General features: G+C 35.7%; 60 protein-coding genes (2 of these 60 cut by a window edge). 24 read left to right on the plus strand and 36 right to left on the minus strand.

Annotated elements, in window-relative coordinates; genetic code table 11:
* From rnc to rpoE, 7 genes are all read right to left on the minus strand, one after another.
* Positions 1-396: the 5' portion of a ribonuclease III gene (gene rnc / locus Q4503_RS02920; RefSeq protein WP_215971350.1), read on the minus strand. 333 nt of this gene lie to the left of the window's left edge; the window shows 396 of its 729 coding nt (coding positions 1-396); the start codon lies at positions 394-396; its stop codon lies off the left edge, out of view.
* On the minus strand, positions 396-1,328 hold the full coding sequence (lepB, locus tag Q4503_RS02925; RefSeq protein ID WP_303601344.1) for a signal peptidase I: 933 nt from the start codon (positions 1,326-1,328) through the stop codon (positions 396-398). The genes rnc and lepB overlap by 1 nt, the downstream gene beginning before the upstream one ends.
* A 76-nt stretch (positions 1,329-1,404) precedes the next feature.
* The gene (gene lepA / locus Q4503_RS02930) at positions 1,405-3,195 is read right to left on the minus strand and encodes a translation elongation factor 4 (RefSeq protein ID WP_215971352.1); all 1,791 of its coding nucleotides are present in this window, start codon (positions 3,193-3,195) and stop codon (positions 1,405-1,407) included.
* 102 nt (positions 3,196-3,297) lie between these two features.
* Positions 3,298-3,789: a SoxR reducing system RseC family protein gene (locus tag Q4503_RS02935; protein WP_252727311.1), complete on the minus strand. Its 492-nt coding sequence runs from the start codon at positions 3,787-3,789 to the stop codon at positions 3,298-3,300.
* Positions 3,789-4,802, minus strand: a complete 1,014-nt coding sequence (locus Q4503_RS02940) for a MucB/RseB C-terminal domain-containing protein (protein WP_215971353.1) — start codon at positions 4,800-4,802, stop codon at positions 3,789-3,791. Before Q4503_RS02940 ends, Q4503_RS02935 begins: the two co-directional genes overlap by 1 nt.
* Positions 4,803-4,893: 91 nt before the next feature.
* Entirely contained in the window at positions 4,894-5,523 is a 630-nt protein-coding gene (locus Q4503_RS02945) for a sigma-E factor negative regulatory protein (RefSeq protein ID WP_303601345.1), read from the minus strand.
* A gap of 77 nt (positions 5,524-5,600) precedes the next feature.
* Complete coding sequence (rpoE, locus tag Q4503_RS02950) at positions 5,601-6,179, minus strand: RNA polymerase sigma factor RpoE (protein WP_215971355.1); 579 nt, start codon at positions 6,177-6,179, stop codon at positions 5,601-5,603.
* A gap of 231 nt (positions 6,180-6,410) precedes the next feature.
* Here rpoE and nadB point away from each other — a divergent pair, with 231 nt between their 5' ends.
* Positions 6,411-8,066 carry an L-aspartate oxidase gene (nadB, locus tag Q4503_RS02955; RefSeq protein ID WP_215971356.1) on the plus strand — a complete coding sequence of 552 codons (1,656 nt, stop codon included), beginning with the start codon at positions 6,411-6,413 and terminating at the stop codon, positions 8,064-8,066.
* Here nadB and Q4503_RS02960 read toward each other — a convergent pair.
* Positions 8,041-8,436, minus strand: coding sequence for a protein YgfX (locus tag Q4503_RS02960; protein WP_215971357.1), 396 nt, complete (start codon positions 8,434-8,436; stop codon positions 8,041-8,043). The genes nadB and Q4503_RS02960 overlap by 26 nt on opposite strands.
* 31 nt (positions 8,437-8,467) lie before the next feature.
* Positions 8,468-8,740 carry a succinate dehydrogenase assembly factor 2 gene (locus Q4503_RS02965; RefSeq protein WP_215971383.1) on the minus strand — a complete coding sequence of 91 codons (273 nt, stop codon included), beginning with the start codon at positions 8,738-8,740 and terminating at the stop codon, positions 8,468-8,470.
* A gap of 198 nt (positions 8,741-8,938) precedes the next feature.
* Between Q4503_RS02965 and ygfZ the strand changes: the two genes are divergently transcribed.
* On the plus strand, positions 8,939-9,919 hold the full coding sequence (ygfZ, locus tag Q4503_RS02970) for a tRNA-modifying protein YgfZ (protein WP_215971358.1): 981 nt from the start codon (positions 8,939-8,941) through the stop codon (positions 9,917-9,919).
* An 80-nt stretch (positions 9,920-9,999) separates the two neighbouring features.
* Positions 10,000-10,494 carry a peptidylprolyl isomerase gene (locus Q4503_RS02975; protein WP_215971359.1) on the plus strand — a complete coding sequence of 165 codons (495 nt, stop codon included), beginning with the start codon at positions 10,000-10,002 and terminating at the stop codon, positions 10,492-10,494.
* A gap of 177 nt (positions 10,495-10,671) precedes the next feature.
* Here the strand turns inward: Q4503_RS02975 and Q4503_RS02980 are convergent, their stop codons facing one another.
* From Q4503_RS02980 to Q4503_RS02990, 3 genes are all read right to left on the minus strand, one after another.
* Entirely contained in the window at positions 10,672-11,025 is a 354-nt protein-coding gene (locus tag Q4503_RS02980) for a DUF1428 domain-containing protein (protein WP_215971360.1), read from the minus strand.
* 529 nt (positions 11,026-11,554) lie between these two features.
* Positions 11,555-12,037, minus strand: coding sequence for a cupin domain-containing protein (locus Q4503_RS02985; protein WP_303601346.1), 483 nt, complete (start codon positions 12,035-12,037; stop codon positions 11,555-11,557).
* A 326-nt stretch (positions 12,038-12,363) separates the two neighbouring features.
* Positions 12,364-12,846: a YajQ family cyclic di-GMP-binding protein gene (locus Q4503_RS02990; RefSeq protein WP_303601347.1), complete on the minus strand. Its 483-nt coding sequence runs from the start codon at positions 12,844-12,846 to the stop codon at positions 12,364-12,366.
* Positions 12,847-12,991: 145 nt separating this feature from the next.
* On the opposite strand from Q4503_RS02990, the gene Q4503_RS18835 reads away from it, so the two are divergent.
* Together Q4503_RS18835 and Q4503_RS02995 are read left to right on the plus strand one after the other, a co-directional pair.
* Positions 12,992-13,390, plus strand: a complete 399-nt coding sequence (locus Q4503_RS18835) for a VanZ family protein (RefSeq protein WP_215971362.1) — start codon at positions 12,992-12,994, stop codon at positions 13,388-13,390.
* A 7-nt stretch (positions 13,391-13,397) separates the two neighbouring features.
* Positions 13,398-14,381, plus strand: a complete 984-nt coding sequence (locus Q4503_RS02995; RefSeq protein WP_303601348.1) for a ketopantoate reductase family protein — start codon at positions 13,398-13,400, stop codon at positions 14,379-14,381.
* Between the two features lie 41 nt (positions 14,382-14,422).
* On the opposite strand, the gene thiI is transcribed toward Q4503_RS02995, so the two are convergent.
* The 3 genes from thiI to pomA form a co-directional block, all read right to left on the minus strand.
* Positions 14,423-15,877, minus strand: coding sequence for a tRNA uracil 4-sulfurtransferase ThiI (thiI, locus tag Q4503_RS03000; RefSeq protein ID WP_215971364.1), 1,455 nt, complete (start codon positions 15,875-15,877; stop codon positions 14,423-14,425).
* Positions 15,878-16,036: 159 nt separating this feature from the next.
* Positions 16,037-16,978: a flagellar motor protein MotB gene (locus Q4503_RS03005; protein WP_215971365.1), complete on the minus strand. Its 942-nt coding sequence runs from the start codon at positions 16,976-16,978 to the stop codon at positions 16,037-16,039.
* A gap of 27 nt (positions 16,979-17,005) precedes the next feature.
* Positions 17,006-17,773 carry a flagellar motor protein PomA gene (gene pomA, locus Q4503_RS03010; protein WP_215971366.1) on the minus strand — a complete coding sequence of 256 codons (768 nt, stop codon included), beginning with the start codon at positions 17,771-17,773 and terminating at the stop codon, positions 17,006-17,008.
* Between the two features lie 245 nt (positions 17,774-18,018).
* Between pomA and xseB the strand changes: the two genes are divergently transcribed.
* Genes xseB through dxs form a run of 3 tightly spaced genes read left to right on the plus strand, consistent with a single transcriptional unit; the run spans position 18,019 to position 21,080 of the window.
* A complete protein-coding gene (gene xseB, locus Q4503_RS03015) occupies positions 18,019-18,285 on the plus strand; it encodes an exodeoxyribonuclease VII small subunit (protein WP_215971367.1) in 267 nt (88 codons plus the stop codon).
* On the plus strand, positions 18,282-19,172 hold the full coding sequence (ispA, locus tag Q4503_RS03020) for a (2E,6E)-farnesyl diphosphate synthase (RefSeq protein WP_215971368.1): 891 nt from the start codon (positions 18,282-18,284) through the stop codon (positions 19,170-19,172). The genes xseB and ispA overlap by 4 nt, the downstream gene beginning before the upstream one ends.
* Positions 19,173-19,205: 33 nt before the next feature.
* Positions 19,206-21,080, plus strand: coding sequence for a 1-deoxy-D-xylulose-5-phosphate synthase (gene dxs, locus Q4503_RS03025; protein ID WP_215971369.1), 1,875 nt, complete (start codon positions 19,206-19,208; stop codon positions 21,078-21,080).
* 139 nt (positions 21,081-21,219) lie between these two features.
* On the opposite strand, the gene nqrM is transcribed toward dxs, so the two are convergent.
* From nqrM to bolA, 11 genes are all read right to left on the minus strand, one after another.
* The gene (gene nqrM / locus Q4503_RS03030; RefSeq protein ID WP_159818570.1) at positions 21,220-21,450 is read right to left on the minus strand and encodes a (Na+)-NQR maturation NqrM; all 231 of its coding nucleotides are present in this window, start codon (positions 21,448-21,450) and stop codon (positions 21,220-21,222) included.
* A 112-nt stretch (positions 21,451-21,562) separates the two neighbouring features.
* Positions 21,563-22,594, minus strand: coding sequence for an FAD:protein FMN transferase (locus Q4503_RS03035; RefSeq protein ID WP_303601349.1), 1,032 nt, complete (start codon positions 22,592-22,594; stop codon positions 21,563-21,565).
* A gap of 222 nt (positions 22,595-22,816) precedes the next feature.
* Positions 22,817-24,040 (minus strand): NADH:ubiquinone reductase (Na(+)-transporting) subunit F, encoded by a 1,224-nt coding sequence (gene nqrF / locus Q4503_RS03040; RefSeq protein ID WP_215973230.1) that lies wholly within the window; start codon positions 24,038-24,040, stop codon positions 22,817-22,819.
* A 63-nt stretch (positions 24,041-24,103) separates the two neighbouring features.
* Complete coding sequence (nqrE, locus tag Q4503_RS03045; protein ID WP_215973231.1) at positions 24,104-24,727, minus strand: NADH:ubiquinone reductase (Na(+)-transporting) subunit E; 624 nt, start codon at positions 24,725-24,727, stop codon at positions 24,104-24,106.
* A gap of 4 nt (positions 24,728-24,731) precedes the next feature.
* Positions 24,732-25,355 (minus strand): NADH:ubiquinone reductase (Na(+)-transporting) subunit D, encoded by a 624-nt coding sequence (locus Q4503_RS03050; RefSeq protein WP_215973232.1) that lies wholly within the window; start codon positions 25,353-25,355, stop codon positions 24,732-24,734.
* Positions 25,355-26,125, minus strand: a complete 771-nt coding sequence (locus Q4503_RS03055) for a Na(+)-translocating NADH-quinone reductase subunit C (protein ID WP_215973233.1) — start codon at positions 26,123-26,125, stop codon at positions 25,355-25,357. The genes Q4503_RS03050 and Q4503_RS03055 overlap by 1 nt, the downstream gene beginning before the upstream one ends.
* On the minus strand, positions 26,118-27,320 hold the full coding sequence (locus tag Q4503_RS03060; protein WP_215973234.1) for an NADH:ubiquinone reductase (Na(+)-transporting) subunit B: 1,203 nt from the start codon (positions 27,318-27,320) through the stop codon (positions 26,118-26,120). Before Q4503_RS03060 ends, Q4503_RS03055 begins: the two co-directional genes overlap by 8 nt.
* A 2-nt stretch (positions 27,321-27,322) precedes the next feature.
* Positions 27,323-28,660, minus strand: coding sequence for a Na(+)-translocating NADH-quinone reductase subunit A (locus Q4503_RS03065; protein WP_215973366.1), 1,338 nt, complete (start codon positions 28,658-28,660; stop codon positions 27,323-27,325).
* A gap of 438 nt (positions 28,661-29,098) precedes the next feature.
* On the minus strand, positions 29,099-30,157 hold the full coding sequence (locus Q4503_RS03070) for a GGDEF domain-containing protein (RefSeq protein ID WP_303601350.1): 1,059 nt from the start codon (positions 30,155-30,157) through the stop codon (positions 29,099-29,101).
* Between the two features lie 115 nt (positions 30,158-30,272).
* Positions 30,273-31,463 (minus strand): enoyl-ACP reductase FabV, encoded by a 1,191-nt coding sequence (fabV, locus tag Q4503_RS03075; protein WP_215973236.1) that lies wholly within the window; start codon positions 31,461-31,463, stop codon positions 30,273-30,275.
* 144 nt (positions 31,464-31,607) lie between these two features.
* Positions 31,608-31,922 (minus strand): transcriptional regulator BolA, encoded by a 315-nt coding sequence (gene bolA, locus Q4503_RS03080; RefSeq protein WP_215973237.1) that lies wholly within the window; start codon positions 31,920-31,922, stop codon positions 31,608-31,610.
* 255 nt (positions 31,923-32,177) lie between these two features.
* Here bolA and Q4503_RS03085 point away from each other — a divergent pair, with 255 nt between their 5' ends.
* The 5 genes from Q4503_RS03085 to Q4503_RS03105 all read left to right on the plus strand — a co-directional run bounded on the left by Q4503_RS03085 (position 32,178) and on the right by Q4503_RS03105 (position 36,667).
* Positions 32,178-33,377, plus strand: coding sequence for a methyltransferase (locus Q4503_RS03085; protein ID WP_303601351.1), 1,200 nt, complete (start codon positions 32,178-32,180; stop codon positions 33,375-33,377).
* Positions 33,378-33,465: 88 nt separating this feature from the next.
* Positions 33,466-34,041, plus strand: coding sequence for a YajG family lipoprotein (locus tag Q4503_RS03090; protein WP_215973239.1), 576 nt, complete (start codon positions 33,466-33,468; stop codon positions 34,039-34,041).
* Positions 34,042-34,063: 22 nt separating this feature from the next.
* Positions 34,064-34,684 carry a peptidylprolyl isomerase gene (locus Q4503_RS03095; protein ID WP_252727503.1) on the plus strand — a complete coding sequence of 207 codons (621 nt, stop codon included), beginning with the start codon at positions 34,064-34,066 and terminating at the stop codon, positions 34,682-34,684.
* 277 nt (positions 34,685-34,961) lie between these two features.
* The gene (locus Q4503_RS03100) at positions 34,962-35,291 is read left to right on the plus strand and encodes a hypothetical protein (protein WP_215973240.1); all 330 of its coding nucleotides are present in this window, start codon (positions 34,962-34,964) and stop codon (positions 35,289-35,291) included.
* Positions 35,292-35,380: 89 nt separating this feature from the next.
* Positions 35,381-36,667: an AmpG family muropeptide MFS transporter gene (locus tag Q4503_RS03105; RefSeq protein WP_215973241.1), complete on the plus strand. Its 1,287-nt coding sequence runs from the start codon at positions 35,381-35,383 to the stop codon at positions 36,665-36,667.
* A 270-nt stretch (positions 36,668-36,937) separates the two neighbouring features.
* Here Q4503_RS03105 and Q4503_RS03110 read toward each other — a convergent pair whose 3' ends face one another.
* A complete protein-coding gene (locus tag Q4503_RS03110) occupies positions 36,938-37,831 on the minus strand; it encodes a RimK family alpha-L-glutamate ligase (protein WP_303601352.1) in 894 nt (297 codons plus the stop codon).
* Positions 37,832-37,963: 132 nt separating this feature from the next.
* Between Q4503_RS03110 and Q4503_RS03115 the strand changes: the two genes are divergently transcribed.
* Positions 37,964-38,803 (plus strand): HDOD domain-containing protein, encoded by an 840-nt coding sequence (locus tag Q4503_RS03115; RefSeq protein ID WP_215973243.1) that lies wholly within the window; start codon positions 37,964-37,966, stop codon positions 38,801-38,803.
* 45 nt (positions 38,804-38,848) lie between these two features.
* On the opposite strand, the gene Q4503_RS03120 is transcribed toward Q4503_RS03115, so the two are convergent.
* The 4 genes from Q4503_RS03120 to Q4503_RS03135 all read right to left on the minus strand — a co-directional run bounded on the left by Q4503_RS03120 (position 38,849) and on the right by Q4503_RS03135 (position 42,838).
* Positions 38,849-39,229, minus strand: a complete 381-nt coding sequence (locus Q4503_RS03120) for a YacL family protein (protein ID WP_215973244.1) — start codon at positions 39,227-39,229, stop codon at positions 38,849-38,851.
* Positions 39,230-39,359: 130 nt separating this feature from the next.
* Complete coding sequence (locus Q4503_RS03125; RefSeq protein WP_303601353.1) at positions 39,360-40,682, minus strand: hypothetical protein; 1,323 nt, start codon at positions 40,680-40,682, stop codon at positions 39,360-39,362.
* Between the two features lie 364 nt (positions 40,683-41,046).
* The gene (gene argR, locus Q4503_RS03130; RefSeq protein ID WP_159818530.1) at positions 41,047-41,526 is read right to left on the minus strand and encodes a transcriptional regulator ArgR; all 480 of its coding nucleotides are present in this window, start codon (positions 41,524-41,526) and stop codon (positions 41,047-41,049) included.
* Positions 41,527-41,626: 100 nt separating this feature from the next.
* Positions 41,627-42,838 carry an acyl-CoA dehydrogenase gene (locus Q4503_RS03135; RefSeq protein WP_303601354.1) on the minus strand — a complete coding sequence of 404 codons (1,212 nt, stop codon included), beginning with the start codon at positions 42,836-42,838 and terminating at the stop codon, positions 41,627-41,629.
* 401 nt (positions 42,839-43,239) lie between these two features.
* On the opposite strand from Q4503_RS03135, the gene Q4503_RS03140 reads away from it, so the two are divergent.
* From Q4503_RS03140 to Q4503_RS03155, 4 genes are read left to right on the plus strand one after another with little or no spacing between them, the layout of a single operon-like run.
* Positions 43,240-44,676, plus strand: coding sequence for a COG3014 family protein (locus Q4503_RS03140; protein ID WP_303601355.1), 1,437 nt, complete (start codon positions 43,240-43,242; stop codon positions 44,674-44,676).
* Between the two features lie 53 nt (positions 44,677-44,729).
* Positions 44,730-45,173 (plus strand): YcfL family protein, encoded by a 444-nt coding sequence (locus Q4503_RS03145; protein WP_303601356.1) that lies wholly within the window; start codon positions 44,730-44,732, stop codon positions 45,171-45,173.
* Positions 45,174-45,203: 30 nt separating this feature from the next.
* Positions 45,204-45,806 (plus strand): penicillin-binding protein activator LpoB, encoded by a 603-nt coding sequence (gene lpoB, locus Q4503_RS03150; protein WP_303601357.1) that lies wholly within the window; start codon positions 45,204-45,206, stop codon positions 45,804-45,806.
* 27 nt (positions 45,807-45,833) lie between these two features.
* Positions 45,834-46,310, plus strand: a complete 477-nt coding sequence (locus Q4503_RS03155) for a glycine zipper 2TM domain-containing protein (protein WP_303601358.1) — start codon at positions 45,834-45,836, stop codon at positions 46,308-46,310.
* 203 nt (positions 46,311-46,513) lie between these two features.
* Here the strand turns inward: Q4503_RS03155 and Q4503_RS03160 are convergent, their stop codons facing one another.
* From Q4503_RS03160 to Q4503_RS03170, 3 genes are all read right to left on the minus strand, one after another.
* Complete coding sequence (locus Q4503_RS03160; protein ID WP_303601359.1) at positions 46,514-47,719, minus strand: bifunctional alpha/beta hydrolase/OsmC family protein; 1,206 nt, start codon at positions 47,717-47,719, stop codon at positions 46,514-46,516.
* 386 nt (positions 47,720-48,105) lie between these two features.
* The gene (locus tag Q4503_RS03165) at positions 48,106-48,420 is read right to left on the minus strand and encodes a co-chaperone YbbN (RefSeq protein WP_303601360.1); all 315 of its coding nucleotides are present in this window, start codon (positions 48,418-48,420) and stop codon (positions 48,106-48,108) included.
* Between the two features lie 70 nt (positions 48,421-48,490).
* Positions 48,491-48,976 (minus strand): YHS domain-containing (seleno)protein, encoded by a 486-nt coding sequence (locus Q4503_RS03170; RefSeq protein ID WP_215973253.1) that lies wholly within the window; start codon positions 48,974-48,976, stop codon positions 48,491-48,493.
* Between the two features lie 147 nt (positions 48,977-49,123).
* On the opposite strand from Q4503_RS03170, the gene Q4503_RS03175 reads away from it, so the two are divergent.
* The gene (locus Q4503_RS03175; RefSeq protein ID WP_303601361.1) at positions 49,124-49,945 is read left to right on the plus strand and encodes an AraC family transcriptional regulator; all 822 of its coding nucleotides are present in this window, start codon (positions 49,124-49,126) and stop codon (positions 49,943-49,945) included.
* A gap of 47 nt (positions 49,946-49,992) precedes the next feature.
* Here the strand turns inward: Q4503_RS03175 and Q4503_RS03180 are convergent, their stop codons facing one another.
* Entirely contained in the window at positions 49,993-52,596 is a 2,604-nt protein-coding gene (locus Q4503_RS03180) for a GGDEF domain-containing phosphodiesterase (RefSeq protein WP_215973255.1), read from the minus strand.
* Between the two features lie 4 nt (positions 52,597-52,600).
* Positions 52,601-54,145, minus strand: coding sequence for a PAS domain-containing methyl-accepting chemotaxis protein (locus Q4503_RS03185; protein ID WP_215973256.1), 1,545 nt, complete (start codon positions 54,143-54,145; stop codon positions 52,601-52,603).
* A gap of 188 nt (positions 54,146-54,333) precedes the next feature.
* Here Q4503_RS03185 and Q4503_RS03190 point away from each other — a divergent pair, with 188 nt between their 5' ends.
* The 5 genes from Q4503_RS03190 to Q4503_RS03210 all read left to right on the plus strand — a co-directional run.
* Positions 54,334-54,897 carry a response regulator gene (locus Q4503_RS03190; protein ID WP_303601362.1) on the plus strand — a complete coding sequence of 188 codons (564 nt, stop codon included), beginning with the start codon at positions 54,334-54,336 and terminating at the stop codon, positions 54,895-54,897.
* A gap of 139 nt (positions 54,898-55,036) precedes the next feature.
* Complete coding sequence (locus Q4503_RS03195; protein ID WP_303601363.1) at positions 55,037-55,750, plus strand: spondin domain-containing protein; 714 nt, start codon at positions 55,037-55,039, stop codon at positions 55,748-55,750.
* Between the two features lie 10 nt (positions 55,751-55,760).
* The gene (locus Q4503_RS03200; protein WP_303601364.1) at positions 55,761-56,510 is read left to right on the plus strand and encodes a spondin domain-containing protein; all 750 of its coding nucleotides are present in this window, start codon (positions 55,761-55,763) and stop codon (positions 56,508-56,510) included.
* Positions 56,511-56,569: 59 nt separating this feature from the next.
* The gene (locus Q4503_RS03205; protein WP_215973260.1) at positions 56,570-57,313 is read left to right on the plus strand and encodes a response regulator transcription factor; all 744 of its coding nucleotides are present in this window, start codon (positions 56,570-56,572) and stop codon (positions 57,311-57,313) included.
* A gap of 28 nt (positions 57,314-57,341) precedes the next feature.
* On the plus strand, positions 57,342-57,671 hold the 5' portion of the coding sequence (locus tag Q4503_RS03210) for a HAMP domain-containing sensor histidine kinase (RefSeq protein WP_303601365.1). The gene runs 1,152 nt beyond the window's last position; only the first 330 of its 1,482 coding nucleotides appear in the window; it begins with the start codon at positions 57,342-57,344; the stop codon falls past the right edge of the window.

Below are 57,671 nucleotides of genomic sequence, written 5' to 3' on the forward strand. Positions count from 1 at the left end.
ATCTAAATAAACCGCACCGATAATGGCTTCAATAGCATCCTCTAAAATAGATTCCCGTCTATGCCCACCGCTTTTTAGCTCTCCTGGCCCAAGTATTAAGTATTCACCTAAATTAAAATCTCGTCCAATTTCAGCTAACGTTACACCTTTCACTAAGCTAGAACGCATACGAGTCAAATCGCCCTCGTTATGCTTAGGAAATTTATCAAACAACGCTTTTGCAATAACAAACCCCAAAATAGAATCGCCAAGAAACTCGAGTCTTTCGTTATGTTGCCCCTTCGCGCTTCGATGCGTAAGTGCTTGTACTAGTAATTCAGGTTGAGAAAAGCTATAACCAATTTTCTTTGACAAACGATTGAGAGAAATAGCACTAATTTGATTTTTATTACTCATTAGTTTATTGCGCCAATACGTTCAAAACGGATATTTGTTGGTACCCAGTGCGGTAAAATACTTTCTTCAGTACGTTCAAAATCAAAACTCATCCAAATAGCAACAGCTTGACCGACTAGATTTTCTTCAGGTACAAACCCCCAGAAACGCCCATCTAGCGAATTATCGCGATTATCGCCCATTACAAAATAATGCCCTGCTGGCACTAAAAATTCATCTTGTGCCGTACCTGCTTGTTGAAAATAATGGCCTGTTCTAGGTAAAACATTTTGATTATTCAAAATATTATGTTTTTTATCAAACATTACTGCTTCAAATTGGTTCATCCCTTCTTCAGCATCAGGCCCTTCATACTTATTGGTATAGTTATTTACAATCTGCACAAAGTCAGGACAACTTGTATCCGATTCTGTACACGCTTTTTTAATATATAACGATTTATTTCTATAAATAATACGATCACCCGGTAAACCAATAACACGCTTTATATAATCAATTCGAGGATCGACGGGATATTTAAATACCACAGCATCACCACGTTTAGGCAAACCAATTTCAAGAAATTTATTACGAGCAACAGGATCCCTTAAACCATAGTTAAATTTATTCACCAATATAAAATCACCATCGAGCAACGTGGGCATCATCGATCCAGATGGTATTTGAAAAGGCTCATAAAGAAATGATCTTAAGATTAGAACAAAAGCGATTATAGGAAAAATTTGCACCGAAGTATCAATAAGAGGTGATGGTTCCATCAGCTTTTCGATTGTTTCTTTTGGTAATTCTGCCCCACCTTGCATTTTTACCGCATCTTGTGCTTCTTCAACTTTCAATTTACGTTGAGGTGCTAAATAAAGCTTATCTAAAAGCCACACAATACCGGTGATTACCGTAATTGTAACCAAGATAATTGAAAAATAAACAGCCATAAAATTCCTATTTTTAATTGTCACAAAAATAAGTACCGAATATGTTGGTTCAACACTTATTATTTGTATTTTTTAGTTAATTATCTAATTTCAATACTGCTAAAAACGCTTCTTGAGGTACTTCAACATTACCTACTTGCTTCATACGTTTCTTGCCGTCTTTCTGTTTTTGTAATAGCTTTTTCTTACGACTAATATCACCACCATAACATTTAGCGGTTACATTCTTACGTAACTGCTTTACGGTAGTTCTCGCAATAACGTTATTGCCAATAGCGGCTTGAATAGCAATATCAAACATTTGACGATGAATCAGCTCTTTTAGTTTATCAACGAGCATACGACCACGTGAAACAGAATTATCTCTGTGTGTAATCATAGCTAAAGCGTCAACTCGGTCTCCGTTAATCATAACATCGACACGCACCATATCGGCTTCCTGGAAGCGAATAAAATTATAATCGAGTGAAGCATAGCCACGACTTGTTGACTTTAACTTATCAAAAAAGTCCATTACTACTTCAGCCATAGGTAACTCATAAGTAACGGCAACTTGATTTCCGTGATAAATAATATCTTTTTGTACGCCACGCTTTTCAATACATAGGGTAATAACACTACCTAGATATTCTTGTGGCACTAAAATATTAGCTTGTACAATTGGCTCTCTAATTTCGTCAATATTATTAATTGCAGGTAAGTCAGCCGGATTATCAATAGATAATACTTCACCATTCGTACAGGCAATCTCATAATTTACGGTTGGGGCTGTCGTAATTAAATCAAGATCATATTCACGTGCTAAACGCTCTTGAATAATTTCCATATGCAACATGCCAAGGAAGCCAATACGGAAACCAAAACCCAAGGCCGAAGAGTTTTCTGGCTCGAAGAATAAAGAAGCATCATTAAGACTTAATTTATTCAAAGCATCACGGAAATTTTCATAGTCATCAGAACTAATAGGAAAAATACCTGCGTACACCTGTGGCTGTGCTTTTTTAAATCCAGGAAGTGCATTCGCTGTTTCTTTTTTACTGATGGTAATGGTATCACCTACAGGTGCTCCATGAATTTCTTTAATGCCTGCAATCACAAAACCAACTTCACCAGCACGTAATATACCAGTATCAATTTGTTTAGGCGTAAATATTCCTACTTTATCAACTTGGTGAACTTGTCCTGTAGACATCACCAACATTTTATCGCCTTTCCTAATTTCACCATTAATAACTCTTACCAAGGAAACAACACCTTGATAGTTATCAAACCATGAATCAACAATTAGCGCTTGTAACGGAGCATCATACTCACCTTGCGGTGGTGGAATATTTTTAACAATCGTTTCTAAAACATCTTCGATGCCAAGACCTGTTTTAGCAGAACAAGTCACGGCATCAGTCGCATCAATACCAATGATATGTTCAATTTCTTCACTAACACGTTCAGGATCGGCTTGTGGTAAATCTATTTTATTCAAAATAGGAATTACTTCTAAGTCCATTTCAATGGCGGTATAACAATTAGCTACGGTTTGTGCTTCAACCCCCTGTCCGGCATCAACGACAAGTAATGCACCTTCACACGAGGCTAACGAGCGTGATACTTCATAAGAGAAATCAACATGTCCTGGAGTATCGATAAAGTTAAGCTGATAAGTTTCACCATCTTTCGCAATATAATCTAAAGTAACACTTTGTGCTTTAATGGTGATGCCTCGTTCACGTTCAATGTCCATTGAATCAAGAACTTGGGCTTCCATCTCACGTGCTTGCAACCCCCCACAATGTTGAATTAGACGATCTGAAAGTGTTGATTTACCGTGATCGATGTGAGCAATAATTGAGAAGTTACGTATATTTTTCATAAATGGCTATTCAGATAAAAAGTTATTAATTCAAGAATGGCGTGATCTTAACGAATTTAGCGCGCTGGGGCTATCTTTTGTTCAGAATTTTCACAACAGATGTTAACTTTCGCTAATATTGTTGACTTCAAGAGGCTTAGGTAAAACACGTAAAATTTTCGGCTGCAAATTTTTTTGCTTAATTGGGTCGCTTTGCAGTTTTTTTGCTAAACGATAACCTAAGTAACCACCGACACTACCAATAACGATTGCGATTAATTCATGCGGTATTATCGCTTTCTGTACTAGCCATTGACCTAATGCTGAAAACGAAAAGAGCCCTAATATAGGTAATAAATAGACTTGCCAAGCACTACTCAATACATCTTCTTCAGGCACAGTTAATAAAACACTATCACCAACCCCTATTATTTGCTTATTCAGTGATTTAGGTTTACCTAAGGTAAATGATAGCTTTTTATGAGGTATCGCTTTGGCAACTTGCCCGTTGGCACAGTTATTAACTTGTGAGCAACTATTGCAAGTAGACTTTATTTGACTAACGACTGTAATATTACCATGACTAATCTCGGTAACGGTTGCTAATTCTTCCATTATGGTGAAGTAACCTTAGTATTAAAACTGACTGAATTAGCTATTTCCTTCGCGGTCTCTAAAGGAATTTTCCCAACAACACTTACTTCAATATTATTAACTACCTGGCTCAATACCAAGGTGGCACCGTCATTACCAAATTCTAATGGTCTGTTTTTTTCATTACTTGGATTAACATAAACCGAAATATCTACTAAACCATCATTAAAAAGCATAAATTCAACGGCTTGTTTATTGGTGCTAATACGATGTCTATCTGATTTAATTGGCTTAAATCCAGTAGGTAGCCAGTTAACTTGCCAAGCAAGTTCTGTTGTTTTTTGTTGAGTAGCAACATCAATTACTTTTGGTAATTCAGTCGTTTGTAGTTGACTCAAGTTTTCTGAAACAGTATCTGTTATGTCTAAATGAGTAAACTGAATTTGTTCAAGTAAGTTACCTTTGCGAGTGATAATTGCTAACTTTAATAGCAAGCCACTTTGTTGATCTAACCAAAGCCAATACCCAAAACGATGCGAATCTTTTGGTACAATACGAACTAACTGTGCTGCCCTACCTAGCACCCTATTTTTGCCCACTAAAACCAAATGATAGTTTTCTTCTAAAATACTTATATCTTGGCTAAAAACAGCAGGAATTGGACCACTAATTTGTGAAGAGTCAATAGAGTATGGCGCATATTCTGGTTCATTATAACTAACGATATTATTAATACGTAGAATATCGCGACGTGGGCCATTTAATAAAGCTAAAATTTCAAGCTCAACATATTTATTATTGTCGCCTTGTTCAGCCGTTTTATTTTCGGCAAGACCATGCAACCAATGATAAGGCTCTGCTTGGTTATTTTTAACGACAACAAACGAAGTGTTAAAATTTAGTTGACGTAACGATTGAGAAAGTCGCTCTAGGAGTAACTTTGCTTGTTCTTCATCGGCAGACACAGCTGAAAAACTAACAAATAAACTGGTGATAAAAATGCAGATAAAGGAGAATGATGTTAGTAATTTCATATTTTCTCGTGGTTTAGACAGTAAAAAGTGAATAACTCATTATACTTAAGTTACTCACGTTTCATATAGGGGGAGATCAAAGGTTTGCTTTCTATTGAGATTTTTCTAATTCTTTGTCCATCTCAGCAAGACTTTCCTTCTTATCTGTTTTTCTAACTTCACTCAACTTAATTTGTTGCTCATGATCTGATAATAAAGCTTGAAAACGTCTTTGTTGCTCAATTCTTTGCTCAAGTTCAGCCTGCTGTTGTGACTTGGTATTTTGCTGATAATTAAAGCTTACTGGGTTAGCAAATCCACCTAACGGTTTAGTTTGTACTATTTGACTTGGCATAATAACTTCATTGGTATCCACGGTATTTTGCTGTACTCCAATAATCATTAATCCTGCTGCCGAGGCTGCAATAGCGAATTGTCCTGCAGGTTTTATCAGCTGGATAACTTTAGCTTTAAATCCGGTAGCTGCATTATTATTGGAAGTATTAGGCGCTAATACTGTTGGTTCATCTGCAATTGCTGATGCTATTTGTGCCGATAAATCTAACTGTAATGCTGCTGGTACTTCATTGCGCATTACATCACCGATTAAATGGTAGTTCTCCCAGGTGTTTGCTAAGTTTTCATCCTTGAGCATTTCGTCAATAGTCTGTTCAGACTCTTGCTCAGGAACACGATAGTTATCAACTATAGATGATATTGTCTCAAACTTACTTTCACTCATACTTTAACCTTTTAATTCACACCTAAATTGGTGTTAAAATTGATAAACTTTCGTTTAACTAGCCATTATTACGCAAGTTAACTTTTTAGTAATGGTGTGATTTTTTTATCTATCACATCACGTGCTCTAAAAATTCGCGAACGCACTGTACCAACAGGGCACTCCATAATGGTTGCTATTTCTTCGTAACTTAATCCTTCAATCTCTCGAAAATTTATTGCCATTCTCAAGTCATCAGGTAGTTGCGCTATTGTATCGAAAATCACCTTTTTAATTTCTTCAGTAAGTAATACTTTTTCAGGTGAAGCATTTTCTCTTAGCGCTTCCCCTCCATCATAAAACTCAGCATCTTCTATTTCAACATCATTACTTGGTGGTTTTCGACCTAAAGCGACACTATGATTTTTTGCACAGTTCACTGCAATTCGATATAGCCAAGTATAGAATGCACTTTCCCCTCTAAAATTAGGTAAGGCTCGATACGCTTTAATAAAAGCTTCTTGTACGATATCTGGCACATCACTGTGATTACTTACATAGCGCGACACTAAGTTAGACACTTTATGCTGATATTTCGTTACTAACAGGTTGAAGGCGTTTTTATCCCCTTGCTGAACCCGCTCAACCAATGCTTGGTCGACGTTCTGTTCGCTCATTTGAGCCATTTCTCCTAAATATACTCTACAAAAAATTCAGAGTAAAAAATCATTTTACACATTTGGCTCATAACAAACGCATAAATTAAGACTACGGGTTCTAGAAAAAGTTCTATTTAATTTCATTTATTTCTATTTTAGTCTCAATTCATACTTGCTAGCTCTATTATCAAACGCTAATTAACGTTAATATCGTACTATAATAACTGATTTTACTTAACATTCGTATATATGAATCAACAAAACAATTGTGACGTTTTAATTATTGGCAGCGGCGCTGCTGGTTTAACACTTGCCTTACATTTAGCAAAAAATGCAGATGTCGTTATTTTGAGCAAAGGTCCATTAAATGAAGGATCGACTTATTATGCTCAAGGTGGTGTGGCAGCCGTTTTTGATGAAAATGATAGTATTGAAGATCATATTTCAGACACTCTCGTTGCCGGTGCTGGCATATGTGATGAAAGTGCGGTGCGATATACAGCGGAAAGTGCAAAAGCATGCCTTGATTGGCTCATTGAGCAAGGTGTTAATTTTGATAAAGAAGATGACACTCAAGGCGAAGCTAAATACCATCTAACAAGAGAAGGTGGTCATAGTCACCGCCGTATCCTTCATGCCGCAGATGCTACGGGTAAAGTTATTCAAACAACTTTATCAGAGCGAGTGAAACAGCATTCGCGTATTCGTATATTTGAACGTTACAATGCAATTGATCTTATTTGTGATCATAAGGCCGACTCTAAACAAGCCGATGATAAAAAACAGTGTATTGGCGCTTATATCTGGAATAGAAATACAGAAAAAGTTGAAAGTATTTATGCTCAAAAAACTATTTTAGCAACAGGCGGCGCAAGTAAAGTTTATCAATATACCTCTAATCCTGATATTGCAAGCGGTGATGGAATTGCAATGGCATGGCGAGCGGGCTGTCGTGTAGCAAACATGGAATTTAATCAATTCCATCCTACTTGTTTATTTCATCCTGATGCTGGAACCTTTTTGTTAACAGAAGCGTTACGTGGCGAAGGAGCTAAACTAAGACGACCTGATGGTAGTCGCTTTATGCCGGCTTTTGATGAGCGAGCAGAATTAGCACCTAGGGATATTGTCGCCCGAGCGATAGATTTTGAAATGAAACGTTTAGGTGTTGACTGCATGTACCTAGATATAAGTCATAAACCTGCTGAATTTATTAAACAACATTTCCCTACTATTTATCAACGCACCAAAGATTTAGGTATTGATATCACTAAACAGCCAATCCCTATTGTACCCGCAGCACATTATACCTGTGGTGGCGTCATGATAGATCAGCATGGTAGAACTGACGTTCCTCAACTTTATGCTATTGGAGAGATGTCTTATACTGGCTTGCATGGCGCGAATCGTCTAGCGAGTAATTCATTACTAGAGTGCCTAGTTTATGCACGAGCCGCCGCTTTAGAAATTAGCGGTTCGTTAACCCATAGCAACTCTTTTATTGACTTACCACCTTGGGATGAAAGTCGAGTAACAGACTCTGATGAAGAAGTTGTTATTCAACATAATTGGCATGAACTACGCCTATTTATGTGGGATTATGTTGGTATTGTTAGAACCACTAAAAGACTTGAACGAGCCTTGCATCGCGTAGAATTATTACAACAAGAAATTCAAGACTATTATCGAAACTTTAAAGTTAGTAATAATTTACTCGAATTGAGAAATTTAGTACAAGTAGCTGAGTTGATTATTCACTGTGCGCTGAAAAGAAAAGAAAGCCGAGGTCTACACTATACCTTAGATTATCCGGACACCTTACCTGATGCAAAACCAACGATACTGACAACTAAATTAAACTCAATTAAAAGTGTAGTGCCTAAGGTTGACGATTTAATTGAGTAATAACAGTGACTAATCGAGAAAAATCTTGTTCACTTAGACTATCACGGTAAATAAAAAGAGCTTTATTTTTACTTACCTTATCATCAAGCATTAAACTCACTGTAGTGATGGGCTGTAAAATTAACCAACAGCCCAAAAAACTAAAGCGGCTACTTTTTGATAGTTGATAGTCATTCCCTTTAAGAGAACAAATCCCCTCTTTACTTAACTCAAAGTTTACACCCGTAACACATTGAACTGATTTACTTGATAGCCAAAAGCCAAATAAAAATAACGTAAGTACAATAACAACTAATGCAAGATGATAAGCATAAGTAAACAATAATACGGGTAACAGAAGTATCGCAACAAATCCTCCCACGTATAACATAGGCTGATAACGTGAACTTCTAACGCATATATTATACTTTAACGCGGTTGAGAATAAGTTGCACCATGGTGTTAAGTTCTTGGTCTTCACAAGCCTTATGCCCCATAAACCAAGCGAATAGATCTGGATCTTGCTCGGTCAGTAAACGTTCAAAAACGTATTGTTGTTTCGATGTTAAATTATCATAAGCTTCATCAACAAACGGTATAAATAGTACATCTAGCTCTAGCATACCACGACGACAAGCCCATCTTAGTCTTGCTTTATTGACTATAGGTTGAGGATTTTTTTCTAGAGAGCTTATTGATGTTGGCATAGTAATTTACCTAAAGTGATGTTCTAAGGATTAACCGTTTTGCTTTAACGTGTTGTTTAGTAGAATACATTGTAACAATAACAGCTGTTTTACCGCCAATAAATTGTGTGTTTTTTGCAACTAAACTTGATTTATTGCTCTTTCACCCTTATTTATCTTTTATTAACCACAGCATAGGCTTTTCTTATGTCAATAAACCTTGAAGCAAACTCCCCTACTCTAGAGCAATTACCCGACACTTATTTAGTTTCACTAAATCATTATAGTGCTATTGCATTAACGGGTGAAGAAAAGAGCAAGTATTTGCAGGGACAAGTCACTTGTGACGTAACCATAAGTACAGAACATAGCTTACTTGTTGGTGCACATTGCGATGCTAAAGGCAAAACATTCAGTGTTTTTCGCTTATTAAATAGAAACGACGCACACTTATTAATTCAGCCTGAATCGAGTATTGAGTCATCAATGGCAGAACTAAAAAAGTTTGGTGTTTTTGCCAAGGTTGATATTTTAAAAGCTGATGACTTAGCGATTTTTGCATTAATAGGTGATGACGCTGAAACTATATTAAAAAATAATTTTTCACGTATCCCTGATAGTTTAAACCCCGTAGTACAGTCAGACTCTACAACACTGGTTTATATTTCAGGCAGAATAACTCGTTACTTATTAATTGATTCAACCTCCAGATTAGAAAATATTATACAAGGCATCAATTTACCTGTTTACTCTAATAATATCTGGAATTTACTCGAAATCAGTGAAGGTTTTGTTCAGTTATCTCATCAAAGCAGCGGTGAATACGTTCCTCAAATGCTTAACCTACAAGCTATTCACGGTATCAGTTTTACTAAAGGCTGCTATTTAGGCCAAGAAACTGTCGCTCGTATGCAATATTTAGGTAAGAATAAAAAAGCCCTGTTTTCATTAACTACTCTTCTGAATCAGCCAGTACAAAATGATGATATAATTGAAAAACAATTAGGCGAAAACTGGCGTAAAGCTGGTGATGTATTATCTACATATCAAGCTGATGATGGTACATGCTATATCCAAGCTGTATTAGGGCATGATGTTGATAGCTCAACTCAATTAAGAATAAAATCACAACCTGACGCTAAGGTAGCAGTTGAAACATTACCTTATTCGTTAACGGTTGAGGAATAGAAAAATCATACTTAAAACGTTAACTTAATCTCTTAACGTCTAAACTTAACTTTAAACTCAGTTTTAACATTGGACAATATATGAAAATTACCAACAATTCAGTAGTCGTAATGCACTACGCAGTATCAGACAGCGAAGGTTCATTAATCGACAGCTCTTATGATGATAAACCTATGACTATTATTCAAGGCTCAGGTTATCTGATTGAAGGCCTTGAAGAGGCATTAATCGGTCATCAAGTTGGTGATCAATTTAAAGTTGATGTAAGCGCAGATAAAGCTTACGGTGAACGTCATGACGACTATGTACAAACAGTACCAAAAGAATTACTGCAAGGCGTTGAAGATTTAACACTGGGTACTCAACTGCGTGCTAGTACTGATGATGGTGAGCAAACAGTTATTGTAATCGATGTTACAGACGATGAAGTAACTGTTGATGGTAACCATCCATTAGCTGGTATTGATTTGAGCTTTGAAGTCGATATTTTAGAAGTACGAGAAGCAACTGAAGAAGAGCTTGCGCACGGCCATATTCATGGCGAAGGTGAAAGCTGTGGGCATGATCACGATTAAATAACAATTTAACTCATAGGTAAAGTTCGAGTTACAAGCCTTCAACATTTAACTAAGGTGGCATAACTCAAACTTTATCTAGTAGATTCCAAAGACCTTTTAACGAGCCACTTCAAGTTCAAAGCCAGCCAGGTTATTGGCTTTTTATGTTCCTTGTTAATTAAATGGCACTCGCAACTATTCCTCTATAATAACTTCGAAGCCACCGTATATTAAACGCTTGCCATCAAAAGGCATTGGATTTTGCTCTGGATCCATCCTAGGATCTTCCATAATGGCTTCCCAACCAGCATCACGTACTTCCTTCGTCGGCCATAATACAGATGAAAATACTACCGTTTCATTGTTGCCGCAATGAACAGCCATAGGGAAGGATGTTATATCGCCATCAGGAACATTATCCCCCCAAGTTTCAGTGACTTTCAGTGCACCGTGATCTTTAAAAACAACCGCAGATAACTTAGCATGTTCAATATATTTTTCTTTATTTTCTGTTGGGACTGCAGCTACAAAACCATCTACATAAGACATAACTAACCTCTATTTAATATTCTGCTGATTGAATGATATATCCACAAATAACCATAGCATAACTTTTATTACTAATCCTACTGCTCCAGCCTTCCAACCTACCTGCTTTAAAGGCTTCTGTTTTTCCTCTACCCTACATTAATTCATTAAGTTGCGGCTGCTGTATATTTTTAACATAATTCGTTTGATGAAAAAGGCTTTAATAACCAGGCTTCATTACTACAGTCATCTGGGTGGGGAATAAGGGATGAACTCGATATATTTTGCCTTCATTTGAGTTAGCCTAACCTACAGGTTATTCAAAAAAGTTACGCTCTTTTTAAATACGAGTACCTTATCAGAGAACTAATCAAGACTTTAATATTGTTATATTAGGTTAGCGAGATTATACGCCTTATTCATAAAGGTGGGCTCAAAGATGTGGTCAAAATAAGAGTAAATAAGTTATCCTTGATAAGTTTTTAAGCAAGTTAAACTCACCATAACCTGCTGTTTGACGCATAGCGTGAACAATCAAACTGATAGCTTGTTATGACTTTTTTCCTGCATTTGGTTCATTGATATCTCCAATATTTACAAGGTTCCATGGCATATTTTTTTGACGATAAATCCGTTTATTCAACTTTGGATAGTCAGCAACATCATGATCCAAACGCTGACCAATTACGATACATTTAAACAAGTCCTTACCATTATTGCGCAAAGCGTGGGCCTTACCACCAGCACGATAGCCAATAAAATCTCCAGTTTTTACTGTATATTTTTCTTTACCTATTTGTGCTTCAGCCGTACCTTCAAGTACATAAACACATTCATCTTCATGGTAGTGTTTATGTAACTCTGTAGATTCGTGGCCAGGTAGAATTTCAATAATGTGAAAACCGAACCCAGTCAACCCTGTGATATCCCCCAATGATTTATTCAGCCTTTTGGCATTATCATTAAGAAAATGTGTCTTCGAACGACCTTCAAACTTATCTATTTCTTCCTTAGTAACTAGATATTTATCCATTATAGCCCCCAGAGTCATCATGCTTATTATATAGAAATATCAGCCATATTTTCTTCATAACCTTTGCTTAAATTGCTACTAATACACCACAATTACAAATAATTAAAAAATATTTTAGATAAGAAATTTACGTATGCTTAGCAATATATCTCCAACAAATTATAAAGTTTTCGTTATGTATATTGTCAAGTGATAGAAAAGTGATGCGTAAGTAATTATTGGATAACTTTTATTTTAGATCAAATAGTCAAACTAGCGGTGTTATATCGAGTTTCAGTCGCTACGACAAATGACTAAAACTCGATAAGTTAACACTTAAATAAAAGTTAATCTTTAAAGTTAGTAAACTGAAAAGATTGCTCTAAATCAGCTTCTCGCACAAAACGCATTACCGCTTGTAAGTCATCACGTTTCTTTCCTGTAACGCGAACTTGCTCACCTTGAATGGCCGCTTGTACTTTAAATTTTTCTCCTTTAATAAGCTTAACAACTTTTTTGGCTACGTCTTGTTCAATTCCTTCTTTAAAGGTTACTTGCTGGCTCCAATTTTTACCTGTTGCAGAAGCAGCTCCTATTGTCATCGCTTTAGCGTCAACTTTACGTTTAGTTAATTGACTACGTAACATATCACAAAGCTGTTTTAGTTGAAAATCACTTTCAGATTTTACCGTTACTACAGGCTTTTTCCATTCGAAACTGGCTTCTACACCACGAAAATCAAAGCGAGTTGATATTTCACGGTTGGCATTATCTACCGCATTACGTACTTCTTCTAAATCAGTCTCAGAAACAATATCCATTGATGGCATAATTATTCTCTTTCAATTAAATTATTATTGTCCCTATTATACCTAGCAAAAAAAGCCAAACAAGCAGACCTCACGAGAATTTTTCATCCACAAACGCTGAGGACATGGTAATATTAAGGTCTTATTTTTTTAAAATGTATACCTTGTGAAAGTACGACATCACCTAACTTTTTTTATCTTCGTTTTCTGCTGTGGGATAGCCCTATTTTTTTCTCATGAATTATTACTACCTGATGCCCTAACAAGAATAATATTTCGCTCTCCGCAAATAGATACTATTGGTCATTTTATTAGCTTTTTCGTTTTAAGCTGGTTAGCGATTTCAGTAATAAAGCTATCATTATTAACTACTTTTTTTACGCTATCTTGCTATGCTGGGCTCAGTGAGCTAGGGCAATATTATTTAGGGTTTCGTAATGGTGAGTTTAGTGATTTTTTTGCTGATATAGCGGGGATCATTTTATACATACTGTTTAAAATTGCTTATTTTCGATATAAATCATTTATGATTCAGAGAATAAAAAACAACAAGCTTCAAAGGTAACATTTAGTTGAAAAATATTATTATTGTTGGGCAAGGCGCGATAGGCTTACTTTGGTATCATCATATTTTACAGCTGATAAATAACCACGGTGATTATAATGAAGCACGGCTGCATTTGTTACCCTCGAAGAGAATCGATTCAACTTCTCCTTCAGCTAAGCCGCGATCTAATAAGACATCAACAAATCAAATAACCATGTCCTATGATCAATATTCTTTTACTGATCATAATGGTTTAGTACATCAGGGTAAAATTAATTACGCGCAAACTGAGGATATTGAGCAAGCTGATCTCATTATTTTTTGCGTAAAAGCTTTTCAAATATCGTTAGCACTGGATAATATTGCAAATAAATTAAAAAGTAATATTACTATTGTACTTGCTCATAATGGTATGGGAACCTTGTCAGAGCTATCGCAAAATATAATCAAGCACCAGAATATTTACGCATTACTCACAACACATGGTTGTTTGCGCTCAGCGCCTTTTACTGTGACACATACCGGAGTTGGTTCAACAGATATTGGTTTACTTTCAGGTGTGCCGAACTTAGCACAGCAAGAATCACTGACAAAATTATTAAATACCGCCCTACCTCAAGTAACATTTCATCAAGAAATCAATAAAAAACAATGGTTAAAGCTAGCAATCAATTGTGTTATTAATCCATTAACTGCAATAAACGATATCAGTAACGGTGAAATAAATAATGCTGAATATTCATCAACAATTTTAATATTACTAGAAGAAGTAGTGGCTGTAGCTGATGCTGAAAAGGTGAATTTAGATTTAGCAGATCTTAAAATAATAGTGAAAAATGTAGCACAAGCAACCGCTAAAAATAGCTCTTCTATGCGTTGTGATATTACCGAAAAACGTACGAGTGAAATAGATTACATTAATGGCTATATACATCGCTTAGGTATAAAACACAAACTTGCCACACCAGAAAATACTAAAATGTGGCAAGCGGTTAGCGCGCTAAGTTAAGGTGCTGACCTAATACGCTAATTTAAGAACTAAACTTGCTTTTACGGACGATATACCTTTACGTTACTGAAACCGTTATCAATCAGGTAAAGAGCTTGTAGCTTACTCATTACCCCGTGATCACAGTAAAGTAGGTAATCTTTACTCATATCTAAATCACCAAACTGAGTGGCAAGTTTATAAAAAGGGATATGTTTAACTTCAACATTATCTAAGCTTAATGGCTTATCTTCTTCTTCTTCTGGACTACGAATATCAACCACAACAGCATTGTCTGGAATATTCTCTACTAGGTCAACTGCGTGAATTTCTTCTTCGGTCTCTTTACCAATATCACGAATATCAAAAACACGGGTCTCGCTAATAACTTTATCCAGAATATCAAAATCAAAATGACCTTCTTCTTCTTCAACTTTAGATAATACCGCTTTTACTGTCGGTTTCTTTGAAATAACACCGCAATACTCAGGTATAGTTTTCGCAAAATCTTCTGTACCAATATCACGAGCTATATCAATAATATCTTGTTTATCATAAGCAGCTAATGGACGTAAAATAAGTGTGTCTGTTACTCGATTAATAACGTTTAAGTTAGTGAGTGTTTGACTAGACACTTGCCCTAAACTTTCGCCCGTCACTAGCGCTTGAATTTTACCTTTTGCAGCTATTTTACTCGCGGCACGCATCATCATACGTTTAAGTATTACGCCCATTTGACTGTTTTCAACTTTTTCTAATATTTCAGCCACAACAGGTTCAAAGTCAACAGCAAAAAATTTAATCTTGTGAGACGCACCAAACTTATTCCATAAATAATAGCTAACTTGCTTCACCCCTACTTCATGAGCAGAGCCACCTAAATTAAAGAAACAATAATGAGTTCTAGCCCCTTTTTTAATCATTTGATAACTAGCAACCCCTGAATCAAAACCACCAGACATTAAAGACAAAACGTCTTCTTGGGTTGCGATAGGAAAACCACCTAGCGCTTTATGACGTTGGGTAACAATAAATAAATCTTTGTTTTTTATTTCTAAACGAATAGTGACATCAGGTTTAGTCAGTTTAACTTTTGAACTTTCTACTGACTGATTTAAACCACCACCAACATATTGCTCTACTTTCAGTGAATTAAAGTCATGTGTACCCGTACGCTTTACACGAACACAGAAAGTTTTATTTTCAATCGTTTTAGCATGAATGGCTAAAGTTTTTTCATAAATATCATGAACATCAATAAATTCTGACTGCTGAACTTCTAAAAACATCGGTACACCTGGAATACACTTAAGTGCTTCCACTAAACGTTCACGGTTTTCAGAACTATTATCTTTAGTATTTACTTCGATGTTATCCCAGTTCATCCGCGTGGTAACTTTTTCATCAATGCGGCGTAAAACATTTTTAATATTCGATTCTAAGATCTTGGTAAAACGCTTACGAACAGGGCGAGATTTAATGGTGATTTCAGCTTGCAGCTTTACGATAAATTTCATCGATGTTGGCCTAATAAATATAACAATAAGAATAATGGCGCGCATTATATACCCAAACCACCTCAAAATGCGAGTTAAGGCAATATTGAGTGCCAACAAAAAAAGCTGTCCTCATTACGATGACAGCTTTTCAACATAACTAAGGTTATACCTTAATTTTTATTGTAGTACTTGAATAGGTTCGCTCTCTTTTGGCTTACCTTGATTAATGGCAATTTCAACACGGCGATTTCGTCGACGATTCAATGGGTTAGTATTTGGTACTAATGGACGTGTGTCTGCGTGCCCTGCAACAACTAAACGTGTTTGATTAAACCCTGGTACTTTAATTATTTCATGTGCAATAGCAACCGCTCTTTTACTAGATAAATCCCAGTTTGAGTCAAATAACTCTGAATCTATTCCACGGTTATCAGTATTCCCTGAAATCATAATTTCACCTGGAATTGTATTCAACAACTCACCTATTTGTCTAATAATAGGTTTGAATTTAGGCTGTAAAAAAGCAGAGCCTGATGGAAATGAGCCGTTCTCTCGAATACGGATAATAACTTGTTGGCCTAGTGACTCTAATTCAATAGCACCATCTTCAATTTGCTCTTCAAGTTTATCCGCTATTTTTTTGACCAATTCATTAACTTGATCTTGTGCTGCCTGCTCTATTTGCTCTTGTGCTTTTTGTAACGCTTGTTCAGATAAGGCATCATCAGTACTCTGTGATTTTCCGCCTCGTTCGCTACCACGTTGCTCTTGACGTCCACCAGCCGAGTTTTCTTCTCCCGCTTCAAACTCCAACATTTGCTGAGTTATTTCCATGGTTTGCTGCTGAATAACTTCTATTGGTGTTGGCTCCGGTTTACCAGGTCTAAACTCCTGAGCAATAATACTTGTCCCTTTCGGAATATCTTTTGCTTCAATTTTATTTTGTACCCCAAAAGCAAATTTCATTGATCCGGCAATTTGTTTAAACTTTAGTACATCCATTTCAGAAAAAGATAACAATAGAACAAAGAAACACATTAACAACGACATAAGATCGGCGAATGTTCCCATCCATGCAGGTAGCCCAGGTGGCGGACATTTACACTTTTGCTCAGTCATAAGTCCTCCCTATTAATAAATCGATTGTTATTCATCATCAGTAGTATTCGTTTGACGCTTACCTTCAGCCAGATAGTTTTTCAATAAACCTTCAATGACTCGCGGGTTTTGCCCATCTTGGATTCCAAGCACGGCATCAAGAATTAACTCTTGATTCATTTTTTCTTCCTCCATGCGCAGTTTTAATTTAGTCGCTAACGGAATAGCAATAACATTTGCTAAGAAGGCACCATAAAGTGTCGTTAACAAAGCAACCGCCATAGCTGGGCCAATAGATTTAGGATCATCCATATTAGCCAACATAGCAACGAGTCCAATAAGTGTACCAATCATCCCCATAGCAGGTGCAACATCAGCTAAAGCCGTTAACATACCAGCACCTTTTTCATGGCGCTCTGTCGTTAGGTTAATATCTTTTTGTAAGGTCGCCCGCACTACATCGGCATCATGACCATCAACAAGCATGTCAACACCTTTTTGCATAAAATTATTGGTTATCTCTGCTTCTTCTAAGGCGAGGAATCCACCTTTACGTGCAGCATCAGCCATATCAACGGCTTTTTCTATTAATTCTTCAGGCTTTTCTAATTTAAATATAAACGCTTTAGCTATAATTTTTCCTATACCAAAAAACTGAGCTATACTGTAATTAGATAGCACGATAAATAGTGAACCACCAAAAACAATTAGTACTGATTGGGTATCAGCGAACATCGTAATATCGCCAGACAAAACCATCGCCATAACGAGAAAAGCAATGGCACCAAGGATACCGATTAAGGTTGCTAAATCCACAGAAAAACTCCTAAAGCTATAAAAACTAATTTGATCTAATAAAATAATAGTACATTATGATAAAGCTATTCGCCATTACTTATCCCTTTATATATTAAGTTATCGCCCTAATAGTCAATAACTTAATCGTTAAATAATCACAATATACGCTGAAATATATGAGCACTACATTGACCATTGTGCTTAGCTAAGGTAAGTTTGCGCCTAGAGTTGAAAGCATCTAAGGCATAAAGAGAATATAAAATATGGCCAAAAAAAAATTAGAAAACCTAAGTTTTGAAGAATCTCTTAGCGAATTGGACACGATAGTACAAAATTTAGAGCAAGGGAATTTAGACTTAGAAGAATCAATGGCACTTTTTGAGCGTGGTTTAACATTAAGTAAACTAAGCCAAAATAAGCTACAAACAGCAGAGCAAAAAGTAAAAATTTTACTCGAGCAAAACGGAGAACAACAACTCCAAGATTTTGCGTTAACTGACAATGAGCAATTATCCGGTGATCTTTCGTGAGTAGTTTAGCCAATCATGATGTTTTTCAACAACGTATCGACCAATTTTTAGAGCAGAAACTTGCAAGTTTAACTGTTAACGATAAGAAACTTCATCAAGCAATGCGATATGGGCTATTGATAGGTGGCAAGCGCATACGTCCTTATTTAGCTTATATTACAGGACAAGCATTAGACCTAGATTTAAAAGACGTTGATGGAATAGCTGGCGCAATAGAATGTATACATGCTTATTCTTTAGTACATGATGACTTACCCGCGATGGATGATGATGACTTAAGGCGTGGTCAACCAACCTGTCACAAGGCTTTTGATGAAGCAACAGGAATTCTTGCTGGTGATAGCTTACAAACTCTTGCCTTTGATATTATTGCCAACCACGATTTTTCAGAAGCAGTTAAACCTAAGCAAGTTAAGCTAATTCAGCAACTAATAACGGCCGCTGGTTATCAAGGTATGTGCGGAGGCCAAGCACTTGATTTAGCCGCAACTGATAAAATGATAACCTTAGAACAACTGGAAACTTTACATTCATTGAAAACGGGTGCCTTACTGGAAGCTTCTGTTGCAATGGTAGCCGAATGTAGCCCCAAAATATCACAATCAGAAAAAGAATCTCTAAAAGCGTATGCAAAATTTATTGGTCTCGCATATCAAGTCAGAGATGATATTATTGATATAATATCAACCCAAGAACAGCTTGGGAAACCTTGCGGTTCGGACATTGCGTTAAATAAAAGCACTTACCCAGCCCTACTTGGCTTAGAAGGTGCTCAAGAAAAAGCTGAAAACTTATTTCAACAAGCACTTCAAGCTTTAGCCAGTTTGCCTTACAATACACAATCCTTAGCTGATTTTGCCACCTTTATCATTAAACGTAGCCATTAAGTAGCTAAAAATAAAAACAACTATAGAACAACTATGACCACAAACCTTGCTGACTATCCATTACTTACCCAAATCAACTCACCAAAAGATTTGCGAAATTATTCTCAAGATAAATTACCGCGAATAAGTAATGAGCTGCGTAAATTCCTATTAAATTCAGTAAGTAAAAGCAGTGGCCACTTCGCTTCAGGATTAGGTACTATTGAACTGACTGTTGCATTGCATTATGTCTACAATACGCCTTTTGATCACCTTATTTGGGATGTTGGACACCAAGCATACCCACATAAAATTCTTACTGGTCGTCGCGATCAACTGCATACTATTAGACAAAAAGACGGATTACACCCTTTTCCTTGGCGTGAAGAAAGTGAATACGATACTTTAAGTGTTGGTCATTCAAGCACTTCAATTTCTGCTGCCTTAGGTTTATCAGTTGCCGCAGAAAAAGAAGGATTAAATAGAAAAACTGTTGCCGTTATTGGTGATGGTGCAATGACTGCAGGAATGGCCTTTGAGGCATTAAATCACGCTGGTGATATTAAAAAAGACATGTTGATCATTTTAAATGATAACGAAATGTCTATTTCAGAAAATGTTGGTGCATTAAATAATCACTTCGCCAAAATGCTATCAGGTAGTTTGTATACAGGTATTAGAGAAGGTGGTAAGCGTTTATTAAATAACATTCCTCCAATTAAAGAATTGGCTAGCAGAGCAGAAGAACACCTGAAAGGTATGGTTGTTCCTAGCACTTTCTTTGAAGAACTTGGCTTTAATTATATTGGTCCAATTGATGGTCATGATGTTAATGGTTTAGTCGATACAATTAAAAATATGCGTAGCCTTAAAGGACCACAACTGCTACATATTGCGACTAAAAAAGGTAAAGGTTTTCAAGCTGCAGAGCAAGATCCAATAAAATATCATGCTGTTCCAAAATTTAATCCTAGTGATGCACATTTACCTAAATCTAAACCTTCATTGCCAACTTACTCTCAAATATTTGGTGATTGGCTCTGTAAAACAGCGGCTGTAGATAAAAAGTTAGTCGCAATTACCCCCGCGATGCGTGAAGGGTCGGGTATGGTTGAATTTAGTCAACGCTTTCCTGATCAATATTACGATGTCGCCATTGCTGAACAGCATGCTGTCACGTTCGCAGCTGGATTAGCAATTGGTGATCAGCACCCTGTTGTTGCAATTTATTCAAGCTTTTTACAACGTGGTTACGATCAACTTATTCACGATGTTGCCATTCAAAACTTACCAGTAATGTTTGCTGTTGATCGCGCGGGTATTGTGGGTGCAGATGGTGCTACACATCAAGGTTCATTTGATTTAAGCTTTTTACGTTGTATTCCAAACCTTGTAATTATGGCACCAGCTAATGAACGTGAATGCCAATTAATGTTAAATACAGGGCATAAATCAAACACTCCCACCGTTGTTCGTTATCCACGCGGCAGTGGTACTGGTGAAGAATTACCACATATTGATGAAGTGATAGAGATAGGTAAAGCCAAACAAATAATATCGCCAAACGAAAGCAATAATAATATCGCGATTTTAAGCTTTGGTACCATGCTAATTGAAGCAAATAAAGCCGCTATAACACTTGGCGCAACCCTTATAGATATGCGCTTCATTAAGCCACTTGATAATAACATGATTAATCAATTAGCTAAAACCCATAGTACCCTAGTAACTATTGAAGATAATGCAATAGCGGGTGGTGCAGGCTCAGCAGTAAATGAATATATTTTATCGCAAGGTATCGCAATAAAAGTATTAAATATAGGTATTCCTGATCAATTTATTAAGCATGGTACGCAAGAAGAAGTTCATCAAGAGTTAGGCTTAGATAGTTTAGGGATCATTCAAAAAATAAAAAGTTTTATGAACTAGCCGCTATAAATTAACAATACTGATATTTTTATATGACTTGATTAAGTTAGCGTTCAGTAAAAAATCTATTAAATAAACCGATTAAACAAAAAAAGGATAGTAAGCGTACTATCCTTAATAAGTTTATAATCTCAAATCACTAAAGATTTGTAACATCTATTCTATTTTTCAAGTTGTCTTCAAGCGCTGATTTACGTTCACGTTCTTGACGTTTTTCACACGGATTTTCACAGTTACAGTCTTTTTCAATACCGACACTTGCTAAACCACCACAACTACCTGCTAACGTTTTATTTTGAAAAATATAACCTACAGCCATTGCTGCGCCTACAACCAGAAAAAAGCCAAAGGTAATAATAAAAATCATCATAATGTTATGCTCTCAATTAAATAATTAATGATCAGGGCTCAGGACAAAAGCCATTGGAAAATAAGTTTAATGCGTATCTATGTTATTAATTAAGACCGACACACGGTAAGTATTATTTCAAGTATTGCTTAAATTTTACCGTAAATTCTTCATGAAAGCCATTTTCAGCTTTAGAAATGAACAATGCTGCGATATCATTTTCAGTCGCAAACTTCATTCCTTCTTCAGCGCCCATCACCATCATGGTAGTAGATAAACCGTCCGCGGTCATGGATAATGGAGCAATAACTGTGACTGACACAAGGTTGTGATTAATCGGCTTCCCAGTATCAGGATCAATAATATGAGAAAAGCGTTGTCCATCTTCTTCGAAGTAAATACGATAGTCTCCTGCTGTAGCAACAGCATTATCTTTAGGGATAATTACTTGCTGAGCCGCTCTATGATCACCTAAAGGATCAAAAATAGGTCTTTCTATCGCAATTGCCCACAGCTCACCAGTATGCTTAAAACCTTTTACACGAAGTTCTCCGCCTATTTCGACTAAATAGTTATGGATACCATTAGCTTCAATTAACTCTGCGACTACATCGACCCCATAGCCCTTAGCCGTAGTAGACAAATCAACATACAAGTTAGGAATATCTTTTGATAATTTATTGCCATTCAAATGAAGGTTCTTTAACCCAACACGTAACCGTGTATTGGCTAGTAACTCATCACTTGGTACTTTTTCTGGTCTATGCTCAGGTCCAAACCCCCATAAGTTAACCAAAGGACCAACGGTAATATCTAATTTACCACCACTTAACTCACCTAAACGAATAGATTCCGCTAAGACTCGTTTAAAACCAGGTGATACTTCAACAGGTTCCAGTGACTGAAGAGCATTAAAGCGAGATAATTCCGAATTAGGGATATAAGTCGACATTTCCTGATTCACTTGCTCGAGCAATGTATCAATTTTTTTATGTAAGCCTAAACTTTCTACCTCAGCGGCTGTCGCTACAACTTTAATATTGTATGTAGTTCCCATCGTATAACCTTGCAATAAAATTTCTTTTTTAGCAGAGTTATTACTAGGAAAACAAGCTGTTAGGATAAGGGCTAATAAGACAATTAGTATTAGTTTGAATTTATTCATAGGTATTCCAAATTTATTATTTATATCAAGATACTAATTTGGGTAATTTAATATCTTGATATAAATAATAAAGACGACCTAAGTCGCTTTTATTATTTATAGCAAATTAAACCTTACTTTACAGATAGTTCGTTTAGAGCAAAAAGAAGGCGCAGCATTAATATTACTCAATGAAGACCTTCGATACAGCTATTGGACGAAATAACAAAAGATTCAGCTTAATTAGCCACCGAAGTCATCTAGCATGATGTTTTCATCTTCAACACCAAGATCTTTTAACATATGAATAACCGCAGCATTCATCATAGGAGGACCACACATGTAGTACTCACAATCTTCTGGAGCTTCATGGTCCTTCAAATATTCTTCGAAAAGAACATTATGAATAAAGCCGGTTAAGCCATCCCAGTTGTCTTCAGGCTGAGGATCACTTAATGCAACATGCCATTCAAAGTTATCATTATCAGCAGCTAAGCCGTTATAATCATCTTCATAAAACATTTCACGAAGTGAACGAGCACCATACCAGAAACTCATTTTACGTTTAGACTTCAAACGCTTAAGTTGATCAAAGATATGAGAACGCATTGGAGCCATACCTGCACCACCACCAATAAATACCATTTCATTATCAGTGTCTTTCGCAAAGAACTCACCAAACGGACCTGAAATTGTTACTTTATCGCCTGGCTTCAAGCTAAAGATGTACGATGACATTTTACCTGCCGGTAAATGCAAACGTCCAGGAGGTGGCGTAGCAATACGCACATTAAGCATAATAATGCCTTCCTCTTCTGGATAGTTAGCCATTGAGTAAGCACGTAATGTGTCTGTATCTACTTTAGACTCTACATCGAAGAAACCAAAATGGTTCCAATCACCACGATATTGTTCATCAATATCAAAATCACTGTATTTAACGTGATGCGCTGGTGCTTCAATTTGAATATAACCACCGGCTTTAAATGGTACTGATTCGCCATTAGGAATTTGTAGCTTAAGCTCTTTAATGAAAGTTGCTTTGTTATCATTAGAGATAACTTCACATTCCCATTGTTGAACACCAAAGATTTCATCTTCTACTTCAATTTCCATGTCTTGCTTAACAGCAACCTGACAGGCTAAACGACAGCCTGATTTTGCTTCACGCTTATTGATATGACCTTCTTCCGTAGGAAGAATATCACCACCACCTGAATGCACTTCAACACGACATTGACCACAAGTACCGCCGCCGCCACATGCTGAAGGTATAAAAATACCTTGATCAGCTAATGCGCCTAATAATTTACCACCTGCAGCAGTAACAACTGCTTTAGATGGATCACCGTTTATGCTAATCGTTACGTCACCACTTGATACTAACTTAGATTTAGCAAATAAAATTACTAATACTAAGGCAATAACTATCGCTGTGAACATCGATACGCCGAGAATAATTTCCATCGACCTTTCCTTAAAGTTATCTAAGGGTGTAACGCATAGAAACCTGCGTTACACCGACCAAATTTATAACGAAATACCACCGAAAGACAAGAAGCCAAAAGCCATTAGTCCAGCAGTAATAAATGTGATACCTAAACCTTTCAAGCCGTCTGGTACATCAGAGTATTTCATCTTCTCGCGGATACCAGCGAGTAAAACAATCGCTAATGCCCAACCAACACCAGAGCCAATACCATAAACAACTGATTCACCAAGCGTTAAGTTTTTAGATACCATAAATGATACCGCACCAAAAATCGCACAGTTAACGGTTATAAGTGGTAAAAATATACCAAGGGCTTGATACAAAGAAGGAAAATATTTATCTAATACCATTTCCAAGATTTGAACTAAGGCAGCAATTACACCAATAAAGGTAATAAAAGATAAGAAGCTTAAATCAATCGATTCACTTGGATCGGTAATGCCTAATACAGCATCAAGTGCACCTGGTGCTAATACTGCTTGGTAGATAATTTGGTTCATTGGCACAGCCAAACCAAGTACTACAACAACAGCAACACCTAAACCAATTGCCGTATCTACTTTTTTCGATACCGCCAGGAAAGTACACATACCTAAGAAAAACATTAATGCGATGTTTTCAATAAAAATAGACTTAACTAATAATGCAATATAATGTTCCATGGTATTAATCCTTCTCTACTTGTTCTGGTTTCCATTGGCGAATAGCCCAAATGATTAAACCAATAACGAAGAATGAACTAAATGGTAATACTAATAAACCATTCGCCTGATACCAGCCATCATTTTGAATCAATGGTAGAATTTCAATACCAAATAAAGTACCAAAACCAAATAATTCACGGAAAAAAGCAACTAGCATTAATATTAAACCGTAACCTAGACCGTTACCGATACCATCGATAAAGCTCACAACAGGTTTTTCTTTCATGGCAAATGCTTCCGCACGCCCCATTACAATACAGTTAGTAATAATCAAACCAACGAAAACCGATAGTTCTTTAGATAACTGATACGAAAAAGCTTTAAGCACTTGGTCAACTACAATTACTAAAGATGCAATAATAGCCATTTGTACGATAATACGCACACTTGAAGGTATATAGTTACGAATACTAGAAATGAATAAGTTAGAGAATGCCGTTACAAAAATAACAGCTAAACTCATAACCAAAGCATTTGCCATCGAACTGGTTACCGCTAAAGCAGAACAAATACCTAATACTTGTAATGCTATTGGGTTATTGTCAACAATAGGACCCGTTAATACTTTTTTAGCATCTGAAGACATTATTTAACCCCTTCTGCACGATATTTAGTAATGAAAGGAGCATAACCTTCTTTACCAAACCAAAACTGTAATGTATGAGTAACACCGTTACTTGTTAAGGTTGCACCTGATAACGCATCCACACCGTGAATATCATTAGGTTTAGCACCGCCTTTAACTAGCTTAACTTTAACTTCACCAGCGTCGTTATATATTTTTTTACCTGGCCATAAGGCTTTCCATTTAGGGTTAAGTACTTCCGCACCTAGTCCTGGAGTTTCCTTATGATCAGAGTAAATAACACTTTTCACTGTATTTAAGTCTGACTCTAAGCCAACGTAACCGTACATTAAGTCCCATAAACCAGAACCTATGATAGGTAATACAACAGTATCAATAGAACCCGAATCTGATTTGATTAAGTAAACAACCGCTGTATTAGAACGACGATTGATACCTGCTATATCATTTTCCGGTTTAATTGATAAAGCTTTATCACGAGCATTACGACGCTCATCAAATAATAATGGGTCACTATCAATGAACTCACCTGAATCAAGGTCAATCATTCTAGCATCAACATATTTATTATATGTACCAACAATATCGCCGTTTGCTTTTTCGATTAACTTTGCAGCTTCTAAAACTTTAGTTTGCTGATCAAGTAACTTGTTTGCGTCTTGTTTATCTTTTAAGCCAACTGCTGAAATAGATACTAAAGCAGCACAGACTAAACAGATCGCTAGAACGAATAATATCGTTCCTAATGGAGTTTCTTTATTACTAGACATTACGTGCAAGCCTCCGTTTAACATTGCTTTTTACCACAAAGTAATCAAACAATGGTGCGAACAAATTAGCGAATAAAATAGCTAACATCATACCTTCTGGGAATGCAGGGTTTACTACACGAACTAGTACAACCATGACACCAACTAAAGCACCAAACCAATATTTACCTGTATTGGTAAAAGATGCTGAAACAGGATCTGTTGCCATAAACATCATACCAAAAGCAAAACCACCAATAACTAAATGCCAATGCCAAGGCATAGCAAACATTGTATTAGTATCACTGCCAACAGCATTGAATATTAATGAAGTAATTACCATACCACCGAACACACCTAAAACGATGCGCCAAGAAGCAATACCTTTATAAAGTATGTAAGCACCACCAAGCAAGATAGCAAAAGTTGATACTTCACCTACAGAACCAGGGATGAATCCCCAAAAAGCGTTCCACCAATCTGCATTAATTGAATAATCAACAAGGCCTTGATTAGCAGCACTTAACATTGTAGCGCCAGAGAAGCTGTCAGCAGCAACCCATACAGCATCACCTGAAATTTGTGCAGGATAAGCAAAGAATAAAAACGCACGACCCGCTAATGCAGGGTTTAAGAAGTTTTTACCTGTACCACCAAAAATTTCTTTTGCAATAACGATACCGAAGGTAATACCAATAGCTACTTGCCATAAAGGAATACTAGCCGGCAGAATTAGTGCAAAAAGAATAGAAGAAACGAAAAAACCTTCATTCACTTCATGCTTACGTACTGCAGCGAAAAGTACTTCCCAGAAGCCACCTACAATAAAAGTAACGGCGTAAATAGGTAAGAAGAACATGGCACCATAGAAGGTCATATCCAATAAGCCTGAGCTTGCTGTTAATGAACCACCTAAAAAGTTGAATAAATCAACCTGCCAAGATTGTGGTAAAGAATAACCAGCTGCCAAAGCATCAACTGCCTGATAACCTATGTTATACATACCAAAAAACATGGCTGGGAAAACCGCAAGCCATACTGTGATCATAATACGCTTTAAATCAATGCTATCACGAACGTGAGTTTTACCCTTACTTACATAGCCAGGAGTAAATAAACCCGTTGCAACAGCTTCATATAATGCAAACCACTTTTCATGTTTACCGCCTTTTTCAAAATGCGGCTCTATATCTTCAATAAACTTTTTCAAGCCCATGACTAACCTTCCTTCTCGATAGTAGTTAGACAGTCACGAAGAATGACACCGTAATCTGTTTTGCCTGGGCAAACAAATGTACACAGTGCTAAATCTTCTTCGTCTAGCTCTAAGGCACCTAGTTGTTGCGCACTATCAGTATCACCTGAACAAATATCACGTAGCAACAAGGTAGGTAAAATATCTAATGGCATAACACGTTCAAAATTACCAATTGGTACCATTGCACGTGAACTACCGTTAGTGGTGGTTGTCATGTTGAACAACTTCTTCGGGAAGAAGTGAGACATATAAGCACGTGTCACTGAGAATTTATTTGGGCCTGGATACATATATCCCAAAAACTCTTTATCGCGTCCTTCAAGAATCAAAGACACTTGCACATGATAACGACCTAAATAGCTATGTACTGCTGTTGCCGTTGCGCCCATTAATAATGAACCTGAGACTACACGCACTTCACCATCAATAGTTTCACCGGCAGTTAATTCACCTGTATTAGCACCTAAAGTAGTGCGAATTAAACGAGGATTTTTAGCTGCTGGTCCGGCAATCGAAATAACACGGGTGTTATCAAGTTCACCTGTAGTAAATAATTTTGCAATAGCAATCACATCTTGATAACCGACATGCCAAACGAATCTTTCAGCACTTACAGCTTTTAAGAAATGAATATGCGTACCCACTAAACCAGCAGGATGTTTACCTGCAAATTCAGTTACAGTCGCATTAGCATCAACAGGAATATTAGCCCCTGGTGCTTTATTCACAAAAACTTCACCTTCAGTTAAACGAGACAGAATCGTTAAACCTTGTTGGAAAGCTTCTGCTTGCTCAGCAATAATTACTTCAGGGTTAGCAGCTAATGGATTTGTATCCATCGCACTAACAAAGATAGCTTGAGGAGTACTATCAATTGCTGGAATCTTACTGAATGGGCGAGTTCTAATTGCAGTCCAAAGACCAGATTCAACTAAGTTTTCAACCACTTTCTCACGTGATATAGCACCTAATTCATTGGCAGAGTAACTAGCAAATATTTCTTTATCAGAGCCATCAATATCGATAACGACTGACTGTAAAATACGTTTTTCACCACGGTTAATTTCTTTAACAACACCGGAAGCTTGAGCTGTGAATTTAACGCCAAGGTTCTTTTTATCACTAAAAATTACTTGACCTTTTTTAACGCGATCACCCACTTTTACAAACATGGTTGGACGCATACCCACAAACTCTTCACCTAATGTTGCAACGGTTTTGATGGACGGACCATCATGGATTACCTGCTGTGGAGCTCCCTTAACAGGAACATCTAAGCCTTTTTTTATTGTAATCATAAACACTTGCACTACTTTTGATGGGAGTAAAAAATCAACGACATATTTATCCTTAATAATTGGCATAACCCAACAAAAAAAGACATATAAGTAATTGATTTCAGTGTATTTCAGTAAAGAACTTATTCCTTCATATGAAAAAATAAGACCCACTGGCTCTAAGTTAAACTTTTCTGACACAAATATTACCACAAAAAAGTCTTTTCATTCTACGCCCATTAACAAATTTTCACTACAATTTAGACTATAGTGGTATCTTTTGGACTAAAAAAAGAACAAAAGCTTCTACTTGAGCATTTATTGAATAAAAAAGGCTGGTTTTATGATACAGATCAATTAGTTTTTTAGGATATTCTCTAATAATGAAGATTACAATAAAATACGTTAAGTCGTTAATTTAATACTATTGGCACATAAAAATAGTCAGTTAACTAAATTTTAAAAAATACAATTACGCCCACTATTTTTTGCTTGGTAGAGCTTTTCATCTGCTTCTTTTAACTTACTTTCAATTTCGCTATATGTATGAGCAATCGTTACCCCAAGGCTCATTGTTATTTTCAACTCTTGGTTTTCATCTTTTAGCTTCATTTCACTGATCGCACAACGGATTTTTTCAGCTATTTTCATGCCGGTATCATAGTCCGTATTTGAAAAAATAATTAAAAACTCCTCTCCCCCAACTCGAGAAACAATATCTTCATCACGAATCGACTTTTCCATTGTACGCGCTAATTTTTGTAAAATACGATCACCGGTGTGATGACCATAATGATCGTTAAAGCTTTTAAAGTTATCAACATCAGCCATAATTAGTACCATAGGAAACCTGTTTGGCACTTTCGCTTTGCTAGCAGGGAAAAAAACGGCATCAATAAAACGGCGATTAGGTAAATTAGTAAGTATGTCAGTATTCGCTTGCTGCTCTTTAGATATATTAATATTTGTCATCGCTGAATGACTGTGCTCGCGAAAATATTCGTTAATAAAACTAAGAATGTTGACGACAAAAAAAGAAGAAAGGAAACGAATAACTTCTGAGTCAGAATAATGCGCGATTAATATTTCCTGATTATTAAGCATAAGTAACAAGGATACAAATACAAATCCGTTAGTAATAGACCCATAAAGATAACCAAGCATAGCAAAAAGTACTAGCGGAAATGGGAAGGTCCAATAAAGCGCAGTGTTATCAATTCCTCCTTGATAAACTAATACTATACAAAAAATAACAATACTTAAACTAATGACATTACAACTTAAATCTAAGCATTTATATAAGTAAAATAACGCTAAATTAGCAAGAAAAATAAGAAGGGTAACAAAGACAGTTAAGAAAATGACTTTATCGTTATTGATATAATTAATATAGCTAAAGAATGATAGTGCTATACAGCCAAAACAACTAAAACCTAAAAAAGAATACAGACGTCTATTGTAATCGACATAATTACTATCATTACGTTCAAAAAAATGTGAAAACAAAGAAGTAGACATATCATTAGCTAAAAAGTTTTAAGTTATCCTCATTATAGTTGAGTATATTAAGTCCTTCAAAAAGAAAAAACCGATGACATGCATCGGTTTTAAATATTCACTATTTCAAAAGATATTAACTTAGATTATTAATGCCGACTTCCGGACTGATATCTGCGTCATAATCAACCCCATCCACATCAAAACCGAATAATTTTAAAAATTCGTGATGATAGCCAACATAATCTGTTAAATCATCAATAGTCTCTGTTTCTACAGTATTCCAAATGTCAGTTATACGTTGTTGAACGCTATCTTCTAGCTCTTTGTAGTTTTGACGAAAACGTCCCTCTTCATCAAGACGAGGACTATTACTATAAATATTCTCTTTAAACAAATTAGCTATTTGTTCAATACAACCTTCATAGGTACCATCAGCTTTCATTACTTTAAACATAGCTGAAATATATAAAGGCATAATTGGGATGGCTGAGCTTGCTTGCGTTACTACTGCATTAAGTGATGTAACACGCGCTTGACCATCAAGACTCGCCGTTGCAGCATTAATAGCTGTAGCCGCGCGATCTAAATCTTCTTTTGCTTTACCAATAGTCGCTTTACCGTATATTGGCCATGTTAACTCTTTACCAATATAAGTATAGGCAACAGTTTTAACACCTTGTGCTAACACATCAGCTTCTTTTAATGCCTTTAACCAAAGCTCCCAATCAGCGCCACCCATAACATCGATAGTACCTTGAATTTCTTCTTCATTTGCTGCTTCTACTGAAACTGAATCAATAATGCGTTTAGAAGTATTTAAGTTTCGGGTGGTAACACTTTCACCAATTGGTTTTAAAGTAGAAGAGTATACTTCACCCGTATCAGGATCAGTTCTACGTGGAGATGCTAATGAGTATATAACTAAATCGATTTTACCTAAATCAGCTTTAATTGTTTCAATTGCTTGCGCTTTAATTTCGTGAGAAAAAGCATCACCATTAATATTTTTAGAATAAATTCCTGCGTCGTCTGCTGCTTTTTGAAAAGCGGCAGTATTATACCAACCTGCTGAGCCTGTTTTCTTTTCTGTTGGTGGCTTTTCAAAGAATATACCTAATGTACTAGCATTATGACCAAATGTTGCAGTGATACGAGAAGCCAAACCATAGCCAGTAGATGCACCAATAACTAAAACGTTTTTAGGACCGTTATCACTAAATGATTGATTTTTAACATAAGAAATTTGTTCGTTAACATGTGCTTCACAGCCTACTGGGTGAGCATTAGTACAAATAAAACCACGAATTTTTGGTTTGATAACCATAAGAAAACCTTTTAAATTACTTTTATAAAGAATAAATTTATTCTCATATTACACCACGATAGTATGAGAATTTTCCGCTATTGTACCTTGCTAATAACTCAAAGAGGTACGAGCAGTTAAAAAAAGAAGTAATAAGTGGTTAAATTACTTACCTCCACCTAAACAGTTCGGTGACAACGGCGTATTGTCAGCATAATAATCATGCCACTCTTTTTCTGTATATGTATGTAGTGCAAGTGCGTGTATTTTTCCTGCTAGCTCTTCAGCTAATAAAGAGTTAATTGCGCGATGACGCTTAATTAAGCGTTCTCCCTCAAACTTATTAGAAACGATTGTCACTTTAAAGTGTGACTCACTTCCTGGCGGTACATTGTGATTATTGCTTTCGTTAATTACATCTAAGTGTAACGGGGAAAAAGCAGAGAGAATTTTTTCTTCAATGACGGTAGCTATAAACATTATTATTCTCGAGAAAATGAAAGGTGTACTAATAATTTTAGTCGATTAAATTCTATATGCCATAAACAAGGAGACAAAAGTAAAAATTTAACAGTAAATTTAGTTTGGTATTATTAATCTATTTAATTTTTTAAATCTTTTTTATTTTAGTTACTTTTATGGGGATGAAGCAACATTTAAACAAGTATATTTTGAAGTCGCTTGCGGATATGTCACAATAACTCATATTAATTTCTCTCCAACATTACTTTTAAAATGCTTAGCCCTTTTTTTCTTCATGATAAACAATTAACACTGGTTCGTTTTCCATTAGCCCAAGTAAATCGCAGTTTACAAGCATGGGATGCTGCTGATGAATATTTACTCAATTATATTAATACTGAACAACTGTTCTCTGAAAAATCTCGCATAGTCATTTTTAATGATGCTTTTGGTGCATTAACGACACACTTTTGCCTTCCCAAAACGACGAGTATCACTCAACCAAATAACCCAGATGTCTATTGTGTTAATGACTCCTATATTAGCAGCCAAGGAATTGCTTGTAATATTGAGCAAAATTCATTGAGTAATAACAATATCACGCAACTGAATTGTTTAGACACTCTTCCTCAAGATATTGAGGTTATTCTATTTAAAATACCTAAAAGTAAATCGTTGTTAATAGAACAATTAATCATGATTAAGGATTGTGTTGATCAAAATGTAACAGGACAAAAACCTATCTTTATTGCAGCTGATCGTGCAAAAGATATTCATAGTTCGACACTGAAATTATTTGAAAAATATTTAGGTACAACAACAACCTCGCTTGCGGTAAAAAAAGCCCGTTTAGTGTTTTGTCAATTTGATCAAAAACAAAAGCATAAATCACCTTTTCCAACGATATGGCCACTCCCGAATAAAGCGCTAAATTGTGATTTTACTATTAGTAATCATGCCAATGTGTATTCACGAGAAAAACTCGATATAGGGGCTCGATATTTTATTGAGAACTTACCCTGTGTAGCAGAAAATAGTGAAGTAATAGACTTAGGTTGCGGTAATGGCGTTATCGGTTTAAGCATATTAGCTCAACAACCTAGCGCAAAAATACAGTTTTTTGATGAATCTCATATGGCAATAACATCTGCCAGAGAAAATATTAGTAATAACTTACCTAATTTAATCACGCATTGTCAGTTTCAGCTCAATGACTGTTTAAGCAATGTTGAAAGTAATAGTGTTGACTTAATTTTATGTAATCCACCTTTTCATCAGCAAGCCGCGACGACAGACCATATTGCATGGCAAATGTTCAAAGATAGCCATAGAGTATTGAAAAAAGGAGGAGAGTTACGCATTATTGGTAATAGGCAATTGGCATATCATATAAAACTAAAACGGATTTTTGGTAATGAAAAGCTAATTGCCAGTAATGATAAATTTGTTACACAATCGGCAATAAAGCGATAGTCCGATATGATACTCTAGTCTATATACTGATGTTGAAAATAATGACTCATTGCAAAAAATTGATTAACAAGAAAAGCGACGACCTCTCATGAAATTTAATACTGTTATCCATCAAGTTACGGCATGTCTACTTTTATTAGGGTTATATGGATGTGCCAATGTTCCTAGCCACATAATTATTGCCCCTGAAATAATGAACGTATCGAATACTGTGCAAAGCAATAAAAAAGCTCAGCTTGATGTTGTCGACATGCGCACGTCAAATCATATCGTGCAAATTATGCGAGAGGGTAAAGCAGCTATACTCGTTTCAGCTCAAGAAAGGCTTGAAAATACGATTCAAGATACTTTAACCGAACATTGGAAAAAGCAACATTTAACACTGAACAATAATGCTATTAACAACATTAATATCAGTATTGATAAAGCGATTATCAATGTTGAACAAGCAACCTTCGAATATAAAGTACAAACAGAAATCATATTAAAAGTGATCGTGAATAATGGCTCGGAAACACTCACGAGTACCTTTAAAAACCGTGGTAATAGTGATGGGCCATTCAAGGCTGATATTGCCGTATTAGAACGTAATTTTAATGAACGTTTAGCCAAATTATTACAGCAGATTATAGCAAATCAAAAAATCAATGATTTTTTAATATAACTCCCTTAGAGGAATTCATACAATGCGAATGTTTTATAACTTAATGACTACTCATACATTTACCCGTGCACTGCTACTTAGTTTGACTTTATTTAGTGCAGTAACCTTCTCTAAAAACCTTGCCATTGATCCAACCAATATTTACCCAAAAGTGAAATTAGAAACTACAATGGGAATAATTGTTATTGAACTAGATCGTGTTAAAGCACCAATAACTGTTGATAATTTTTTAACTTATGTTGTTACCGGTGAATACAACAATACTATTTTTCATCGTATTGTCGAAGACTTTATAGTACAAGGTGGTGGCTATGATGTTGACTTTGTTCCTAAAAAAACGAACGGCGACATTATTAACGAATCAGGTAATGGTTTAAAAAATGAAGTAGGCACGATCGCTATGGCAAAAGAAAATAGACCGCATACAGCCAACAGACAATTCTTCTTTAATATTAATGACAACTCTAACTTAGATCCCGGTAGACGTTGGGGATATGCTGTTTTTGGTATGATTATGGAAGGTGAAGAAGTACTGGAAGCGATAGCTAAGGTAAAAACTGAATATAACGAAGCTGTCGGTTGGGAAAATGTACCAGTAAAGCCTGTAATGTTAATTAAGGCAACACTGTTACCCGCGGAGTAATGACCTAAAAGACACTCAAGTAATAGCGTCATAAGGTCGCTTTAACGTATGAATGTTTTCTTGTTAACTAGCTAAAAAATTGCTTCGTTCTATAATGAATTAATATAATGTTACATATTTATTAAAAATAATAGCTAGTTTTTTTTGACAAAAAAACCTTTAACATTAATAAATGTATATACTTAATTCTTTTAATCCTTCGTTGTCGAGCATGACAACTTATAAGTTTCATCCATTAAATTTTTCGGGAAGCAAGGATGTCTTCATGGGGTCCTTCATGATAATTGAGCAATTTATCAATGCTAAAGTAATACAAATGGTGGCGTATGTTAACGCCGTTATCAACAGGACTATTCACTATACTGAATTAGATAATTTTATTATAGATACTATGAGTGAATGGACTTTGTTAAATGTAGTAGATGAAACACCGAGTAGCGCGCAAGAACGTGTTTTTTGGCATTTAGTTCATGAAATAAGTGTCAATGGTGCGCAAGCTTTAAAAGATGATTTATTCTTTAAAAGTGAAATTAACACCTGCCTTGATTTTTTTAATGGTGTTGGTAGTTATCCTATTGATTGTATCGGCTGGCGGCCTATTGCTTAATCAACATTGAGCTTAATCATATTAATGTTCTTCTGCTCAGCTCAACTGTCTGATAAGCTTGTATAATCAATTTTACACAGTAGTAATTAATGTCGAATACATCGTTTAAACAAGCTATTTTAAACAAGCGTATGCTAATTTGTATTTTTACAGGTTTTAGCTCTGGCTTACCTTTATTTGTACTTTATCAATTAGTACCTGGTTGGCTTCGTGATCAAGGCGTTAGTTTAGCAGAAATAGGCTTATTTTCTTTAATAGGCATTCCCTATGTATGGAAATTTATTTGGTCTCCCTTGATAGATCGTTATTCGTTAGGCGGCCTTGGTAGAAGACGAAGTTGGATGCTAGCAACACAGCTATTATTACTTGGTTCAATCGCTGCTTTTGGTTGGCTAAACCCCGTAGCCAATATTTGGTCTGTCGCCTACTTGGCTGCCGCAGTAGCTTTTTTTAGTGCTAGTCAAGATATTGTCTTAGATGCATATAGACGAGAATTACTCCCTGATAATGAATTAGGTCTTGGAAACTCGATCCATGTTCAAGCATATCGTTTATCTGGCCTTGTACCTGGCTCATTAGCCTTTATCCTTGCCGATCATATTAGTTGGCAATCTGTTTTTATGATTGTTGCTGCATTTATGGTTGTCGGTGTTTTATTAACCTTATTTATTAAAGAATTAGATACTGAGCAAAGCGCCCCTAAATCCTTAAAAGATGCAGTTATTCTACCTTTTAAAGACTTTATACAAAGTAATGGCTTTAAACCAGCCTGCTATACACTCGCCTTTTTAGTGTTATATAAATTAGGGGACAATATGGCCACAGCCCTACAAACGCCATTTTTTATTGATATGGGATTTAGTAAAACAGAAATTGGTGTTATCGCTAAAACATCCTCACTCATTGCTATGACAGTCGGTATAGTTGTGGGTGGTCTTGTCATGATAAAGGTCAGTATAAATCGTGCCTTGTGGTTGTTTGGTTTTGTCCAAATAGCAAGTATTCTTGGGTTTGCTGCCCTTGCTGAAATTGGTCATAATAATTATGCTTTAGCCATAGCAATGGGGTTTGAATATTTAGGTGTAGGTTTAGGCACTGCGGCTTTTACCGCTTTTATAGCACGTACAACCAACCCTGCTTTTGCGGCTACACAAATAGCTCTTTTTACGGCATTAGCTGTACTGCCTCGAACATTTGCTAATGCCACAACAGGTTTTATTGTTGAACAAATAGGTTGGACTCAATTTTATTTTCTATGTACCGCATTAGCTGTGCCCGGTATGTTAATGCTTTTGAAAGTAGCTCCCTGGCATGAAGTGGTTAAACCAATAAAAACAAAGAAATCTGGGCTTACAACTAATTCATCAGGACATTAACATGATTAAATTTTTCTTTATATTACCTATTCTCATGAGTGCTATTTGGTGGTGGTACCTCGATAACCATGGCTATAGCTTAAAAGAAGGTATTAAAGGTTTTACATATATTTTAATATTTAATGCGGTAATTATACTTTTTTTCACAACAATGATTTATATAACACGTTAGCTACTTTGCTATATAAATTATAAGTATGCTGTAAAATAAATATAATGCCCATAAATATAATATTTAAGGGCATTATACATAAGAATTAATCATCTATTTTAGCTAGTTTCTCTCATCCGTTTAACAAAAGCCCCCGCAAAGCTATCCGCTGAATTTTTATCCATATTAAAGTAAAGTGAAGGTTCTATTAACTCAGCTTCCATTAAAGCAAACCCTACCTTAGAATTATTATCTCGAACAAAATCTATACGTGCATATAAAGGGATCTCTCCTGTTAACTTGGTAATCGCAGTTAAAGTATATTGCGCTTGTGCTAATAGCGATTTCTCAGGAGCTATTGATTGTAACTGCCCACCATGCTCTTCTTGCACTCTAAAATCATCGGATTTTGGCGTTTTTAAAATAGCGTGGCTATACTCGCCATCAAAATAAAATAATGAAAACTCGCCCTCCTCAATGACACTATTCATAAATGGTTGAACCATAAACTCAGCTTGTGAAAAAATAACTTCCAGTTGACTTAAAACCGTTTCAAAGCTTTCTTTTTTTAGCCAAAAAGTATTATCTGCATTAGCACTTACTCTTGGTTTTATCACAATTTGTTGACAATTAAAGTAGTCAAAAAAACTAAGGATGTCTTTAGCTGAAAAGTTACTCCTCCACAAAGTTGGCACAATATTGACTCGTTGTTCGGCGAGTGATTTTAAATATATTTTGTCAATATTCCAACGAACAGTAGCTAACGAATTCTGTAAGACGGTACTTGAAAGCTCAATCTCTTCTAATACCGAAAGAAAAGAACTAGCATCATCTTGATAATCCCATGGACTTCGAATAATAACAGCGTCAAATTGTTGCCAGTCTACATTTTCACTACGCCATGACACTAGTTGAGTTTGCCAGCCTCGCTGTGCTAAAGGTTTATCAAGTAAACTGTCATAACACTCAAAGTCAGACAGGTTTTCCATTGTTAAAATTGCGCAATTTTTCATAAAAACCTTAAAAATATGCAATATAAAAATAAACTTTAACAAATTTACTTAATAATATTAATATTATTAAGTAATTATCATTAATATGCTTTAGAATTTACCCTCTTTTAAATTTACATTACTATTCTTGTTATGCTTATTGTTGATCAAAATGTTTTAGATGATATTAGCAAAGGCTTTGCGGTTCCTGCACAGCCTCAATTACTTCTTAACCTTTTAAAATTAATGGCCGACCCATACCCTAACATCAATGCTATTGCCGATTGTATTAGCCAAGATATTGCGGTTAGTGCTGCCATTTTAAAAGCAGTTAACTCGCCATTATATGGATTAGATAGAACCATTACTGATATCAAAATGTCAGTAAAATATATCGGTATTTATGGCGTAGTAATGCTGATCACGAACAGCCTCATCAAAAAAAGTTTTGATCCTAAAAATTGTAGTATTAATCTAGAAGATTTTTGGCGTACCACAACAGACATTTCTAATGCTACTGTAGCTATAGGGAAAAGATTCAAACAAAATATTGCGATGGATAAACTCTCTAGTTTAGGATTGTTCCATGATTGCGGTATTCCAGTGATGGCCATGAAACACACTAACTATCAAGCGGTTGTAGAGCAATTAACATTGACTTCTGACTTATCATTAATCACGTTAGAAGAGCAACATTTTCAGGTGAATCACGCTATTTTAGGCTATTATGTGGCTAGCTCATGGCGTTTACCAAAAGATGTATGCCAAATAATATTGCAACACCACGAAAGAGATTATTTAGATAAAATAAATGGCTCACCAGAGCAAGATTTATTTGCGATATTAAAGCTAGCTGAACATGTAGTATCATTAAAGAATCTAGATGAAGCATCTTCTGACTGGCCTTATTTAGAAAAGCCGATACTTTCTATTTTAGGAATAAAGAAAGAAGAATTACCAGAAACTATTCTTCAAATTAATGGCGCTATATAAGCTAAAATATTGTCTTATTACCTTTAAATGCGTTAAAAATCATCGTTATAGATTTTTGTTAAATTTTGCCCATGAAACTAATAATTTTTTAAAATCATCAATGCCGCAAGCAGCTCCTTCACTTTCATCAAAGTGAATGTGTTCCGTTGTTAACATTTCGGGTAATGACTCTATGCCATCTAGGCTTGCATTAGTATGTATTTCAACATCATCTTGATTGATTGATATTGTATATTCATGCCCAGTAATAACAACCTCATTTTGAGAACCCTTTTCAATATCATCAATCACTGTTAACAGGTGCTTTAATTTGGTGTGATCACTTCCTAATTCGACTTCAATCCATGGGCCTATTACCTCATGCTCTAAGGAAAATCGCGCTTTTGCATCACCCGTTATTGCATCATGTATAAATTCGTATTCCATAAGTTAACCATCTCATTTTTTCATCAGCCTTGTCACTAATTATAGCAAAATAAAGACAGTAAAGTTAGCTTGCTTCAAGAAGTTTAAAATATCTTAATCACGAACATAATCATCACTTCAAACAGTTAATTCAAGGACGAATATGAGCCCTATTAAAAGAACTCAGATCAGGAAAAATCTCTCTTAAAACCCCATTTCTAGCTAACTCTGCTATATTTTTATCGAAATAATATTTTAAAAATCGACCTTTCTCTGTGTTATGAAAAACTAGAAATAAAGGAGAGCTTTCTATTAACACCATCTTAGGTAAAGCCTGTGTAGATGGCTCCAAGTTATAATCATACTCAATCAAAATATCTATTTTGTCATTTTTTAATAACGTTTCGCATTGTATAAATGATGTCTCAACAATATTATCTGTCGCAATAAACGCAATATGTTTATGTAAAGAACTTCCTGAGTCGACACAAGCAGTCAAGGTAGTATCTTTTTGTTTAATCCGCTCTAACGTATTGTTATTACGAGCAAAGGCATAAAGAGGATATTCATAATCAAGGTGAAATGAAGAAAAAAGAGCGTCAACTGACACATCTGTTTTATATGCACCGATCAATACATCAACTTGCTCTTGCTCGAAAGAATGAACGGCCCTAGCCCATATTGAGGTACTTTTAGTCAGCGTAAAGTCATCCTTAAATACCTTTTCAATAATATCCCAATAGATACCACTGCTATCAGCATTACTATAATCATCCCAAGTCCCTGAAATGAAACTTACCTCTTTAGGTGGTGCACTTAAATGATAAACAGAATTAATATTATACTTTTGTTGTAATTTAGCCACAGTTCCATTGGCATCTAATGTTTTAAAAGCGGCAAGAAGTGGTTTTGCTAAGTGTTTATATTTTGGTGATAAGTAGTGATAATCATATTTATGCATAATTGTCTCTACAATAAAGTGTGGGTTATCATACACTTCAGGAGATAATAAAAAATCCATGATTAAAACAGAATCTGCTCGTCTTTTTAAAATCATCTCATTCAGGTATTTAGAGGTATTCAGCCCTAACTTTTCTACATCATCACGTAAGGATTCTGCATAATTTACGGATAAAACAGCTCCTTTAGGATAAACAATAGACTTTATATCTTCATTTAAACAATAACCACAGCGACGCCTATCGCTCACTTTAAGTAGGGAAAAATCAAATAATTCATAGGGGACTCTGACCAGTCTAGGGAATTGACCTTCAATGATAGAACTTCTTGCAATAGCTGCAGCTAATCGACCACTATTAACAAGCTCTAACTCCTGTGAGCTAGTGAAGTTTACCCAATTGATTTCATAATCTATTAATGCATACGCTTGTGTTAAAAGTTCTTTGGCATATGCAGCATGGTTAGAGGTAGCAGGTAATTTTAAATCAATTACAGTATTTTTTTTCGGAATCACGGGCTCCGCCCATAACACCATAGGTAAGAAAACTAAAAAAGTATAAAATATATATTTCATCTTTATTGATAACCTGAAAAATAATTAATCAGAGAATATGAGTATGGATAAAATAATAACTTTGATCAACTTAGTTTAATTAACAATGATAACTCAACTGATAATTAAAACGATGTTAACTTACTAGAGTAGTGCTGATTATGACAGGAGAATAACTCGCTATTATTTTATTTAAAGGGTAAAAAAACGAGCTATTCTGGGCTTTATTGCAATCTATTTAAGTAGATTTAGAGTTAGGTTAATTGGCCGATTAAGAGTTTATAAATTGATAGCCATCATGAATTTTAAATTTTATCACTTTATATTAACTGGCATTAACCCCAAGTAAAGTACGAATCGATTGTGATATTTCTTCTATTCTTTCCGCTTCTACCGGTGCAATAAAAATAGTGTCATCACCTGCAAGTGTTCCTAAAATTCCCGCGGATTCACCCATGCTGTCAAGCATTCTGGAAATTAAAGGTGCGCCGCCAATACCTGTTTTTAATATAATTTGCATACCATTATGTTTAACACTTAGTACTACTGATTCAATAGAGTGCTTCGACTTTGGCACAGCTAATTCATCAGGTAAAATATAAATCATTTCATTTTTAGCATTACGTGTTTTTACTGCACCTAACTTAGATAACAAGCGAGATATCTTAGCTTGAGACATATTTTCAAAGCCCTGCTCAGCTAACGCTTCAGCTAATTGTCCTTGCGAACCATAGCATTGTCCTTTTAATAATCGCTTAAAAGCATACACCAAATTCGATTCATTTTGTTTTCTAAGTGTGGTCATCTTTATGCTGTCTCAAAGTACAAGTAAGTAGAAATATAATTACAATAATATTTCTACTATTCTACACTAAAAATTTTTAATTAGTATGACTTGCTTAATCTTAAAAAAACGCCTGAATACCAGTTTGAGCTCGACCTAAAATGAGTGCATGAACATCATGTGTACCTTCATAAGTATTTACCGCTTCTAAGTTCATCACATGACGAATAATATGAAATTCATCGCTAATACCATTACCACCATGCATATCTCTAGCTGTCCTAGCAATATCTAATGCTTTACCACATGAATTACGCTTAATTAAAGAGATAGCTTCAGGGGCTAATTGCCCTGAATCCATTAGTCGTCCTGCTTGTAAACAAGCTAATACCCCTACACTAATATCTGTTTGCATATCCGCTAATTTTTTCTGAACAAGCTGTGTTGCAGCTAACGGTTTACCAAATTGTTCACGATCGAGGGTGTATTGGCGAGCTCCATGCCAGCAAAACTCTGCAGCACCTAATGCCCCCCATGCAATGCCATATCGAGCCTTATTTAAACAACCAAATGGACCTGACAGCCCTTCAGCCTTAGGAAGCATATTTTCCTTTGGCACAAAAACATCCTCCATCACTATTTCACCGGTGATTGACGCACGTAATGAGAATTTTCCTTCTATTTTTGGGGCGCTTAAACCAATCATTCCCTTTTCAAGAATAAACCCTTTAATCACACCATTTAATTTAGCCCAAACAATAAATATATCCGCAACAGGTGAATTAGTGATCCACATTTTACTTCCGTTAAGTTGATAACCACCATCAACCTCAATCGCTTTAGTTGCCATACTTGCAGGATCCGAACCTGAATTAGGCTCAGTTAAACCAAAACAACCAATCGCTTCACCACTCGCCAGTTTAGGAAGAAATTTCATTTTTTGCTCTTCACTACCATAAGCATGTATTGGATGCATCACTAATGATGATTGCACACTCATTGCACTACGATAACCACTATCTACTCGCTCTATTTCTCGGGCAATTAAGCCGTAAGTTACATAGTTAACCCCGGCACAACCATACTTTTCATCGATAGTTGCCCCGAGTAAACCTAATTCACCAAGCTCTTTCATAATGCCAATATCAAAACGTTCGTGCCGATTCGCTAATAAAATACGTGGCATTAACTTTTCTTGGCAGTACTGATGAGCACTATCACGTATCATACGCTCTTCTTCAGTTAATAATGACTCTAGCAGCAGCGGATCTTGCCAATTAAAACGAATTTTATTTTGTTGTGATTGTTTTAAATTATTGAGTTCTTCTGACATAGGTATAAACACCTTAAATGTATATCGAGTAAGTGAAATTTTATTCGTGTATTCGTTTGTATCAAATTCTAATTCAACGCTGAAGCAAGTCAATATTTGTCTAACAAGGAACGTGACTTTGATGACTAAAATCAATAAACCATGTATTAACCTGTAAATGAGTTTACTCATTAACCGATAAAGCAAACTCTAGATAGAACTAACCAATATCAGGAAAGTATAATTTTATGAATACTGAATAATATGCGTATTGCTCCATAGTTCGCGTTAAAGTAATTTTTTAGGTAATTATTCAGCTTTATTTTCTATATAATACCAGTCAGGAGTAAACTAGGTTGAACTAATAAATAGTACTTTATGTCTAAGTAGCTCACGATCTAGGATAAAAATAAGTTAACCGTATGAAAGTAACCTTTATAAAAATCATCATATTCATACTCCTGTCACTAATACTAAGTGCTTGCAGTACCAGTGCATTTAATGACTTATTCAGTAATTACAATCAGCAAATGCGAGAAGTAAAACAGGCGCAACAACAAGGGAATTTTCAGCAAGCTATTAGCTTGATTCCTTCGCGTAACTCAGGTGATAGTAGCTATAATTTACATTTACTGGAAAAAGCCCGTTTAGCTTTCTTAGCGACAGATATTGAGCAAAGTCAAACTGACTTTGAGCAAGTATACCAACTCATTCAACAAGCTCAGCTTTCTGCAAAAGTTGAACTTAGTAGAGGTGTTGAAAATGTTGCGGCAATAATGAGTAATGACAACGCTACTCGTTATGATATTCCATTCTATGAGCAAAGTATGCTACATACCTATCAAGCACTTAATTACTTAGCCCAAAAAGATTTATCCGGTGCTCTGGTAGAGGTTCGTCGTGCTAACTTAGTACAAGAGCAAGCACTGAAGAGTAACGCTGACAGTATTTTAAAAAATCAAGAGCAAATGTCAGCGCAAGGTTTAAGTATTAACGAACTCGACAGTAAATATCCAACCATGAATAATGCTATTGGTAATGTTAAAAATGGTTTTCAAAATGCTTACACTTTTTATTTATCAGCCTTACTTTATGAAGCTGCAGGCCAACGTAATGATGCATACATTGATTACAAAAAAGCTTTGGAAATCTATCCTAACAATAGCTATATACAGCAAGATGTTTGGCGATTAGCAAATAACTTATCTATGAGTGCTGATATAAGTTTATTAAAAACAACGTTACCTGACACCATCATTAATAAAAACAACAAATTAGATAAAAAAAACAATGGGCAAGTTATTGTAATTACAGAAAATGGCATAGTAGCAGCAAAACAAGAAATAGCACTCAACTTACCTATTTTTACTCGTTACAATCAAACGCGCTTTTACAGTGTCGCTTTACCTAGCTACCAGAATTACTTAACGAGCTATTCACCATTAAGCCTGCAATACCAAGGTAAAAGTTATCAATCACAAGAGATAGTAAGGCTACAATCCTTAGCCGCGAAACAATTGAAAGATGATTTACCCGCAATGGTCACCAGACAAATAGTTAGGTTAGTTGCCAAAGAAGAGCTTAGACAACAGCTATCGCGAAATAATGGTGAGCTTGGAAACCTTTTTGCTAGTATTTATAACCTTGCAACAGAAAAAGCTGACACGCGAAGTTGGAGTACACTACCTGATAGCATTCATATAATGCGCTTAGACTTTCCGGTAGGTGAGCATAATATTTCGCTTAATTTAAATGGGGTCAACCAATCCGTTGAGATATCAGTTAATCCCAATAGAATTACATTAATAAAATTAACCGCTATAGGTACTTTTCATCAATATCAAACCTATAATCTTTAGCGTATAAATTGTAACTTATAATGCTAAAATAGACCTAACTTAGGAGTTTACTTATGAACCATAAATCTCGCACCATTTTAGCCTTAATAGTGGGCACTTTTTTGCTCAGTGCTTGTCAAAACATAGCACCGGTTACTTCAGGTGTTGGCAGTAATCAAATAGCACCAGAGCAAGCGTTTAGTGAACACTTACAAATAGACAACAAACAACTTGCTTCAAAACTATATATTAGCGATATCAAGTCACGCACTAATAATGGTTTATTAGAGGTCAACGCAATTTTAACGAGTACTTATAAAAAATCATTACAATTACAGTATCAATTGCAATGGTTTGATCAAGATGGTTTTGCTATTGAAGTAGGAAAAAGTCCATGGAAAGCGCTTGAATTACACGGTATGCAAGCAGCAACTGCCACAGGCTTAGCGCCATCAAACAAGGCGTCGACCTTTAGCATTTATGTCCGTGAAGTACCCAAAAAGTTTTTTAAGTTTTAATTAACAACACAAGTTATTAAGGAAAAAATAATGAATAAAATAGTATTAGCAACAAGCTTATGTATTGCCATAGCAGCACTAGGTGGCTGTACCAATAAATCAGTCGTTCGATATGGTGATGCCACAGCGGTAGAAACTACCGATATTAACTTTGGCTCAACTGATTTACAGAAAGTTGCCAGCCAAATGACTGACTCTTTATTACTATCACCCGTTGTTGGCACATTAACGGCCAATACTCGCCCAATTATTTTTGTAGAAAGCATCAAAAATAAAACCAGCGAGCATATAGACACCGAATCAATTACTGATTCTATTTCTACCAAACTATTACGCTCAGGTAAATTCCGTTTTGTTGATATGGGACGTGTTGCTGCGGTACGTGAACAACTTGAATTTCAACAAAGTAGTGGTATGGTTGATACCAGTAAGGCTATCGCTTTTGGCCAGCAAGTCGGCGCACAATATATGTTATACGGAAATTTAGCCAGTATTGTTAAATCGAATAAAGATAAGTCTGATGTGTATTATAAATTTACTATGCGCCTGATGGATTTAAAAAGTGGCTTAGTAGAATGGGCTGACGAAACTGAAATTCGTAAAACGAAAGAAAAAGAGTTTGTAAGCTGGTAGCATAATGGATAGGAGGCAAGTAATATCATGAAATTAACAAGTCTTAAAATATTGGTTTTATTTATCATATTTTTATTTAGCAATGATAGCTATGCCAACTACGATAGAAATAAAGCGGTACCTGTTGAGAAAGTTTTATTTGGTACCGTAATATCAGTACGTAACATTACTGATGAAACGCTTATTCAAGATAAGAATAATGGTTGGCATACCTTTGGTGGAGCCCTAATAGGTGGTGCTATTGGTAATCAATTTGGCGGTGGTAGTGGTAGAGATGTCGCAACAATATTAGGTGCTATTATTGGAGGTTCAACCGCAAATAACCGTCATAGCCAACCTAAAAAAGTCGTAATACGCTTGGTTGAATTAATGATCGAGGTCGACAGTGGTAAAAAGTTTATGGTGATACAAGATGTAGATCCACAAATGACATTTCATTCTTCGGATAAAGTGAGAATGATTTATTTAGAGAACAGTACCGTCAGAATAGATAAACAACGCTAATTTTTAGCAATACTAACGTTGAACTGGACGTTAGTATTGCTAATGCTAAACAATAGACTATGAACATTTATCTTTACTGTTATAAATTGGCTTAGCGAGCCTAAATGATCTGAAATGATTATTATAACTTGATAGCCTTAACGGGCAACTTTAGCTGATAAGGTTGTAGACCAAAGACTAATCTACAACATATCAGATAAACATTACTCCACTAAAGTAGTCAAAACTTGCGGGTTGTTGTGTAATGTTCTATGCACAGGGCATCGGTTAGCTATTTCCATCAGTCTTTCTTTTTCTTCATCGCTTAGTGGACCTAATAATTGTACCTTACGGATTAGTGCTTCCACCTTTTCATCATGCCCAGCAGCAGTACCATCCTCTCTTTTTAAAGAATCACGTACATGAGATAAAGAGACCTCTACATGCTCGAGTGGTATCTTTTTATGATCAGCATACATGCGAATAGTCATCGCGGTACAAGCCCCCAAGGCAGCAAGTAAATGTTCATAAGGATCAGGGCCTGAATTTTTACCACCTTGCTCTGTTGGTTCATCAGCATACCAATGGTGATGATCAGTAGATATATCTAACTGGAATTTATGATCAAACTCGGCAACTAATACATGCCCTTTGCTAACACTTTGATTTGCTATTTTAGGCATAGGTATATAACGACTTGCCCACCCCGAAATAGTTTGTGCTACATACTCACTGTCTATTGATTTGGATAAAAGGTGATCAGCGGTATCCAAGCTAACAAAACTTTTAGGATGTTTAGCCGCTTTATAAATTTTCTCAGCATCAGCAATATCGACAGTTGAATCAATAGGTGAATGTAATACGAGTAAAGCCTTGTTTAGGTGTTGAATATGAGCCGTTGTTTGATTACGTAAGTCGTCTAAAAATTGCTTTTTAATGGTAAACTCTCGTTTTCCCAAGCTTACTTTTGCTTGCCCGTCATTCTCTATTGTTTCAATATGTGCATCAAAGTTGTGTATTACATGACTTGCTTCATACGGAGCACCAATGGTCACAACAGCTTTTACGTTTGGAAGTTGGTCAGCCATAGCTAATACAGCCGCTCCGCCAAGACTATGCCCTATTAATAATTGTGGCGCTTCATAATGTTGCTCTAAAAATTTTGCAGCCGAAAGTAAATCTTCCGTATTAGAGGAAAAATTAGTGTTCGCAAAATCACCATCACTGTTTCCTAACCCCGTAAAGTCAAACCTAAACACAGCAAAACCATGCTGTACTAAAAAGCGACTAATTCTTGAAGCCGCTGCGACATCTTTACCGCACGTAAAACAATGCGCAAACAAAACATAGGCACGTATTGCTTGATCTGGCGTTTCTAATAAGCCAGCCAAGGATTGGCCTTGACTAGGAAATTCTACTTTTTTTCTCATCTACTACATCCTCAGTTAATAATTAGTTTCACATACAAAAATACGATTCAAAAGCTAACATAAAAACGATAACAAAGGCTTAACCTCACCTTATCAGTCAACTAATGTTAATTGTTAAGCACCAGCTACCATATCAGAATTATTAATAAATGGTATTGATGTTATCGACACGACCTTAAGTTAATTCGTAACAAAAAAAACACACTTAAACATATAAATAATCATAAATAATACAACCACTAGCATAGCCAACTTTTACTGTTACTTTCTTAATAATAGTTCGTTAAGGATAGTGCCTTAATAGCAGTAAAATATAGTGGTGACAGCTAGACTTACTCATTATTTATTAACGCCTGAACTAAGCTTTAAATGATATAAAATAATAATTAAGTAAGCCGCTCTAACCATTGCATTAATTGTTGTGGCGGTAAACCACCAACACGTTGATCAATAATTACATCGTCCTTCACTAGCATTAATGTTGGTACACTACGTATACCGTAATCTGAAGCAACTTGTGCTACAGTATCAACATCAATTTTAATCGTGCTAAATCGATCACTCATCAATCCAGACACTCCTTCAACAATAGGAGACATGGATTTACAAGGACCGCACCACGACGCAGTAAAATAAAGTAATGAATATTCATTCTCTCGCAATAATTCATCAATAGAGTCGGTTAATGTTAGCTTTTTCATCTTTAATTCTTCTTATCAATAAGTAAACTCGGCTTAACAAAAACACCTTAAACCGAGTTCAGGTTAAGTACTAATCAAATACTTTTTCAATTTGTTCTTCAGTTAATCCTTTAATACCAGACCAATTCGTTTGAGCGGTATCGATATAACCAGGAATATCAGTCACCCATTGTTTTTGTATATCTTTATTTAGATTTAAATACAGTTTACCTTCACGAATGTGCCAAGCAGTTGGGTCTGTATCAAACTTTTTGTTCATCGCGACTCCCATCGCACAGTAACCACCATATTGTGGTGCATATTTAGCTGGCTCTGATTGAAATAAGTCACGATTATCAGCGGTTGAAAATTGATAGATTGCACCGTTATACGCGGCTGTATATTTATTAGATCCCTTCGTTGGAGAGCTTTTTGTAAAATATGAAACGGCGTCATAGCCTTTAATCGCAATATCATTGTCGTTTACATTTACTTCAATATTTGCGGAAAAACTTAGGCTACTTAGTAATAAAGCTGAACTGGCAAAAGTTGATTTGATGATTGTTGAAAGTTTCATTTTGTTGCTCCGATATATAATATTTAAGGTTAGCTATTAATAAGGATCTGTTCCTTGGTTAATAATATAGTCCTTTCAATCAACTTAAAGGAATGACATAGTCTAAACTTTGAACCCAATCGTCCAAAACAGTTAAAAGAGAATAAAATGGATCAACTATCAGTTATCTTGCAACGCTTTTCGATGAATACCTCAGTATTTTTTACTGGCAATTTATGTGGCATTAGTAGCTTCAACAAGTCACCAAACCAAGGTCATTTACATTTACTTCGGGGCGGTGCGTTAACATTGATCGATGAACATGGAAAATCATTGTTCATTAATGAGCCCTCCGTACTATATATCCCCACACCTCATGCACATCGTATTATTGCCAGTGAAGAAAATCCTCCTGAACTCGTTTGCGCCAATATTATTTATAACGAGAATACATCTAACCCTATTGCAGACGCCTTACCATCGTTATTAATATTTAAGCTTAACGACGGTGAAAAGCTAAACCAAACGGCACAATGGTTATTCGAGGAAGCATTTCAAGAGCGATGTGGGCGGCTACCGATGATTGAGTCATTAACCAATATATTTCTTATTCACATACTTCGACATGTGCTCGACAATAATATTATTCAACACGGTTTACTAGCAGGGTTAGCTCACCCTCATATATCAACTGCTTTATTAGCTATACACGAAACACCTGAAAAACAATGGGGGTTAGAGGAACTGGCAGATTTGGCATTAATGTCACGCTCAAAATTTGCAGATATTTTTAAACGTACTGTTGGTCAAAGTCCAGGAAATTACTTAATTGATTGGCGCATTAATGTCGCCAAAGTATTATTAAAACAAAATAAACCTGTAGCAATAGTGGCTAATGCCGTTGGTTATGAAAATGGCTCGGCATTAGCAAGGGTCTTTAGGAAAAAGTTAGGGATTTCACCTAAGCAATGGCTTGAAAAAAACAACTAATTTGAAACTTGTAAATTATCTTTTCAAATACTGATCAATAAAATATTTTAGAGCCAGTTTTTAAGCCATTGTTCAGGCGTTAAGGGCTTAGAAAAATAATACCCTTGTATTATGTTACAGCCACGCTCAGATAAATACTCAAGTTGTTCTTTTGTTTCCACCCCTTCCGCAACTACCATAAGACTTAATGCCTTAGCCATATGAATAATACTATTAATGATGGGAACTTCATCAATAACATTAATAATATTATCAACAAAAGATTTATCAATTTTTAGTTCTGATATAGGTAAATGATTAATATAACTTAGGCTTGAATAACCTGTCCCAAAATCATCTAACGAAAAATTAATTCCCTTTTCTTTTAATGACTGCATTTTACTAATGACAAGATCAAAGTCTGCAATCAGCGCGCTTTCCGTCAATTCTAAAATCACCATTGAATAAGGTATTTGGTACTTATCAAGTTTAACTAACAAGTTATGATTAAAGTTGGGCTGAGCAATTTGTTTGGCACTGAGATTAATAGAAACTGGAGTCACTTCCGCTGAAAACTTTTGTCTTTGCGCTATTAACATACACACTTTTTCAATTACCCAATCACCCAGTTTGATAATTGCGCCATTTTGTTCAGCTAATGGAATGAACTCTGCTGGAGAGATAAAACCTAATGTTGGTGAGCGCCACCTTACTAAAGCTTCGGTTCCAACAATATCTCCCGCTATTGAATATTGAGGTTGTAATGCCAGATCAAGTTCGTCGACAAAACTTTTACTTTTCATCGCGAGTGATAATTCAGAGTATCGTTTTAAAATAAGTGTTTCATTTTTATTTGAAAACACATAACTATTCCCACCATTATTTTTAGCATTAGAAACGGCTAACTCTAATAAAGGTTTGATATCAATATAATTCATTTCTGCGGTAGGTGTATTTAATATACCAATACTTGCTTGAACATTGATTAAATGCTTTTTAATGATAATGGGTTGTCTAACGCTTTCTAATAAGGAATCAGCTAACATTTTATTGGAATGAATTGATGAATTATCACTACTAACATGTTCATTCGCGCTTAAAATAATATAAAAACTATCTGCGCCACTTCGATATAAAGCACCAACATTAGCTAAACTCTCAGCTAACCTTGCTGCCGTTTCATTAAGAACTTTATCACCGATCTTCTCACCATAAGCTAAATTAATTTGCGAAAACTTATCTATGTTTACTAAGAACACAGTTAAATTCTCATTCATTGATAAGGTTTTAGCGAACTTTTTCTCTAGTGCTTGTTCAAAAGAATAACGATTCAACACTCCAGTCGATTCATCGTAATAGGCCAGTTTATGAATCTCCTTTTCGGCTTTTTTTCTTTCAGTGATATCTCGAACAATACCAATAAATAACTTTTCTTCTGCATTTAATATTTCTGATATAGATAACTCCATAGGAAAGGTGCTGCCATCTTTTTTCATTGCTGGTAGCTCTCTACCAATACCAATAATTTTTGCATCTCCTGTTTCCAAATAATTACTCATATATTTGTCGTGACGAGAAGCAAATGGCTCAGGCATTAACATTGAGACATTTTTACCTATTAATTCTTCAGGCGTGTACCCAAAAGTTTTTTCAACTATTCGGTTCGCAGAGCGAATAATCCCTTGACTAGAAATAGTGACAATACTGTCATTTAAGTTATCAACGATAGTTTTTAGGTTTTGGCTTGTTGATTTTTGCGTGTTAAGTAATCGTTTTTGTTCCGTAATATCTTCAAATGCGCCATAAATATGTGTCGCAATACCTTTTGAGTTATTTCTTATTTGACCTGTTGTTCTTACCCATTTATGGCGACCTTTTCCATCAATAAAAGGTAACTCTAATACATAAGGTTTTAATTGTGACACCGCTAAATTAAAGCTTTGTTCTATTAATTTTTGAGCCTCGACATTATAAAAATTAATACACTCACTCAAACCAAGATTATGGTTAACAGATAGCCCATGGATACGAAACGTTTCTGCGGTCCAATGAATTTTACCTGTAGATATTTCATAATCCCAACCACCGACTTTAGCAAGTGACTCTATTTCCTTCATTAATTGATATTGCTGTAATAACTCCTTTTCTACTACTTTTTTATCTATAGCCATTACCGCTCGGCTAAATAATTGTACTAAAATTTTACAAACAAAAAGAGTTTCAGTGCTCCATTGAATAGCCTTTTTACTATCTCCTAAATAAATAAAACCTTTATTTATTCCTTTGATGTGAATGGGAATTAACAAAATAGAAGTGACATTAAAAATCAGTGCCATCTTATTTATATTCAGATCAAGAGAGGTATGACTATTCTCATTATCAATGAGAACTTCAGAGGTACTCATTAAAAATCGGAAAAACTCTGGATCATCTATTTTATTAACTAATTTAGGTGCTATTACACTGAGGTTACTATCAAAAAGATTAGCTTCACATTTATAACTTTTATTATCTTCACTCAACAACCATAAGGCGGCGCTATCAATCGATAATAATGATGCTAAAGAATAAAAACCATCTTCAACTAGTGGTGTCATATCACCAACATTTAAGGCATCATTAAGCAAAGCATTATCCGTTAGTGACATAAGAAGTTCTACGTATTTCATCATTACCTTATCTGTTCGAATTCGTAAACGCTTTCCCTAATGAACCAAGCGCATCGGCACGGCTACGAATTTCGTCTGTTTCATATTCAACGGTATTAACCTGTTGTAGGTTTTCTTGAGACGCATCACTAATATTAATAATATTTCGGCTTATCTCTTGTGACACCATACTTTGCTCTTCTGATGCGCTTGATATTTGAAGTGTAAGATCAGATATATCGGTAAGTAGTGCATACACCTTATTGACCACATCACGTGCTCCTGATGCTTTATCAACACATTCATCAGCAGAGTCTTTGCCTTTGGCCATTGTTTTGGACCATATTAGTAATGTATTTTGAATTTCTGAAATAGATGTTTGTATCTGCTCTGTTGCGGCATGTGTTCTACTAGATAAAGCTCGTACTTCATCTGCAACAACAGAAAAGCCTCGACCGTGCTCACCAGCTCTTGCTGCTTCGATGGCAGCATTTAACGCTAATAAATTAGTTTGATCGGCAATACCTTGAATTTCATTCATAATACTCCCAATTTTTTCTGCTTCGCTCGCGAGTTCAGAGGCTGATGAAGCAGATTCAGCAACTTCTTGGGCAAGTAAGTTAACTTGATCCATCGTATGCTGCATTGCATGAGTAGCTGTTTCACAGTCGTTATGTGCCTGATTAACTTTTTGCGAGGTGAATGTTGTACTTTTAGCAACTTCTTCAATAGTGACCACCATTTCTTCTACTGCAGTTGAAACTTGATGAAGTTCATGAGTTTCTTTTTCAGTGCCTTCTTTCGCCTTTTTCGCAGCTTCAGATAAATTAACAGCACCTGACGTTAATATTTTACTACTATCAAAAATACGCCCTAAAATTGTTTTTATTTTTCCATCCGATATTTTGAAATGAAAATCAGCAATACCTTGTGGTTTATTTCCTGAATATATAGCACGAGAAAGGCTGTCATACTCTTGCGTTAACCTACTAAAATATTGAGGTACACTAATCAGTTCGTTTTTGTATATAAAAAAGGGAATAAAAGGAAGTAAAAACATCGTGTATGGGTAATATAATGCACTGCATATAATTGCAAAGCTGCTTCCCCAGTAGGCTAAGTTTTTAATTAGAGTATTTTCATACCATTTGTTCAGTGATTTACCGCTATTAACGGCTTGATAAGCTTTAATTGCATTGAGCTTAGTTTCTTCATTGAGTTTTGTTCGAACAGACTGATAACCAACAAGGCTACCTTGTTCAAAAATTGGCGTTATAAAAGCATCAACCCAATAGTAACGACCATCCTTACAACAGTTTTTTACTGCACCACGCCAAGGTAAACCAGCCGCTAACTTTTTCCATAAATCTTTAAATGCTACGGCAGGCATATCAGGGTGCCTAACAATATTATGGTTTTGTCCTACTAGCTCCTCAAGAGAAAAACCAGAAATTCGACAAAAAGCAGGGTTTGCGTAAGTAATGACACCACTTTTGTCGGTTGTTGAAACTAACTCATCGTCCTGCTGAAAATTAACTTCTTCATTAATTATTGATTTATTTCTCTTATTCATTTGACTTCTCGTTGTATAAGTATATTTATTTACACTAATTTACTTCATCCGTGTAAAACGACAAAAACGACAAAACACACCATATTTTACAACAAATGAAATAAAAACACATTATATTGATCTAAGTTAATATATAAGCTGAACAGAGAGTTAGAATGAATTAACTTACAATGACGTATGGTTTGAAGATGACAAAAAAATCCCTGTTAACAACTTCTGAAGCGGCAGAATTATTAAACGTTGTGCCAACAACTATACGACATTGGGCTAATATCGGGCGCTTACCCTTTATAACGACACTTGGCGGCCATCGACGTTTTGATAAAAATGATATTTTACCTTTATTATCAAAAACTAAGAATTCAAAAGATATTAACACTACGTTTACAATTCTCATTATTGATGATAATAAAGAATTTTTAAATATGCTGGCTAAATCTCTAAAAAACGCTCTACCTTTCGTAACAATCATATGCGCAAATAATGGCTTTGATGCAGGCGACTTACTACATCGATTCAAGCCTGACTTAATAATGCTAGATTTAATGATGACTAATATTGATGGCTTCTCGATGTGTAATAGAATAAAAAGTACGCCGAGTACCTGTAATATTAAAATAATAGCAATGAGCAAAGTACTAACCGATAAGAGCCTTATGCATATTAATGAATTAGGCATTGAAAATTGCGTACAAAAGCCTTTTAATCCTCAGCAAGTAAAGCAAGTAATTGTCCCGATTATCTTTCAATAGCGCTGTGATAACTTTGTGATAATTAAGTAATGAAACCGTGATAACTTTGTGACCTTCCCACAACAACTCTCCTGCATACTTTCTCCTGAGTTTAAAAATAAACCATAAATATAAATATTAAGAGAAGGTATACGGAACCATGAAAATAGCATCTAAAAAATTAACTACTTTACTTAGCGTGAGCGCAATCGCATTTTCGAGCTCTGCGGTTATGGCACAAGATTTATCAATTACAGTCACTAATTTAACGCAAGGCTTACATTTCACCCCCATCGTTACATCTGCTCACTCAAGTGACAATCATATTTTCATGTCTGGTACTACTGCTACTGCAGAGCTACAAGCAATGGCTGAAGGTGGTGATATATCAGGCTTAGTTAGCTTATTATCAAATATCGATGCTAATACTAATGAAAACCCTGCGGCAGGTCTTTTGGCTCCTGGTTTATCAACTACTTTTACTTTAACAAATGACAGTACTAACACGCATTTATCATTAGCAGCAATGATTTTACCTTCAAATGATGGTTTTGTTGGTTTAGATAGTTGGAAAATTCCAACTGAAGCTGGTACTTACACTATTAACTTAAATGCTTATGATGCAGGTACTGAAGCCAACAATGAACTAGTAAATGGTGGCGCGGCTCCTGGAGTATTAGGAATTCCAGCTGCACCAGGTGGCGATGCTGGCACAAATGGGACAGGTGTTACTGATACAGAGAGCAATACAACTATACATATTCATCGCGGTAACTTGGGTGATGAGATGGCTGATGGCGGCAAAAGCGATTTAAACAGTAGTATCCACCGTTGGTTAAACCCTGTTGCTAAATTAACTATTACTGTTCAATAAGGAGAAAAATATGTTGAACTTTTCTTTAAATAACAATAGCGCCAGAGCCAATACTTTGAAAAAAAGTAAACGAATAATTGCATCAAGCTTATTATTAGTTTTATCAGCTTGTGGTAGCGACAATAATGATACAGCCCCCGTTATTGAAACACCGGCTACACCAGATGAATATAGTTATTCAGTTACTGTAACTAATTTAACTTATGCGCAACCACTTTCACCACTTGCAGTTATGTTTCATGGTGACAGTAAAATGTGGATGGCAGGTGAAGCGTCTTCAATAGCTTTAGAGCAATTAGCCGAAAGTGGTGATAACAGTCAATTAATAGCAGACTCAAGTGTACTTGCTTCTGGATCAGGCGAAGGAGTTATTATACCTGGCTCAGCGGACACTGTCGCAATCACAACAACAGATAGAAATGCTATTTATTTCACTGCTGCAACAATGTTAGTGAATACAAATGATGCTTTTACGGGTCTAACTGGTATAGATATATCTACAATGGCAATTGATGACGTAAAATCATGGAACTTAAATGTTTATGATGCAGGTACTGAAGCTAATAGTGAAGCGATGGGAACCATCCCTGGCCCAGCAGATGGCGGTACTGGTTTTGATGAAGCAAGAGATGATGTTGACTTCGTTACTATTCACTCAGGTGTTGTCAGTCAAGACGATGGATTATCTAGCTCAGTTTTAATTCAGGCGCATCGTTTTGATAACCCTGCGATTAAATTAACTATCACACGTACACAGTAAGTTGAACTTGGCCAGTTATATCAGGTTAAATTAACTTGCGCTACTAACTGGCCAGTAATATGAAAGATACCGTTTTAATTGTTGAAGATGAATATGATATTGCCAACTTGATCCAAGTGCATTTGTCAGAGTTAGATATTGATAGTGATATTTGTTGTCACGGACAACAAGGGCTTGAACAGGCATTAAAGCAAAATTACCAGCTAATTATGCTTGATGTAATGCTTCCTGGCATCAATGGATTAGATATTTGTCGACAAATTCGTCAAGAGAAACCATTACAGGCAATCATAATGCTAACGTCAAAAACATCGGAAACAGATCGAGTGCTAGGGCTCGAACTTGGTGCTGATGACTACATGACAAAACCCTTTAGTATTAGAGAATTACAAGCAAGAGTTCGGGCACAATTAAGACGAGCTCAAGCATACTCTCAAAGAAACCAAACAAGTGTTCCTAAAGAAAACAAAAAAGATGAGGTAGCACAAAAGCATAGTACTTGCATAGGGAAACTATTAGTTGATCAGCGTTATCATCAAGTAACTTATAAAGACAATGCGATTAATTTAACTTCTACAGAATTTGAATTACTTGATTATTTGTGTAAAAACCCTGATCAGGTATTTTCTCGCGCTCAATTACTTGATGGTGTTTGGGGCTATAATCATAGTGGTTATGAGCACACGGTAAACTCTCATATAAATCGTTTACGTAATAAATTAGAAGAAAACTGTGCAGAGCCGCAAATTATTCAAACAGTTTGGGGGGTTGGCTACAAGCTAAACTCTGCAGCCGTTTTATAGTCATCCATTAGTAATTAAAGAGTTCTTCATGAAATTTTCACTTTATCAACGGCTAGCATTATCGGTGTGCTGTGCTTTCATTATCTTAGCATCTATGCTTTTTTATTGGAGCAACTCCTTAGCTGAACATTCAAAATTACAAGCAGAGCAAAAATTACATAGTCAACTTGCCGAACATTTAGCACATGATAATCCGCTATTACAAGATGGTGTCTATGATAAAGCGGCATTAAAAAACTTATTTCATACGCTAATGTTATTGGGTCCTTCATTTGAGTTTTACTTTCTCGACCCTGCTGGAAATATTATTACTTATTCAGCTGATGCTAACAAAATAAAGCGCCAGAAAATTAACTTA

It is taken from the genome of Colwellia sp. 6_MG-2023, from assembly GCF_030547765.1.
GTDB lineage: Bacteria > Pseudomonadota > Gammaproteobacteria > Enterobacterales > Alteromonadaceae > Colwellia.

Bases quoted from the DNA above. Each gene is read 5' to 3' on its own strand.
- lepB (WP_303601344.1), bottom strand. From the start codon at position 1,328: ATGGCTGTTTATTTTTCAATTATCTTGGTTACAATTACGGTAATCACC.
- lepA (WP_215971352.1), bottom strand. From the start codon at position 3,195: ATGAAAAATATACGTAACTTCTCAATTATTGCTCACATCGATCACGGT.
- Q4503_RS02935 (WP_252727311.1), bottom strand. From the start codon at position 3,789: ATGGAAGAATTAGCAACCGTTACCGAGATTAGTCATGGTAATATTACA.
- Q4503_RS02940 (WP_215971353.1), bottom strand. From the start codon at position 4,802: ATGAAATTACTAACATCATTCTCCTTTATCTGCATTTTTATCACCAGT.
- Q4503_RS02945 (WP_303601345.1), bottom strand. From the start codon at position 5,523: ATGAGTGAAAGTAAGTTTGAGACAATATCATCTATAGTTGATAACTAT.
- rpoE (WP_215971355.1), bottom strand. From the start codon at position 6,179: ATGAGCGAACAGAACGTCGACCAAGCATTGGTTGAGCGGGTTCAGCAA.
- nadB (WP_215971356.1), top strand. From the start codon at position 6,411: ATGAATCAACAAAACAATTGTGACGTTTTAATTATTGGCAGCGGCGCT.
- Q4503_RS02960 (WP_215971357.1), bottom strand. From the start codon at position 8,436: ATGTTATACGTGGGAGGATTTGTTGCGATACTTCTGTTACCCGTATTA.
- ygfZ (WP_215971358.1), top strand. From the start codon at position 8,939: ATGTCAATAAACCTTGAAGCAAACTCCCCTACTCTAGAGCAATTACCC.
- Q4503_RS02975 (WP_215971359.1), top strand. From the start codon at position 10,000: ATGAAAATTACCAACAATTCAGTAGTCGTAATGCACTACGCAGTATCA.
- Q4503_RS02980 (WP_215971360.1), bottom strand. From the start codon at position 11,025: ATGTCTTATGTAGATGGTTTTGTAGCTGCAGTCCCAACAGAAAATAAA.
- Q4503_RS02985 (WP_303601346.1), bottom strand. From the start codon at position 12,037: ATGGATAAATATCTAGTTACTAAGGAAGAAATAGATAAGTTTGAAGGT.
- Q4503_RS02990 (WP_303601347.1), bottom strand. From the start codon at position 12,846: ATGCCATCAATGGATATTGTTTCTGAGACTGATTTAGAAGAAGTACGT.
- thiI (WP_215971364.1), bottom strand. From the start codon at position 15,877: ATGAAATTTATCGTAAAGCTGCAAGCTGAAATCACCATTAAATCTCGC.
- Q4503_RS03005 (WP_215971365.1), bottom strand. From the start codon at position 16,978: ATGACTGAGCAAAAGTGTAAATGTCCGCCACCTGGGCTACCTGCATGG.
- xseB (WP_215971367.1), top strand. From the start codon at position 18,019: ATGGCCAAAAAAAAATTAGAAAACCTAAGTTTTGAAGAATCTCTTAGC.
- dxs (WP_215971369.1), top strand. From the start codon at position 19,206: ATGACCACAAACCTTGCTGACTATCCATTACTTACCCAAATCAACTCA.
- nqrM (WP_159818570.1), bottom strand. From the start codon at position 21,450: ATGATGATTTTTATTATTACCTTTGGCTTTTTTCTGGTTGTAGGCGCA.
- Q4503_RS03035 (WP_303601349.1), bottom strand. From the start codon at position 22,594: ATGAATAAATTCAAACTAATACTAATTGTCTTATTAGCCCTTATCCTA.
- nqrF (WP_215973230.1), bottom strand. From the start codon at position 24,040: ATGGAAATTATTCTCGGCGTATCGATGTTCACAGCGATAGTTATTGCC.
- nqrE (WP_215973231.1), bottom strand. From the start codon at position 24,727: ATGGAACATTATATTGCATTATTAGTTAAGTCTATTTTTATTGAAAAC.
- Q4503_RS03050 (WP_215973232.1), bottom strand. From the start codon at position 25,355: ATGTCTTCAGATGCTAAAAAAGTATTAACGGGTCCTATTGTTGACAAT.
- Q4503_RS03055 (WP_215973233.1), bottom strand. From the start codon at position 26,125: ATGTCTAGTAATAAAGAAACTCCATTAGGAACGATATTATTCGTTCTA.
- Q4503_RS03060 (WP_215973234.1), bottom strand. From the start codon at position 27,320: ATGGGCTTGAAAAAGTTTATTGAAGATATAGAGCCGCATTTTGAAAAA.
- Q4503_RS03065 (WP_215973366.1), bottom strand. From the start codon at position 28,660: ATGATTACAATAAAAAAAGGCTTAGATGTTCCTGTTAAGGGAGCTCCA.
- Q4503_RS03070 (WP_303601350.1), bottom strand. From the start codon at position 30,157: ATGTCTACTTCTTTGTTTTCACATTTTTTTGAACGTAATGATAGTAAT.
- fabV (WP_215973236.1), bottom strand. From the start codon at position 31,463: ATGGTTATCAAACCAAAAATTCGTGGTTTTATTTGTACTAATGCTCAC.
- bolA (WP_215973237.1), bottom strand. From the start codon at position 31,922: ATGTTTATAGCTACCGTCATTGAAGAAAAAATTCTCTCTGCTTTTTCC.
- Q4503_RS03085 (WP_303601351.1), top strand. From the start codon at position 32,178: ATGCTTAGCCCTTTTTTTCTTCATGATAAACAATTAACACTGGTTCGT.
- Q4503_RS03090 (WP_215973239.1), top strand. From the start codon at position 33,466: ATGAAATTTAATACTGTTATCCATCAAGTTACGGCATGTCTACTTTTA.
- Q4503_RS03095 (WP_252727503.1), top strand. From the start codon at position 34,064: ATGCGAATGTTTTATAACTTAATGACTACTCATACATTTACCCGTGCA.
- Q4503_RS03100 (WP_215973240.1), top strand. From the start codon at position 34,962: ATGATAATTGAGCAATTTATCAATGCTAAAGTAATACAAATGGTGGCG.
- Q4503_RS03105 (WP_215973241.1), top strand. From the start codon at position 35,381: ATGTCGAATACATCGTTTAAACAAGCTATTTTAAACAAGCGTATGCTA.
- Q4503_RS03110 (WP_303601352.1), bottom strand. From the start codon at position 37,831: ATGAAAAATTGCGCAATTTTAACAATGGAAAACCTGTCTGACTTTGAG.
- Q4503_RS03115 (WP_215973243.1), top strand. From the start codon at position 37,964: ATGCTTATTGTTGATCAAAATGTTTTAGATGATATTAGCAAAGGCTTT.
- Q4503_RS03120 (WP_215973244.1), bottom strand. From the start codon at position 39,229: ATGGAATACGAATTTATACATGATGCAATAACGGGTGATGCAAAAGCG.
- argR (WP_159818530.1), bottom strand. From the start codon at position 41,526: ATGACCACACTTAGAAAACAAAATGAATCGAATTTGGTGTATGCTTTT.
- Q4503_RS03135 (WP_303601354.1), bottom strand. From the start codon at position 42,838: ATGTCAGAAGAACTCAATAATTTAAAACAATCACAACAAAATAAAATT.
- Q4503_RS03140 (WP_303601355.1), top strand. From the start codon at position 43,240: ATGAAAGTAACCTTTATAAAAATCATCATATTCATACTCCTGTCACTA.
- Q4503_RS03145 (WP_303601356.1), top strand. From the start codon at position 44,730: ATGAACCATAAATCTCGCACCATTTTAGCCTTAATAGTGGGCACTTTT.
- lpoB (WP_303601357.1), top strand. From the start codon at position 45,204: ATGAATAAAATAGTATTAGCAACAAGCTTATGTATTGCCATAGCAGCA.
- Q4503_RS03155 (WP_303601358.1), top strand. From the start codon at position 45,834: ATGAAATTAACAAGTCTTAAAATATTGGTTTTATTTATCATATTTTTA.
- Q4503_RS03160 (WP_303601359.1), bottom strand. From the start codon at position 47,719: ATGAGAAAAAAAGTAGAATTTCCTAGTCAAGGCCAATCCTTGGCTGGC.
- Q4503_RS03165 (WP_303601360.1), bottom strand. From the start codon at position 48,420: ATGAAAAAGCTAACATTAACCGACTCTATTGATGAATTATTGCGAGAG.
- Q4503_RS03170 (WP_215973253.1), bottom strand. From the start codon at position 48,976: ATGAAACTTTCAACAATCATCAAATCAACTTTTGCCAGTTCAGCTTTA.
- Q4503_RS03175 (WP_303601361.1), top strand. From the start codon at position 49,124: ATGGATCAACTATCAGTTATCTTGCAACGCTTTTCGATGAATACCTCA.
- Q4503_RS03180 (WP_215973255.1), bottom strand. From the start codon at position 52,596: ATGATGAAATACGTAGAACTTCTTATGTCACTAACGGATAATGCTTTG.
- Q4503_RS03185 (WP_215973256.1), bottom strand. From the start codon at position 54,145: ATGAATAAGAGAAATAAATCAATAATTAATGAAGAAGTTAATTTTCAG.
- Q4503_RS03190 (WP_303601362.1), top strand. From the start codon at position 54,334: ATGACAAAAAAATCCCTGTTAACAACTTCTGAAGCGGCAGAATTATTA.
- Q4503_RS03195 (WP_303601363.1), top strand. From the start codon at position 55,037: ATGAAAATAGCATCTAAAAAATTAACTACTTTACTTAGCGTGAGCGCA.
- Q4503_RS03200 (WP_303601364.1), top strand. From the start codon at position 55,761: ATGTTGAACTTTTCTTTAAATAACAATAGCGCCAGAGCCAATACTTTG.
- Q4503_RS03205 (WP_215973260.1), top strand. From the start codon at position 56,570: ATGAAAGATACCGTTTTAATTGTTGAAGATGAATATGATATTGCCAAC.